Source organism: Paenarthrobacter sp. NPDC092416, assembly GCF_044755025.1.
Lineage (GTDB): Bacteria > Actinomycetota > Actinomycetes > Actinomycetales > Micrococcaceae > Arthrobacter.
Window position 1 is genome coordinate 1 of sequence record NZ_JBIVQG010000022.1, and the last position, 55,772, is coordinate 55,772.

The window sequence follows — 55,772 nt, forward strand, 5'->3', positions numbered from 1 at the left end:
GCCAGCGGGTACAAATCATTCCAACGCCACACATGGGCGACGGCTTTTGGGGTGGGGACCATCGGCATCAGGTCACCGATCTCCGTCCACAACGGCACCATGTTCCCCGCCGCGAAATCCATATACAGCTGCTCCAACTGGGCAGCTTCCTCCGGTGTCGGATCCGGCAGGGCGTGGCTGGCGGCCACAGACTCATGAGTCGTGTCCTCGATCATTGCTTTCCTCTCTACTTTGAGTGGGCGCTGGCAGAAGCCAGCCGTTCGGCGATATCGGCGCGCAGTTCCTTCTTGTTGATCTTGCCCACCTTGGTTGCTGGCAGTTCATCAACTACCACGAGGTGTTCCGGAATCTTGAAGGCTGCAACACCGGTATCACGCAGAAGAGTCTGGATCTGCTCCAGTGTCACTTCCGCTCCCGGCTTCACGGTGATGTAGAGGCACAGTTTTTCACCGAGTACTTCATCAGGCATCGCGATAGCAGCGGCCATAGTGATGTCCTCAATGCGGTACACCAGGCTTTCGATCTCCTCTGCGGAAATCTTTTCGCCGCCACGGTTGATCATGTCCTTGTCACGGCCTTGGACAACCAGGTTCCCGTCCGGTCGCCGTTCCACGATGTCGCCACTGGCGTACCAACCGTCATGAGTAAATGCCCGGGCATTGGCTTCGGGTGCACGGTAGTAGCCTCGGGGAGTGTAGGGCCCCCGGGTAAGGATGGAACCGGGGACCCCGTCGGGAAGGTCGTTGCCGGCCTCGTCTACGATCCGGACCTCGTCGGCTTCGGAGACTGGGCGCCCCTGCGTCGTGCAGATCGCGTCCTCGGGGTCGTCCAGGCGGGTGACATTGATGAGCCCCTCAGCCATGCCAAAGACTTGCTGCAGCGTGGCACCCAACACCGGCTTCACCTTCCGGGCAATTTCATCCGGCAACCGCGAGCCCCCTACCTGAATGACCTGGAGGCTCGCCAATTGCTGGCCACCGGTTTCCTCCTGATGCTCAATCCAGCGCTGGGCTACAGCCGGAACCGCTGTGGAGAGGGTGACGCCCTCCCGTTCGATTGCAGCGAAGGCCTTCCGCGGCTCAGGGGTGGGGAGCATCACTACGCGGCCGCCAGCGAACAGGATCCCCAGGATGCCCGGGCAGGCGAGCGGAAAATTGTGGCTGGCCGGAAGTGTGCCCAAGTACACAGTGTCTTCGGACACATTGGTCGGAACGGACGTGGCCTTGATGTTGTAGGCGTAGTCATTGTGGGTGCGGGTGATGAGCTTGGGGAGCCCAGTGGTGCCGCCGGAAAGAAGGAACAGGGCCGGCGCATCCGGGGACGGCGCTGAAGCATCCAGTCGCCTACGGGCGCCGGCCGGGTCAGCACCCGGTGCGAGAATCTCTTCCAGCCGCGCATTTGGAGGGTTTGCCGCGCCTGAGACAAGCACCATGTCCAGCGACGGAACGGAAGCTGCGAGTTCCTCCGCGAGTGCCTGGTGATCAAAGTCCTTGATGACGTCGGGCACTGCGATGGCCCGGGATTCCGAAAGTTCCGTAAGGAAGGACAGCTCGTACTTCCTGTGCGCGGGGAGGGCCATAACCGGAACAATGCCGGCCCTAAAGCAAGCAAGCGTCAGGATGGTGAACTGCCAGCCGTTGGGCAGCTGGATCATGATGCGGTCGTCTGCCTTGAGTCCCAGGTGGAGGAGTCGCTCAGCGGCAGCATCCATGCGGTTGCCGAGCTCCGAGTAACTGATCGAGACATCACCGTCCACCAAGGCGATCTTTTCCGGAAGGCGATCTGCGGTCTCATGGATGTAGCTGCCCAACGTCCGGTCTTCCCAGTAACCCTTACGACGGAACTCCGCAGCAAGGTCTGCAGGCCAGGCGACGGTGCCTTCGCTGGTGTGGCTGGTCATTAAATGTCCTCCTCGACATTGATAACTACTGCGTCCAGCGCTATGAGACCGCTATGGGTCAGGCGCAGGGGATTGATTTCAATTTCGGCGATTTCCCGGTTGGAAACCAGCGCGTCGCCCAGCTTGACCAACAGTTCTGCCAGCGCCGAGGTGTCCAGCATCGGGCCCGAGCGGAATCCGTACAAGAGTTCGCGCGCCAGGAGTTCAGAGGGCATGCCCTCCGCGGCACGCGTGGCCAACGGGGCGGAGCGTATGGCGATGTCAGCGAAGACCTCAGCCGCGGTTCCGCCGAGTCCCAGGACAACAATTGGTCCGAAAACCGGATCGCGTCGAACGCCCACTACGAGGTCCACACCCGAGGGGGCCATGGCTTCCACCAGGTACTCGCGGGCTCCGGCAGCCTCAAGCTGTTCCAAAGCGTGGTCCATGTCTTCAGCGGACTTGATCCCCAGATGCACGCCGCCGATTTCGGTCTTGTGAAGCACAGTGGCATCCAGCAACTTGACGGCCACAGGTCCACCAACGTCTCTCAGCGCCTGCTGGGCGGCGGTACGTGTGGTGCACACCCGCCGATCCGGTGTGGCAATACCCAAGGCATCCAGAAGTTCCTTGGAGCGGTTCTCGTCCCACGGGCCTTGGACGTCGGGCCATTCCAGCGAGTTTGCAGGCGCCTCTGCGCGCTGGAATTGCCCACGGGAGTCATTCACCAAGGCGGATATGCCGTGTGCAAGCGACGTAGGCCCGGTGATCAGGGGAAGCTCGTGCTGTTGTGCGGACTTGCGGGTACGTTCCAGGTCCCCGTCCGGTCCGTCGATGCCGATCACGAATGGCATGGTCCGGGCGGCTCCGGAGTTTGCCACAGCCAGGGGCAGATCGGCTACTGGTTCGGTCAGGCCGTAAACAGCAACGACGTCGATTGCCGGGTCCTGAGCCACGGCGGCAACGATCTTCTCGTAGCCGGGTCCGGGGCGTCCGGTGTCCACCGGATTAGCTTGGAAGGTAAGCGGTGGAAGAAGCCCACCGATGGTGTCTTGGCTGCTTTGCGACAGACGGGGCAGCGTGACGCCGGCAGTGTGGAGGGCATCAGCTATCAGCAGGCCCGGGCCGGCTTGTCCCGTGATGAGCCCTACGCCGGGGTCTGGCATAGGAGAAAGCCGCTGGCCCGCCAAGGCTGTTACGGCAGCAACCAGCTGGTTCTCATCCTCCACAATGACTGCACCGGCCTGCTTGAGGACTGAACGTGTGGTGCGCCAAGAGGTGGCCAAAGCACCTGTATGGGACTGGGCGAACTCCGAGACGTCGTTCCGGCCCACCACCAGTGCGACAACCGGCTTGACCGCGCTCAGGCGAGACACGGCATCTATCAGGGCAGGACCGTCCGAGACTGTTTCCAAGTGCAGGGCAACTGCCTTGGTCTGATCGTCGGTCAAGAGGTAGTCCAGAACGTCGGGCGCCGTGATATCCGTGCCGGCACCTATCCCGGCAGCCAGGCTGACGCCCGCCCCGGAACGCTGGAGATGGAATGCCAGCACGTGGTTGACCCCACCGCTGGCCGCAACCACGGCAACTGAACCCGGCTCCAGTTCAGCGACGCCGGGGACGAAGCTGGCCCGAAGGTTGCGGTGTGGGACAAAGAATCCGGAGGTATTAGGCCCAAGCAGCCGGATGCCGGTTTCCCGGACAGCGGCCTCAACTTGCAGGGCGAATTCGACGCCGGGACCGCCGGCTTCTGCGAATCCTCCGGCGCAGACCAGGGCGGCGGTGGCGCCGCTGGCGGCGCTGTCACGCAGGGCCTGTGCCGTGGCGGAGGCCGGTACGCAGAGAACTGCGAGATCCGGACCGCCCGGGATGGCTGCCGCGGCGTCGGCGATGGTGGTGTGCATGCCATTCTCACCCCGGCTGTTCACGAGTTCCACAGGAGCCGGGTAGGTGGACAGCGACTGCGCCATGACGGCGCCGAGCTTTTCCGGGCTGGACGAGGCGCCGACGACGATGATGCCCCGCGGTGCGAAAAGAGAGGAGAGACTATGCATTGGAAGCTCCCTCCGCGACAGCAGCTACAGCGTCAGCACGTCCGGAGAGGACCAGAGTCAGATTGGATGCCGGACCCCGGTCGTCCACGATCACGGTGGTCAGGCCGCGGCCAAGCCGGGCTTCTTCCGAGAGCAGGATGCGGGTGAACGGGTTGCCGCCGTGGATCACCACGGCAGCAGCATCGGCCGGCAGTTTCTCGAAAATTGCGGCCAGTCCTTCTTCATGGTCGGGCGCGGTGAGCAGGAGGCCGGTGTTGGCGTTCGTTTTCGCCGGGTCCGTGACCAAGGTGAGGTCGTCGTCGTCGTGCTTCAAGGCGAACTTGCCGTTCTGTTCGGTGAGCGCCAAAAGACGGCCATTGAAGCGCATGGAACCTGCCGTGAGAGGCGTTTCCAGGGGCGTATTCCCGTGACGATCAAGCCAGTCCTGTTCCGCTGATTCCACCAATCCCGGGTCGCGTTGACGGATCTTGTCGATGTCGATGCTGCGGGAGAAGAAGTGGAACGTGAACTGCGTGGGTTCAAAGGAGTTGTAGTAGCGCGAAAAGTGTTCCCACCAGCTCAGGCCGCCGCGGGCCTGGTTCTGGATCTTGGCCACCTGTGGCTGGCGTTCGGCTTCATAGTTGGTGAAGGCCAGCTCAAGGTCATCCTGGTGTGCCGCCACTTCACGAACCAGCGTGATGGCATCTTCCATGGCCATCTTGGTGCCGGAACCAACAGAGAAGTGCGCGGTGTGGACTGCATCGCCCAACAACACGACGTTGTCTTTGTGCCAGGTGCGCGTGCGGCGGGTGCGGAAATTGGCCCAGCGGGAGTTGTTTGCTACCAGCGGCTCACCTGCAATGTCCTCGGCGAAGAGCTTTTCCAGGAAACGCTGGGTCTTCAGGTCTGAAGGGCCCGGAGGCTGGCTGGCATCGAATTCATCCAGACCTGCCTTGCGCCAGGTTTCTTCATCCGTTTCCACGATGAACGTGCTCAGATCCTCGCTGATCGGGTAGGCATGGACGGCGAAATTGCCGAACTCACTTTGCCGGTGAACGAAGGTCAGGCCGCTGAATTTGTACGTGGTTCCGAACCAAATGAACTTGGCTGTGGCTGTTTCAGCGGAGTGACCGAGGCTTTCGCCGAGCTGTTCGCGGGTGGAAGAGTTTGCGCCGTCGGCGCCGACAATCAGATCAAAGTCGGACAACTGCTGGAGATCCGGGACGTACTGCCCAAAACGTGTATCGACGCCGACTTCGGCTGCCCGCTCCTGCATAAGCTTGAGGAGGGTTTTTCGGTAGATGGCGGCCATGCCATTGCCGGCGAAGGACTTCTGCTCGCCCTTGAGCCAGACTTCGATGTCTTCCCAATGGGTGCCATAGTCTCGCAGGCCATCGCGAACTACGGGGTCAGCGTCGTTGATGCGGTTCAGGGTGGCGTCGGAAAACACCACGCCGAACCCGAAAGCGTCAGTTGCCTGGTTGCGTTCGAACAGTACTACCTCAGCGTCGGGGACGGTCTGCTTGAACAAAGTTGAAAAGAACAGTCCGCCAGGACCGCCGCCAATGCAGGCTACGCGAAGTGCCATCGATGCCACCTTCTAAAAATTGGAATTCAGTGAGAGAGGTCTCACTACCAATTATGTAACCAATCTAAGCGGAGCGTCAAGCTTTTGTTACATATCAGCGAATGCCGACTTCTGCCGCAACCTCGCGGCCGGGGCCGATCTCGTGGCCAAGAGTGCTGGAGACGAAGTCCGTGGCGGCTGGACCCAACTGTCGGTGCACGGCCCCGAACAGGCGGTACGCCTCGCCGCTGGGCCAATTCTCGGGCTGGAGGTCGCGTGGGAGGTAGGGATCCCGGAAGAGGAAGCGTCGGTAGTCGCCGATGATGCGCATTCGCTCCAAGAGGGCCGTTTTGCCGTCCTTTGCGGCATTGACCGCTTGATTGTCCAACGTGCAGTAGGACTGAATGAAGTGCTCGTAGTCGTGGCCGAGCTGATCCAGGTCCCAGCAGCGGGTAGCCAGGTCCCTGTCCTCTTGGATGTTCCCTGTGCCGCACCAGAGGGCGTCGACTTTGGCCAAGGGATTTTCGATCCCGATTTGGCGGACTTCGGCCATGAGGTCATGAGGGCTCATCCAGGTTGATGGTGAGAGCTGGCCGAACCCGTGCCATGCGAGTTGCTTCCGGAGCTGCTCGCGAACCGCTCGTTCGGATTCCGGAACCTGGTAGATGGCCATGGTCCATCGGCCCTCCCACGCCTCGTCCCTGCGTCGGAAGATCCGCTCCCGGCCGTCGTCAAGTATCTCCAGCATGTGGGGTGTGAGTGAGTAGACGGTCTCGCGGCCGACGCGCCGGGTGGTGAACCAGCCCTCCTTCCGGAGCCGGGACAGGTTGACGCGCACCGTGGCTGCTTCAATGTCGAATACTGCCAGTAATGCGGTGATGTCTGCGAGCTTCACTTCACTGCCGGCATAGCGTAGGTAATCCCCGAAAAGATCCAGGATCACTGCTCTGGGTTTCCACTGCACGGGACTCTCCAAATCTGTGGGCCGCGCCAGTGGTGGCCGGCCTGAGTGATGTGCAACAAGTATAGGTACGAGCAACACTTGGGCGTTACGTGTCCGGTCAACATGAGATCCGGGTCGATGCTTGAAGAAACATGCAACAGTTATCTTGACGCGCAACGAGTTAATGTTACATTTGTTTGTGGGTCAGGTCACAGTAGACCGCCATCCCATCTCTGGAACCACCACAATGTCGTGTACTTCACCTGGAGCTCCAAATGGCTTTTCAATCGCCAGCCTCAACAACGGTTACCCCCCGCAAATCCGCGGCCGTCGTCATTTTTCTCTGCTTCCTCGCCATCGTTTTTGATGGTTATGATCTGGTCGTTTACGGTGCGATCGTTCCGAAACTCCTGGCTTACGAGCCATGGGGCCTTACCGCAGTGCAAACAGGTGCCATCGGCAGCTACGCGCTGGCAGGTATGTTCATCGGCGCCATCCTGATCGGCTATCTGACGGATATCGTTGGTCGCCGGAAGGTCATGATGGTCTCCATCGCTTCCTTCTCCCTGTTGATGCTCCTGACCGCGTGGGCTCCAACTCCCGAACTGTTTGGCCTCTTCCGCTTCCTGGCCGGCCTCGGCCTCGGTGGTGTGATTCCGACGGCTATCGCCTTGACAGTGGAGTTTTCAAAGTCGAACAGGCGCAACTTCAACAACGCACTGATGTTCTCTGGATACGCCGTGGGTGGCATCCTTGCTGCCCTGCTTTCCCTCGCCTTCCTGTCCACTTTGGGATTCCAGGGCATGCTTGCACTGGGTGGAATCCCGCTGGTTGCCGTAGTTCCATTGCTCTTCAAGCTCCTGCCGGAATCACCCGCTTTCCTTGCCGCTAAGGGCCACCGGAGTGAGGCCGAAAAGATCATCGCCGATTATGGCCTGGATCAACTGCCGCCGGAGCGTGCTGCCGGTGATGCACCGGCGAAGGGCAGGTTCCGCACACTTCTAACGGGCCGGTTGCTCGGAGCCATGATCCTCTTCTGCGTTGCCGGGATCTGCGGACAGACGCTGGTCTACGGCCTGAACACTTGGCTTCCCCAACTGATGGTCATCGCCAACTACTCGCTGGCCTCATCGTTGTCCTTCCTCCTGACCGTTAACATCGGGGCGGTGGTGGGCGTTCTCGTCTCTTCCCGCTTGGCTGACAAATTCGGGCCGCGGAATGTCACTGCGATTTCGTTTGCTTGTTCCGGCGTTGCGCTTGTCCTCATGGGTACCGGGATCATGCCGCTCGCGGTCATGTATTTCCTGGTGGGAGTGGTGGGCTTCGGCTCCGTCGGTGCCCAGATCCTCGTCAACGGATTTGTTGCTACGTACTTCTCCGGTGCCACCCGGGCCACCGCGTTGGGCATCACGTTGGGCATTGGACGTATCGGTGCCGTACTCGCCATCTCCGGTGGTGGCGTCCTGGTGGCAGCCTCACTGGGGAACTTCATCAACTTCTCCGTTTGGGCCATCGCCGCTGCCATAGGTGTGGTGGCCGTGCTGGCCGTGCCCAGGGCCCCTGCGGCGCAGGAACAGGGCGAAGGTTCGGCCCCCAGGTCAACAGATTCGACAATTCTTCACTAGTAGTGCCTTGCCACGGGCGGCGCCGCCGTCACAGACAGAACCCAACCAGAAGGAGTCATCTTGCAAACGCAACTCATCATTGACAACGAGCCCCGCAGCGGACGCGAAGGAAAGACGTTTGAACGGCGGCACCCGGTGACTGGAGCGTTGGTGACGGAAAGCGCAGCTGCCGGGGTCGACGATGCGCTCGATGCGGTGGAATCTGCGTCGAAAGCATTCACGTCCTGGTCCACCACCGGACCCAGCGAACGCCGTGCGGTGATGTTGAAAGCCGCCGAAATCATGGAGCGTCGCGGGCCCGAGTTCATCGAGACCATGATGTCCGAAGTTGGGGCCGCAGGACTTTGGGCTGGTTTCAACGTCTTCCTGACAGCCCAGCTTTTCCGTGAGGCAGCCGGCCTTGCCAGCCAGATCCAGGGCGAAACCCTCCCCACCGATAAGCCCGGAACCCTCTCCATGACCGTCCGCCAGCCCGCAGGCGTGGTTCTCAGCATGGCACCGTGGAATGGAGCAGGTGTCCTCGCCGCTCGCGCCATCGCCTACCCGATCGTCTGTGGAAACTCGGTCGTGTTCCGGGCCTCGGAGACCAGCCCGAAGACGCACGCCATCATTGCCGAGGTCCTGCATGAGGCGGGCCTTCCGGCCGGTGTCCTGAACTTCCTGACCAGCACCGCGGAGGACTCGGATCGTGTGGTGGAAGCCATCATCGCGCATCCGGCAGTCCGGCGAATCAACTTCACCGGATCCACCACGGTGGGGCGGATCATCGCTGAGAAGGCGGCCCGCTACCTAAAGCCGGTGCTGCTGGAACTCGGTGGCAAGGCTCCGTTCGTGGTCCTTGATGACGCCGACATTGATGGCGCCGTCAATGCTGCAGTGTTTGGGTCGTTCCTCTACCAAGGCCAGATCTGTATGTCCACCGAGCGTTTCGTGGTGGATGAGAAGATTGCCGATGAGTTCGTCGGAAAGTTCGCGGCTCGGGCAGCCCAGTTGGGCGCCGGAGATCCGCTCACTGACGAGACCTGCATCGTTGGCCCCATGATTCGGGAAGAATCCGGTACCCGCATCAACGGACTCATTGACGACGCACTGGCAAAGGGCGCTGAACTCGTAGTGGGGGAGCGCGCCAACGGCGCCTCCATGCCCGCCACTATTGTGGACAAGGTCAGCCCGGAGATGTCCATCTACGACCAGGAAACCTTCGGTCCCATCACCACGGTAGTCCGCGTCTCCGGCGTCGAAGAAGCGGTCCAGGTTGCCAACGACACCGAGTACGGGCTGGCAGCGGCAGTCTTCGGTAAGGACAGCACCCGGGCCCTGCAGGTTGCAATGCAGATTCAGGCAGGCCACGTGCACGTCAACGGTGCGACAGTGCAGAACGAAGCCCAAGCTCCTTACGGCGGCATGAAGAACAGTGGCTACGGCCGATTCGATGGGCGGGCAGTCATCAACGAGTTCACTGAGCTCAAATGGATCACGGTGGAGCAGTCCGACCAGCAGTACCCCTTCTAAAGCCAGCCCCGACGCAGAGAAAGACAGAGCATGCAGGTAACCGCAGCAGTGGCCAGAGCGCCGCACCAGCCGCTCAGTATTGAAGACCTCGAACTCGACGAACTCCGACCTAACGAAGTCCTGGTCAAAATGGTGGCATCAGGTGTGTGTCACACGGATGCGATTGTCCGCGACCAGGTGTACCCCACTCCGTTGCCCGCTGTCCTCGGGCATGAGGGTGCCGGAGTTGTTGAGCGGATCGGCAGTTCAGTAACCACTGTTCAGCCCGGCGACCACGTACTGCTCGCAGCTGCCTATTGCGGCAAATGCGATCGCTGCCGGTCTGGAGAGATGGCATACTGCGAAAACCTCTTCGCGGCGGATTTCGGTGGACGTCGACCTGACGGCACCACAGCGCTCAGCAAGGATGGAGAAGTAATCTCCTCACACTTCTTCGGCCAGTCCTCCTTCGCCACGTACGCCAACGTCGTGGAGGAGAGCGTGGTCAGGATTGGTGCGGATGTCCCGCTGGAGATTGTTGCTCCGCTGGGCTGCGGCATCCAGACGGGCGCCGGCGCAGTTCTGAATGAACTTAAGCCCCGGCTGAACAGCACGCTGGTGGTCATCGGGACCGGCGCCGTCGGTTCCGGTGCCATCATGGCCGGATCCGTTGCAGGCTGTGCTCGGATCATTGCTGTGGACATCCACACGTCCCGCCTCGATCTCGCCAAGGAACTTGGCGCAACGGATGTCATCAATACCGCTGAGCAGGACCTGACTGAGGAGATCCTTCGCCTCACTGACGGGCGTGGGGCTGACTACGTGGTGGACACAACGGCGCGTCCGGAATTGCTTCGCCAAGCGGCGGATGCCATCGCGCTGCGCGGAACCCTCGCACTGGTAGGTGCTGCCAAGCCCGGAACGGAAGTCACGTTCGAGATCGGCCTTTCGTTAGTCAAGGGGTGGACTTTCAAGACCATCATTCAGGGAAGCTCCGTGCCGCAGGTCTTCATCCCCAAGCTCATTGAGTTGTGGAAGGAAGGCAGGTTCCCCATGGACAAGCTGATGCAGAACTACACCTTGGACCAGATCAACCAGGGGTTCGACGACTCCGCCAAGGGGCACGTGATCAAGCCGGTCATTGTGTTCTAGGGGAACCTGAACTATCCGGGGCGGTGAATCACAAGTTCGCCGCCCCGGTGACAGGATTTTCATTGCCAGGGGTAATACAGATAGAAGCGGACGACGGCGGGTGGACACCCGCCGTCGTCCGCTCTGCTCGCTGATATGAGTTGAGTTAGCCTTCCCAAACGCCTCCGGAGATGTCAGGACGGGTGTATCAGGTTCCTTTCAGGGGGCCGCGGTTCTTCCGTTGCTTCCTTCTGGTTTCGGAGGTGGTTGGTGTGAGTGTTCAGTCTGTTCTGCCTGGTGGCGTGCCTGTTGTGGTCGCTGTTGATGTCGGGAAGACCGCGGTGGCTTTGTCGGTCACCGATGCGGGTCGGCACCGTTTGTTGGGCCCGGTGGATTTCCAGATGACCGGTCCCGGTGTGGAAGCAGTGCTGGCGCTTATTCGCTCTCGGCTGGCCGGGTCCAATGTGCCGGTGAGAGTAGGGATCGAAGCCGCAGGGCATTACCATCGGCCGCTGCTGTCTGGGTCCGTATGGCCTGCAGGATGGCAGGTGCTCGAGCTCAACCCCGCGCACGTGGCAGAGCAGAGACGGGTACAGGGACGCCGAAGAATCAAAACTGATGCCCTGGACCTGGAAGCGATCACCGAATTGGTGCTGGCAGGCCGTGGCATACCTGTCATCCCTTATGCGACCGTGATCGGTGAACTTGGTGCATGGGCGGCCCACAGGACCCGCCGGGTGCTGACCCGGACGGCGACAAAGAATCAGTTGCTGGGCCAGTTGGACCGGGCCTTCCCAGGGCTGACGCTGGCTCTGCCGGATGTGCTCGGAACCAAGGTGGGAAGGCTCATCGCGGCCGAATTTGCTGACCCGAAGCGGCTCGCGGCGCTGGGTGCTGGCCGCTTCGTGCGGTTCGCCGCCAACCGGGGCCTGCAAGTGCGCCGCCCTCTGGCTGAGCGGCTGGTCCAAGCCACCAACGACGCACTAAAGACGACCGACGCTGCGGTGGCACGGGAGGTTCTTGCTGCTGATCTGCTGCTGTTGGAAGAACTCAGCTCACAAATCACCGCGGCCGAGGCCCAGTTCGCCAGGTTATTGCCGCTGAGTCCGTTCGCGACCCTGACGACAACACCTGGGTGGGGTTTGGTCCGGGCCGGGAACTACGGAGAAGCTTTGGGAGACCCTGCCCGTTGGCCTGGCCCGTCCCAGATTTACCGGGCCTCTGGATTATCTCCGGCCCAGTACGAATCGGCCGGCAAACGGCGCGACGGCACGATCAGCAGGGAAGGCAGCGTGGCCCTGCGTCGGGCCCTGATCGACCTTGGTATCGGGTTATGGCTGGCCGACAACCCCAGCCGGGCGTACGCCGCCAGCCTGAAGGAACGGGGCAAACAGGGCGGAATCATTGCCTGCGCGATGGCCCACCGGGCCAACAAGATCGCCTACGCCATGGTCCGGGACCACGCAGCCTACGACCCCTCCCGCTTGCCGAGCCGGTCACAGATCATTTCTGCGCGGCCCCTGCAAGACCCGAGGTCAACGAATCGAAAGGGGTTTACCACCCGTCCTTCACAACACAGAACAGCGGTGAGACGCTGGAACCGACGAAGGACCGGACCAGACACCGACCTCGCTATGGCGGACACCTACACGTTACGCCGGGACTAGCATGGTGCCCGGTCCTTCGCCCCGACTCCACAGCCCGAACGACGCCAGATGACCCGGGGGGCCCAACGCCTCGAGGTCGCATAAGTCAGCGTGGACGCGGACCGGAAACAACGCCGGCCCAGCCACCCAAACCGCTCCCACACACCCCCAACACCCTCCGAGACAGGGCGTGCATCATTGTGCCCAAACGCGAGGTTGACAAGACCCATAGCCAGCTAGGCCCTGCCCGTCATGGGTTCAGATGACGTAGCCGTTGGCTTGGAGGATGGTGTCCAGCCAGGGGACGCGGTTGGTGAAGCGTTTGGTTTTGCTTGGGGGAGTCCATCGGTAGGTGTCGTGTTCCCAGTCGATCCTTAGGCGGCGCTTGTTTGTGAGCGCCACGTAGGTGTGGATTCTCCAGGCTTGGTTTCGTGCGTCGTTGATGACTAAGTCGGGTCCCTCACGCAGGCTGTGAAGGTCTTCGGTGCGGAGACCTGCTTCTTCGAAAAGTTCGTCGATGACTTGTTGGTGTGCCGGCGTTTCTTCTTCTACATACCCGGTGATGCAGTGCCATAAGCCTTGATCGTGGCTGAGGAGATGACTTCGTCTGAACAGTGCTATTTTTCCCCGCCATTGCAAGACGACGGCCACCACGGTCCTTGACCGCGGAATGGCAGGACACACTTCCCTGGATTGTTGGCTCACTTAGAATCCTCGGGGTGGCGGCGCATCAGCGCGAAGGAGATGATGGCCGCGAGCACCATGAAACCTGATGCCCATTGAAAGGCGACCACATAGCCAGCAACGGCTGCAGCGGGACCCGCCTGACCCTGGGCTGCAGTTGCGGCGGCACCCGCGGCAAGGGAACTGAGAAGGGCGGTTCCTACAGCCCCTCCCACTTGTTGCGAAGTATTGACTACGGCCGATGCGATACCAAGGTCTTTTGGTTGCACGCCATCAGTGGCGAGCACCATGGAGCAGGTAAAGGCAGTGCCCGTGCCAAGCCCGATCAAGAGGCTCGCAGGGAGCACTACAGTTGGGTAGGTATTTTCGGTCGTAATCCCGGTTAGCCATAGTAGGCCCGCGCCGCTGACTAAGTAGCCCGTTCCCATGAGCATTTGTGCAGGGATCCTGCGCATGAGCCTGGGGCCGGCAAAGCTGGAACCGAGGATCAGGCAGAGTACTACCGGGAGGAAAGCTATACCGCACCACAGGGGTGTGAAGCCAAGAGTTGACTGCAGATAATAGGACAGAAGTAGGAACTGGGTGAAGAGAACGGCTGACGCCAAAGCTCCGCTGAGATATGCAGAACCGCGGTTGCGGTTCAGGAGCACGTGCAGGGGAAGCAGTGGAGATTGGACGCGGCTTTCTGTGATGGCGAAGGCCGTTATCAGGACGAGAGCGGCAACGATTGAGCTGACGGTGGAAACGTGTCCCCAGCCCATGGTTTCGGCTCTGCTGAATCCAAACACTAGGCCTGCCAGGCCGGCTGAGACCATCAGGAGTCCGGAGAGATCCAGTCGATCCGCTTGGGCTTGAGCACGGGCTTCTTTCATGTAAATGATCCTGCCGGCGAGTGCCGCTGCGGCGAAGAACGCGTTCACCAATAGGGTCCACCGCCAGGATGTGAATTCTGTGAGGCTGCCCCCGAGGAGCATGCCGATGCCACCACCGGCGCCGGCCACCGCGCTGAATACGCCAACAGCTCTCGTCCGTTCACGCCCCTTGGCGAAGGTGAGCGAAAGTAGGGTTAGGGCCGCCGGGGCGAGAATTGCTGCGCAGGCACCCTGCGCAACACGTGCAGCAATGAGGAACTCAATCGTGGGGGCAAGGCCTCCGAGCACCGAAGCCGCCCCGAATCCCAGCAGCCCGATGGTGAATGTGCGTCCATGCCCCCAGCGGTCAGATAGGCGTCCGCCCAGGAGTAGCAACGCACCAAATGTGAGGCTGTATGAGGTGATGACCCATTGACGGCCATCGTCGCTGAACCCAAGATCCTGTTGGGCCTGCGGCAGGGAGACGTTCATGATCGAAGCATCGAAGACCACCATCAGCTGGGCAAGGGAAATAACGACCAGCGCTATCCAGCGACGCTTAGTGGCGGGATCGGTGGTGAGTGTTCCTGATATTTCGGTCATGTAGGCGTCTCCGGGAGGATGTGACTGCGTTTTCTGGACCTAGGGGTGTAGATAAGGTGTGTCTCCCAACTGCGATGACGCTGAGCAGTCGGGAGACACACACACTGGTTTAGTCCGTGGTCTGCAGGTGCCGGTACTGCCCCTTGAAGAACAAGAGCGGTTCGGCTTGACCCGCATCAGCGCTGATGAGTTCGTTGACAGCGCCCACAACTATGAAGTGGTCGCCAGCTTCGTACTCAGCGTGAATGGTGCAATCGATCCAGATCAGGCTGTCTGCCAGGATCGGATTTCCACTGGAGGTCGGCTTCCAAGTGATGCCAGCCCACTTGTCTGTTCCAGAGCGGGCAAATTGGTTTGCGATCGAGTGCTGGTGGTGGGCCAGCACGTTGACGGCGAATTTCCCGGTACTGCGAATCCGCGGGTAAGTGGTTGAAGTCTTCATGACACTGAATGAAATCAGCGGTGGTTCGACGGAGACGCTGTAGAAGGATTGGCAGGTGAATCCCAGGGGCTCGCCGTAGTCGTCGCCTGTGACAATGGTCAGCCCCGATGCGTAGTGTCCCAAGGTGTCACGGAAGCGGCGTGCGTCGATGCTGGATGACTGTTCGGCGAGCTGTGAAGGAGTGTTCATCGTTAGTACCTACTTACTGGGGATGAGGGTGCTGTAACGCACACCGATTTCGGGTTGGAAGGTGATGCCGGTGATGCCTGGGACGCTGACGATGGATCGGCCGATAGTTGCGATGGGAAGGAATGAGGCGTCGTCGGCGGCGATCTCCTGGATAGTGCGGTATGCCTGATCGCGTTGCGCCCCGGGAGCTTGCGCTGCCCAGGTTTTTTGCAGTTCGTCTACCTGGGGGTCAGCAAAATGAGGGAAATTCAGGACGCCTTTAGAATCTGCCCACAGATTTGTGGGCGCCTTGGGATCCTCCAAATAGACAGAAATGTTGAACAGAATCATGTCTGCGGCAGGTGTTGCTGCCTGACCCGATCCCCTGGCGAGGATTGATGACAACACCGTGCTCGTTGTCTGGGATGCAAGGGTGACGCTTATGCCGATTTTTCCCAGTGCATCCTTGATAAGCAGGGCTGCAGATTCATAGGTGCCTGACTCGTTGCTGTATTGCAAAGAGATCGACACCTTTGGATTTCCAGCCTTGTCCATGAGTTGTTGTGCCTTCTGGGCATCGCCGTACTTTTCCCAAGCTGGTGCGTAACCCGAGGCATGAGGACTGACAAACGAAAGCGACCGCTGTGCGTCGCCGAAGTACACCTGCTCCACGATTTTGTCGTAAGGAAGAGCATGCGCAATTGCTTGGCGTACCAAGGGATCGGCAAGTGGACCGGTATCTGATGCCAACTGCAGCTCAAGATAGTTCTGTGTCTGCGCATGCACTGCGCGGAACCCGGAGTTACGGAGGGAGTTCACATCCTTTGGGGTCAGTCCGTAGAGACCAACGTTTACCGTGCCGCCCTTGAGTAGCGACGCGACGTTGGCGTCATTAACTACGTTGATCCGAACTGTGGAGAAAGCAGGTGGTCCGCTCCAAACGTCGGGTACTGATTTCAGCGTCAGATTTTGTCCCGGGGTACGGCTCTCGATGAAGTAGGGCCCGGTGCCTGCGACGTTTTTGGCAAGCCAATCACCACCATCCGGGTCGGCTGGCGTGGCGTGGTCCAGCGCTGCCGACGAGTCAATGATGCCGTACGTTGCAAACCGCAGGGCAGCGATGGAAGCCGGAGAGGCAGGAACCGGATTCCCTTGGGCATCTGTGTAGTGGAAGGCAACGGTGGACGTATTTACGATTTCGATTTGATCGGCCGAGTAGATGCCACTGCTGTTCAATTCCGGGCCGCCAGTTGCGCCAAGGTTTCGTTCAAGGGAGAACTTAACGTCAGCGGCGGTCAATGGGTTTCCGCTCGGGTAGAACTTGACGTTGTCACGAAGATCGAACGTGACCGTTGACCCGCTGACAGTCCAGCTTTCGGCTAGCCCGGGAGTAATTCCGATACCTTGAGCGACCTTCCCGCCATCCTCTCCGTCTGCGTATTCGTAGCCGACGAGAGTCTGGTAAACATTCATCGAAACTTCGTTGTTCTGATCCGTTGCCGACCAGGCTGGATCGAGCGTCGTGGCGTCGTTTGGCCATGCGACAGACAGCGAATCAGGAGCAGATGCAGTGGCCGTCGACGTCTGGGGGGTGCATGCGGTGAGTGAGATCGCTACTGCTCCGGCCGCAATCGCGGCCATGCCTGTGAGGGCCTTGACACGTAAAATGGGCATGGGGTTCCTCGGATGGGTGTGTTGGGGGGTGCTTTTGGGTGGGTGCGTCAGGGGTTGATGACGTGGCATGCGGCGCGGTGGCCGGAAGCAACGGTCAGCAGCATCGGCGTTGCCTGAGTACAGGAGTCTTGTGCCATGGGGCAGCGACCGGCCAAGACGCAGCCTTTGCGGTCTCCGATCAATTTCGGAGTTTCCCCCGATAACCGGACCTCCCTGACAGGTTGAGTGAGGGCAGCTACGGGTGATGCGTCCCGCAATGCCTTGGTGTAAGGGTGGCGGGGGTCTTTGAGGACGGCGTCTGCGGGACCTTCTTCCACAACGCGCCCCAGATACATCACCATGACCCGGTCCGCCATATACTGAACCGCCTCAAGGTCGTGGCTGATGAGTACATAGGCCATGCCAGTGCGGTTTTGCAGGTCGCTGAGGAGGTCGAGGATTTGGCGCCGCGTCGAGACGTCCAACGAGGCTGTGGGCTCATCCAAGATGATGACTTTCGGCTCGACGGCAATTGCACGTGCAATTCCAATCCTTTGCCGTTGTCCGCCACTCAGTGCCCGCGGAAGCCTGTGTGCTATTGACTCAGGCAATTCGACGAGCCGTAGCAGGTCGGCCACGCGTTTCCGTCGCTCGGCGGCGTTCAAGCGGGTGTGTAGCCGCAACGGCTCATCAAGTATGGAGCCGATCTTCATTCGTGGGTTGAGAGAGGCATGCGGATCCTGAAAGACCATTTGGATGTCTGCGTATGCTTCGCGAGCCGAACGGCGTAAGGCTGCCGGCCCGATGTCGTTGCCCGCAACCACGATGCGCCCCGTATCAGGATCAGTCATGCGGACAATGCACCGTGCGAGAGTGGACTTGCCTGAACCGCTCTCGCCCACCACTGCCAGAGTCTTTCCCGGTCCTACGGAGAAGGATATGGAGTCGACGGCGATGATCTCCCCATGATCTACGGGAAAGGTTTTGCGCAGGCCTTCTACCGCCAAGCTGGGCACCGTCATCATCGTGTCCGTTCCTCTCCGAGCCTGCTGGCGGCGATGAGCCGCGCCGAGTACTCGTGTTGTGGGTTTTCGAAGAATTCCTTGATGCTTGTCTGTTCGAGCACGCGCCCCGAATGCATGACCACCACATTGGAAGCAATTTTGGCTACGACGCCGAGATCATGGGTGATGAGGTACGTCGTAAGGTTCTCCTCGGCGGTGAGTTTCGCAACAAGGTCGATGATTTCGCTTTGGATTGTCACGTCCAGGCCAGTTGTGGGCTCATCGAGGATCAAGCACGATGGCCGACGCACCAAGGCCAAAGCCAGTGCCACCCTTTGGGCCATTCCTCCTGATATCTGATGTGCATACTGGCGCATGCGTTGCTCCGGTTCGGTTACCTGCACTGATTTCAAGGACGCAACTGCCTGCCGGCGGGCCTCTGTCCGGCCAATTTTCCCGCCCAGTCGGGCAGCGTCCTCAAGCTGCCGGCCAATTGTCATGACAGGGTTCAACGAGGCTTTTGCGTCCTGGAAGACCGTACCCAGCACCTGTCCTCTCACCGATTGCAACTCCTTGTCGGTCCAGGCAGAGATATCTTTGCCATCCACCACAATGCGGCCGGTGGTGCGCTTGAATCCATTGGAGTTCAGCCCAAGCACACTCAGGGCCGTCAATGACTTTCCGCTGCCGGTTTCGCCTACCACAGCGGTGACTCCGGCCCGGGGTACCACGAAGGAGACGTCATGAAGAACCGGGATTTCGGAGCCGTCACGGGCGCGGAACATTCCGCTGAGGCCTTCTATGAGAATGTGTGGAGTTCTAGCTACTGGCTTCACGATTTGTGCTCCCTGTCGGTCAGCCCGTCGCCCACTAGATAGAAAGCACAGGCGAGGATGATGATTGCAACCCCCGGGAAGAGCGAGATCCACCATGAATCGATGTCGTTTCGGCCCGCTGCAATCATGGAGCCCCACTCAGGACTGCCGGGTTCGATCCCAACGCCTATAAATCCCAGGCTCGAGATTATGATGGCCACCCACGCTGCGTTAACCGCTGCGAAGGAAATGAGGGGGCTAAGAGTGTTCGGGACAAGATGATGGAGTAGCACCCCCGCCCCGGAATGGCCCACCATGCGGGCCGCATCTGCATACTCCATAGTCTTTTGGCTGAGCACTTCGGCCCTGGCTAACCTCAGGTATCCGGGGATACCTACGATCATGATCACGATCACAACGTTTGTTATGCCGGGCCCGGTGGTGACGACAATGAGCATCGCGAGCAAAAGAGGCGGAAAAGCCTGAAGTATCTCCACCAGGCGCATCACCACTGTGTCGAAGATCCCTCCTACGAAACCGGTCACGGCGCCTGTCAGGCCTCCTACGAGGAACGCAAGCCCTACGCTGACCAGAGTGACGCCAAAGTCAGTTGCGGTTGCGGCCAACGTCTTGGAGAAGATGTCGGCACCAACGGCGTCGGTGCCAAACCAGTGCTGGGAGTCCGGTGGGGAAAAGGGGACGCCTACGCCTGTGGCTTGGGGATCGAAGGGGGTCCAGATCTGTGCGATCAGTGCGACAAGGGCCAGTGCGCCCATGAGCAGTAGACCAAGAGTTAGCGGAATATTGATGCTGGTGAATATGATGCGTTGGGATCTACGCCCGGGGGCGCCTAACGTTACCGGACTATCTAAGCGGTTCATGAGGTTCGGATCCTCGGGTCGGCGAGACGGTAAGCGACATCTACCGCCGTGTAAATGAGCACATAAAGGATGGCTGAATAGAGCACGAAGCCCTGTAAAGCCGGAAAATCAGATTGCTGGATGGCGTTCAGGGCGTATTGGCCCACGCCAGGCCAGCCGAACACGCTCTCAACAAGCACAGCACCTGCGAAGGCGAAAGCCACAGCGTTGGCGATCATGGTGATAACCGGAAGCACGGCATTTCTGAGGGCATAGCGGAAATGGACCACGGAGTCCGGGAGGCCAAGCGCCCTGGCATTGCGCACGTACTGGCTTTCCAGTGCCCCGACCATGGCAGTTCGGGTAACTCGGGTAATAGGAGAGAACACCCCGAACATCAGCGTCACTACCGGCAGGACCAGGTGCGTGATGGAAACACCCGCTGTTGACCACTGGCCGGAGAAGGCTGAATCGAGGACATACCAGCCAGTGAATGCTGGGGGCGGGGCAACACCGAAAGGCAATCGGCCGATCGGTCCCGGCAGGAGTCCCAAACTCACGAAGAAGAGTGACAGCAGCACAAGGCCAAGCCAGAACTGCGGCATGGCCAGTGCGGCGACCGTCAATGCCCTGATGCTGTGATCCAGGAAGCGGTCACGGTGTACTGCCGCCACCACACCCAGCAGGATTCCCACGATGATGCCGATCACAAGCGCCGACGTCCCGAGCTCCAATGTTGCGGGCAGTCGGGATGCCAGGTCGTCGGCGACGGGCCGTCCCGTCATGAATGACGTGCCCAAGTCCCCTCTTAGCAAAGACTGCAGAAAGCGCAGATACTGCTCCCACAGTGACTGGTCAAGTCCCAAGTCATGTTCGATGGCAGCGCGCATCTCAGGGGTGGCATCCGCTGGGACGAGCAGAGTGGTGGGAGAGGGGGAAACTATGCGGGATAGGAAGAACGTCACTGTAACAACACCCCAGATGACGAAGACGGCGCCTGCGGAGCGGATGGCTATTGCCCGTACGAGGCGCCCTTTGGAGCCTCGTCGGGGCTGTGCTGGGGGAGGCGCCACAGCAGGCGTCGGAGCGAGGGAAGTTGTTGCGGTACTCATGGCGCGGTAAACACGGGAGTCTTTTGCCCGGCCCTGAACGAGGCGCCGCGGTGGTCGTCACGCAAATGTCTCTGGCCAAGACCAAAAAGCCGTTCCCGAAGGGTTTCTTCCTCATACTCTTCGCGGAACAGGCCCCGTTCACGCAGCCTCGGCAGCAGGTGCTCGAAGATGTCGTTGTGCGTACCTGGACTGAGATGGGATTCGATCATGAACCCGTCGATGCCGGTTTCTGCGACGTACTCCGTCATCTGGTTCACTACCTCGTCAGGCGTGCCCGCTAGGATCAAGCCCCGAAGGCCTCGTGTACGGAATTCCGCGAGGATCTCGCGCACGGTGGCGGCAGGGCGGTCTTGTGTGGCTTGGTATCGGTCAATGTTGGATTGCCCAACCTCGCTGGTCATTCCTTCCAAGGTGGAATCCGGATCAAGGTCAAGGAGATTGATGCCGGTATTGAATGCGAATCTGACTGCTCCAGCCACATCCGACGAGTATTCGGCGAGTTCTGCTGCCTTGAGGCGTGCCTGGTCTGGATCAGGGTCGGTGAGCAGTGTGACGCCGACAAGAATCTTGATCGAGTCACGGTCCCGGCCGGCTGCCTCCGCCCTGTCGCGGATGTCCTTGACGTTGGCGGCAACGGCCGGCGCGGTGGTGCCTTGGAGGAATACGCACTCGGCGTTGCGTGCTGCGAACTCCTTGCCACGGTCAGATGTGCCTGCCTGAAAAAGCACTGGGGTGCGCTGGGGGGTTGGCTCCACAGTAAACATGCCATGGCAGGAAAAGTAGGGTCCGTCGTACTCCACGGGGTGGACCATGGAAGCATCGGCATAGACCCTTGCTTCCTTGTCCGCTTTTACGGCTCCGTCTTGCCATGCACCTTCCCACAGAGTGAGGCTTAGGTCGACGTAGTCGTCGGCCACGGCGTAACGGTCCGAGTGCTTGGTTAGATCGAGTCCGAAGAGGGCAGAGGCTGTGTCAGCAGAGGATCCAGTCACGATGTTCCAGCCCACCCTGCCGTTGGAAAAATGATCCAGGGTAGCGAAACGGCGGGCATTGGAGTACGGCAGGTCATAGGTCGTTGCGCTCGTCAACACCAGCCCTATGCGCTCTGTCGCCGACGCCAGAGCAGACACCAGCACCAGCGGATCCGACCGGGAGAGGTCGGCGTCTTCAATGGCCGCCTGCGGTACCGCTCCGTTGAGGGACGGGTAGCCGAAGGAGTCGGCAAGGAAGATGAAGTCCAATTTTGCCGCCTCGGCACGCTGAGCGAGCGAAGTCCAGTAGGTCAGGGATCGGTAATTGACGGTCGTGTTGTCGGGATGGCGCCAGCTATTTCCGGAGGTGCCGTTCGGTGTCACTGTTTGGAACAACCCGAGGATGAGTGGTTTCACGCTAGTCCTTTCTTAGGTAACCGCGTTGGTAGTACCTAACAGTGAGGGGGCTCCAGCGACGGTGTCAACGTTTTGCAGAAATATTTTCTGCAAAACAGTTTTTCTGCCACGAGGAAAAGTTTTCTGTGCGAAAGGGTGGAAAACCTAGTGAAGCTCCCGTAGGCTCGACCGAACGGCTACAACGTATCTACTCCTCCGTCGAAGTCGCTGGAGAGGTAGAGGTGGCCCCTGGACGCCGCAAGCCTGGTGAAAGTGGTGTTTCAGTCGAGAAGAACAACAAGGAGGCTTTCTGGTGTCTGTTGAGGCGATACAGCCAAAGGCTGCTCGCTATCCCATCGAGTCAGTTGCCAATGCGGGCAGGCTCCTTGGTCTGTTCAAAGAGAGGCGCGAGCTCCGGCTCTCGGACGTAGCGGAAGCCCTCGGGGTCTCTCCGTCCACGGCCCACCGACTGCTGACCACCCTTGAGGTGAGTCATATGGTGGTGCAGAACTCAAACACGCGGTGCTATGAACCAGGTCCTGAGTTGATGGCCATTGCGCATTCACTCCTGCCCACGGAAACGCGCTGGAGCTTTGCGCGACCGTACCTGGAGCAGCTGAGTGAACGGGTGGGTGAAACGGTCAGCCTTGCCATCCTCCAGGGGCCAGTGGTCGTTTTTGTGGAATCCATCGAGTCCGCTGCTGCGGTACGGGTGGGCTCGCGTCTCGGCGCCGTCATGCCCGCGCATTGCACTTCTGTGGGGAAGCTCCTGCTCGCCCAGCTTCCCGAGGAAAAATTGCTAGAAACGTATCCGTCGGAAGAACTGGTTCAGGCGAACGCCAAGAGCATCGCAACCAGGGACGAACTCCAGATTCACCTGCGAAAGACGGCCAAGCGTGGTTATGCCACAAACTTTGGTGAGGGTGAACCTGGTATCAGTGGGGTGGCTGTGCTGGTGGAATCCAGGTCGCGGCCGAGCTATGCCTTGGCGGTGGCAGCGCCGAGCGAAAGGCTGGCCCCGGGGCGTGTGAAGGAATTGGTCGGTGAACTCCGGGCCACGGCCAGTGCATTGTCTGACTTGAGCTGAGGTCCTTGCGGGGCACTTGGGTACTTCCTTAGAAACAAGAGCGGACGACGGCGGGTGCTTACCCGCCGTCGTCCGCTTCTGTTTTGCGCTGAGTGCTACTGGGTGACCAGCAGTCCGGTGTCCCAGTTGAAGTCCTCAAACTCGGGGTTGGCCTGCATGGTCATCAGCACGAACTGGAAGCCCTCGAGCTCACGAGCCCGTTTCAGGGGGCCGACCACCAAGGGGCGCATGCCGGCGGCGCTGACGAAGGTGCTGACGGCGGTGGTGGCTTCTGCGTCATCGCCTGCGATGAAGACGTCCAGCGGCTTGCCACCGGACTCGCCGGCAACCAGGGTGCCGGCAAAGGTCGTGTTGAAGGCCTTGACGACGTTGGCGCCCACGGGAGCGAGCTGAGCGATTTCCTCTGCGGCTGACGTGCCGGGTTCGACAACGAGCGAATCAAAGGTTTCGAAGTTCACCGGATTAGTGATGTCGATGATCGTCTTGCCGGCCAGCGCGACGCCATAGGCAGTGACGATCGACTTGGCTGCCTCGAACGGAACGGCAAGAACGACGATTGCTCCTTGCGGGGCAGTGGCGGTAGTGCCAGCGGCGACGCCTGCGCCCAGATCAGCAGCCAGTTCCTGGGCCTTGAGGACATCTTGTCCGAGGATCTCGACCGTGAGGCCGCCTGCGAGGGCGCGGGTGGCGATGCCACGTGCCATGTTGCCGTTTCCGATGATGGTGAGGTTGGTCATGGGAGTCTTCTTTCCGAGTATGCGGGCGAGGAAATTTTTCATGGGATTCTGCTCTGCTTGGAATCAATGGTTGAAGCTACAACTAAATATAGACGAAAATGGTTGAAGCGTCAAGTAGTTTCTTTTGAGGGGTGGCTCCAGGTCTGGGGTTGAGGTCCAGCTAAGGCGTGTCGCCAGCCATGAGTTCGGTGTGCCTCACGATGGTCCGGCGCCTGCGTTCCAGATCAAGCTGCCCGGTAATTACCTCATGGATGTTGGGGCTGGAAACCCAGGCGTGGCACAGGGTCACTATCGAAAGGAGGAGATCCTCGGCCTGGGTAACAGTCGCGCCGGGGAGTGCGGCTTGTATTTCTGTAACTTTGTTTGCTGCCTGCAGGGCGCGCACTCTGGCGCCTACGGGAGAGCTCCGCTCCAGCCCCTCCCAGGACGTCAAGCGGGCCAGGCTTGGGTGGTTGACGGCAAAGTCGAAATATCGACCAGCGAAATCCGCGACGGCGATCGGGCCCTGGCCGTTGATCGGCAGGTCCTCCAACGCCGTTGTCAGTTCGTGGGTGAGGGCCGCTTCGAAGAGCTTGGCCTTGTTGCCGAAGTAGAAGTAGATCCGTTCAGGGTTGGTTCCGGACTTTTTTGAGATCTCATGCACGCGCCCACCGGAGAATCCCCGCTCTGAGAATTCCGAGATGGCGGCGTTCAGTAGCTTCGCCTTAGTTGCGTCCGTGTCCCAAGCCATGTGCCCATCCTAACTCCAAACGTTTGTTTGCAGTTGCGACCCTGTGGGTCTAGCATCAATTCCAAGTGAACGTTTGGAGATTACATGGAGCACGATGGCAAAGCGTTGGCAGCGGACGAGACGGATGCCCACCACCACCGCACGCCGGGGCTGGCTTCAGTCCATGTCCGGGCAGTCATTACGTGGCTGGCAATATTTCCGCTTGCAGCGCTGGGCATGAGTGCTCTCGGTGTCCTGGCTCCAGCCTGGCCGCCGGTTTTGCGGGCTTTGGTTTTGACCCTTGTGGTGGTTCCCACGGCGGTCTACTGGGCTGTACCCAGACTCCTGTCCTTCCACGCCCGCATGAGCGGGGCGGGGCGGCGCAGCAGGGACAGTCGCGTCTAAATTACTCGCCGGGCCATCCCGGCCATCACCTAAGGAGAGAGCAGTGCAGATAACTGCAGCTGTAGCACGTCAACATGACAGTCCCTTCAGCATTGAACGGCTTGAGCTTGACGGGCTGCGACACAACGAAGTCCGGGTACGCATGGTTGCCACCGGAATATGTCACACCGACGTTCTGGTTCGTGATGGGGTCTACCCCACGCCCCTCCCTGCAGTCCTCGGGCACGAGGGAGCCGGTGTTGTCGAGGCCGTTGGGGATTCTGTCGTGTCCGTCGTTCCCGGGGACCATGTGGTCCTGGCTGCCGCGTATTGCGGACACTGCAAACGCTGCCGCAATGGGCAAATGGCTTACTGTGAAAATTTGATGGCAGTCGACTTTGGTGGGCGGAGGATGGACGGCCAGACGTCACTGAGTAAGGATGGCGAGGTGATCTCGTCTCACTTCTTCGGCCAGTCATCCTTTGCGACGTACGCGAACGTGGTTGAGGAATCGATCGTCCGGGTTGATCAAGACATCCCCTTGGAGCACTTGGGGCCGCTGGGCTGCGGCATCAACACTGGAGCGGGGACAGTCCTCAACGAGATCCAACCAGACATTGGATCCTCGCTGGTGGTCTTTGGTACCGGGGCTGTAGGGTGCGCTGCCGTCATGGCGGCCAAGGTAGCCGACTGCGCCACGATCGTTGCCGTGGACATCCATGATTCGCGGCTGGAGCTGGCCCGCGAGCTTGGTGCCACGCATGTGATCAATTCACTCACTGAAAACATAGCGGATCGTTTACGGGAGATTACTGCCGGGCAGGGTGTCGACTATGTGGTGGACACTACCGGAATTCCGGCATTGCTCCGCCAGGCCGCCGATGCGCTGGGCGTCCGCGGCACCGTGGCGTTGGTGGGTGCTGCCAAGCCCGGCACTGAAGTCAGTTTCGAAATTGGAGCATCCCTGGTGAAGGGGTGGACATTCAAGACTGTTGTCCAGGGCAGCTCTGTCCCGCAGGTATTTATCCCGCGGCTGATTCAGCTGTGGAAGGAAGGACGCTTCCCGTTTGAAAAGCTCATTGACGACTATTCGCTGGAGGACATCAACCAGGGGTTTGCTGACTCCAAGAGTGGAAAGACCATCAAGCCAGTGATCGTCTTCTGAACCGCCGGTTTTGAGCCGCGGTTCTGAGCCAAGCGAAGAAGACCCAGCCGGTATTCACCGGCTGGGTCTTCTCATGTACGCCGTGCCACTAAGCTGTTCCAGCAGCAGTGACGTCCTGGATCCAGTGGCTGAGTTCGGCGACGGTCTCGGCGGTGATCTGGTGTCCACCTGGGTCCCGGCGTGAGCGGGTGTTTGCTGCGGACTCTGTCAGCAGATAGTTCCAGGTGCGGCTGAGCAGCTCTGCCGGGATAACGCCGTCGCGTTCGCCTTGGGCCACGAAGACAGGGAGCCCGGACAGTCGTTCCGGAGTCACTGGCACGCCGGCATCGAAGGGTAGCGTTCCATAAAGAATGGCTGCCCCATCGAATCGCTGGGGTTCTGCGAGGACCAGTCCGCCGGCGAAAGCGGCACCGCCGCTGAAACCGATGACGAGCACTGGACGGCCTTCGGGTGCAATGTCTTCAAGCCAGCGGTGGAACCATTCCATCCCCGCCGCAAGGGACCCTGCAATGGGCCGGCCGGTTCCCCGGTTGGCAAACCAGGCGTAGCCCCCGCCTTCGCCGATGGGCGCCCGGAGCGCTACATACGCGGGTCCCTCGGGAAGGTGCCCTGCCAGGCCAAGAATCTCGCGCTCATTCGAGCCTCTGCCGTGGAGCAGCACCACCAGCGGCGCGGATGGATCGGTTGAGCCCGCTGATGCGGTGACGTGTGTGCTGGTCATGGATTCAGTAGCCGGTGCTGGTGGGACGTCTTGCGTGTTCATGCGCTCTCCTATTGATCTTTATGCAAAAGAGTGTTTGTTGAATCTTCAACAAACACTCTTTTGTCAGTATTCCTCAAGCACTGATCAGCTGCTGGGGTCCACCAGCAGCTTCATCTTTTGTCCGGCCTTGAGTTGCTCAAAGCCGTCTTCAACGACTCGACTGAGCGATACGTCCTCCACCCAACCAGTGGTGTCGTAGTGTCCCTTTGCCATGAGGCCGATGACCGCCTTGTAGTCGTCTTTGGTGTAGCAGATGGTTCCTTGGATCCGTCGTTCACGCAGTACCAACTGGATCAAGGGAGTGGGTAGGGGCTTGTCGTAAATTGCGACGCTCACCAGAGGGCGGCGTTCGCCCAGGCATGCGAGGGCCGACTCCACCGCTGGCGTTACTCCAGCTGCGTCGAAAGCGGCATCAACGCCGTCGCCCTTGGTCCGCTCGTCAATGAGGCCGGGAATGTCGACAGAGGTGGGATCCAACGTGCGTGCCCCAAGGGCCTCGATGGACTTGCGGCGGATCTCGGACGGCTCCACGACGTCGATCTCGGTCAGTCCCATTCCTCGAAGAGCGAACCAAAGCCCAATACCGATGGGGCCGGCACCATAAATCAGTGCCCGGCTTTGATCATCGACTTCGCCCATCACTGCTGCGTGATAGGCCACCGACAGCGGCTCGACCAGGGCGCCCATCTCCAAGGAAATGCTGTCAGGAAGCTGATGGATCTGGTTGCGGGGTACCACCGTGTACTCGGCCATTCCGCCATCGGCCATCAATCCATGGAAGCCGATGACGTTGCACAGGTTGTAATGGCCGGTCCGGCAGGGACGGCATTTGCCACAGCGGTAGATCGGTTCAACTGTCACGCGGTCACCCTCCCGCACATCCGTCACGCCGGCACCCACTTCGGTGATCACGCCTGAGAATTCATGGCCCAAGGTGAGTGGCAAGCATTTATGGGTCAGGGGATGGGGCTCAGTGGGTGGAATGAAGATGGGACCGTCGTAGTACTCGTGGAGATCCGTACCGCAAATGCCATTGCGGCTCACTTTGACTTTCACTTCGCCCGGCCCTGGTGACGGCTCGGGGACGTCTTCTATGGCAACCTTGTTCTTCCCGTAATACACGGCGGCACGCATGTGTGCTCCTTTTCGTGATTGGTGACTAGATAATGCGGACGAGTTTCTTGTTCGCGAACTCGTTGAGTCCGAACTTGCCAAGCTCGCGTCCAATGCCGGACGTCTTGACGCCGCCGAATGGGAGATCCGGTGCACTCTTGATGGTGGTGTTGATGCCCACCATGCCCACTTCAAGGCGGTTGGCCGCATCGGCTGCCAATTCCTGGTCCTCGGTGAACACCGCGCTTCCAAGCCCGAAGGGGGAGTCGTTGGCCAAGTCGATGGCTTCGTCAACTGATGCCACCCGGTACAGGACAGCAACGGGACCGAACAACTCTTCGCGGTAAGCACGCATATCCGGTGTCACACCCGATAGGACAGTAGCGGGGTAGTAGGCGCCGGGGCCGTCAGGGACAACGCCGCCTTGGTGGACCGTAGCCCCCTTTGCGATGGCGTCGTCCACTTGCTCAGCCAGCTCCGTGCGTGCTTGATAGGAGGACATGGGTCCGAGGCGCGTATCGTCGCTCATGGGGTCGCCGACCTGCCATTCGGCTGCTTTTTCAAGGAAGGCGGCAACAAACGGATCCCATACGGACTCTTCCACAATGAGTCGTTTGGACGAGGTGCAAGCCTGCCCGGCGTTACCGAAACGTCCGGAGGCCGCCGCACTCGCGGCCTTCTTGATGTCGGCTGCGGCCAGTACAAGTAACGGATCGGAACCTCCCAGCTCCAGCACGCATTTCTTCATGTACTGGCCAGCCAGGGCGCCAATTGCGCTTCCTGCTTTCTCGGACCCGGTCAGCGACACCCCTTGGAGCAAGGGGCTGGCAATGATATCGGCGATCTGCGCCGATGTGGCAAAGAGATTCTGGTAGAGACCGTCCGGGGCGCCTGCTGCTGTAATGAGGTCGGCAATACTTAACGCCTGTTGCGGGCAGTTGCTGGCGTGCTTGAGCAAGATGGTGTTTCCCAGGAGAAGGTTTGGCGCCACAAATCGCGCAACCTGGTAGTACGGAAAATTCCACGGCATAACACCAAGGAGGGGCCCTATCGAAGCCGTGCGCACCAGTGCGCGCCCCGCTCCGGCGATGCTGAGCTCTTCGTCCGCTAGCAGGTCGTCGCCGTTTTTTGAGTAGTACTCATAGATGGAAGCAGACAATTCCACTTCGGCTTTGGCCTGTGAAATTGGCTTGCCCATCTCAAGCGTCATAAGTTTTGCCAGCTCCACGGAGTGCTGTCTGTGCAGGTCAGCGATCCGCTGAAGCAGCGAACGGCGTTCGGTCAGGTCCTGGGACTGCCAACGCCGGTAAGCAGTGGCGGAGCGAGCCAAGGCATCAGCCACGTCCGCGTCCGTCATGGTGTCGAATTCCTGCACCACCTGACCGCTCGTGGGGTCCACTGTTGCATATTTCTTCATGGTGAAACCTTCGTGTGATGAGGGACGCGCCCGGGGCGGGGGAGCCGCCCCGGGCGCTGTGTCCAAGGTGGTCAGGCCGCTGGCTCCAGAGCTTCCGCGGCGGTCAAGAAGCTCGGGTAGTCGCTTGAGGCTTCATCGGCGAGGATGGACCGGTACTGCTTCAGGCCGCCCAGGTAGAACATGACTGTCCGCTTCTTGCCGGGGATATTGGCACCGAAGATCCAGGAGGCTGCCTTGGGGAAGAGCGTTTGATCGGCTATGTCAGCGCAGACGTCCGTCCAGTCGGTTTCGGTACCGGGCTTGACGTCGAGCCAGCCGATGTTGGAGCTGGAGATGTGGCTTATGGTCTGCCCAATCCACTCCACCTGCGTTTCGATCGACGGCGGCAAGTTGGTGAAGGGTCCGTTGGGGCCGAGGATCATGAACATGTTGGGGAAACCGCTGGTGGCCATGCCGAGGTAGCTGGTGGGCCCATCGGCCCAGTGCTCCTTCAGGCTTTCCCCGTCACGGCCCCGGATGTTCACGCGGACATAGTTACCGTCAACAGCGTCAAAACCCGTCGCGCAGATCAGGACGTCGATCTCGTGGAGTGTTCCATCAGCAGTGACGATTCCTTCCTCCGTAACATGTGAGATCGGATTCTCCTTGACGTTGACCAGCGAGACATTGGGCCGGTTGAACGTTTCGTAGAAGCCCGAGTCGCACAGGGGGCGCCGAGCGTAGAGGTCAGTGGGTGTCAGGTGCCGCCGGGTTTCGGGGTCCTTGACGATTTCGGCGATCTTAGCGCGGATGAACTTGGCGGCTTCTTCGTTGGCCGCAGAATCTGTAGCGATGTCTGAGAAGGTTTCAAACATGAACCTGAATCCGCCGCCCTCCTCCCAGGCCCGCTGGTAGATCCGTTCACGTTCTTCGGGGGAGACGCTGAAGGTAGGCACGCTGCTCTCTACGAAGCCCATGGCTACGCTGGAGTTCCGTACCTGGTCCCAGTTGGCGTCGAAATTATCCTTGTGGTTTCGCAGTTCCTGTTCGCTCAGTTGACGGTTGCCGGCGGGGACGCTGTACTGAGGCGTCCGTTGGAAAGAGATCAAGTGCGCGGCAATGGGAGCGGTGGCGGTTATCACCTGATTGCCCGTGGAACCGTTGCCGATCACGCCGACGCGCTTGCCTGCGAGGTCGAGGTCCTCGGGCCATGCCCCGGTGTGTACCAATCGGCCTTTGAAGGAGTCCATTCCCACAAACTTTGGCAGGTTGGTAGCGGAAAGGAGACCGAGTCCGGTGACCAGGAACCGGGACCGGTAGGTGATTCCGCGGTCGGTCTGAACTGTCCAAGTGCCCGTGGACTCGTCAAACTCTGCTTCGGTCATGCCTGTTTCGAGGTGGATGTGCTCCCGGAGCGCATAGCGGTCCACTACGCCGTTAAGGTAGGCAAGAATTTCGCGCTGCGGAACGAACTTGGTCTTCCACGGGGTGTCCTTGTAGAGGTCCCGATCAAACGAATACTGGTAGACAAAACTCTCTGAATCGGACAGGGCGCCAGGGTACTTGTTCCAGAACCAGGTCCCGCCGACGCCTCCTGCACGATCGATGGCCACAGCGTTGAGGCCCTGCTCGTTACGCAACTTGTGCAGCATGTAGATGCCGCCGAATCCTGCTCCGACGACCAATGCGTCAAGATCCTGGACTTTGGTGGGGACGGCGTTGTCCATGGTGTGTGCTCCTCCGACTAATAGGGCGGTGTGAGATAATTCACTTCGTAGTTACCAGTCTCTGGTGGCCGAAAACATAGTCGGTGTTTCACTATGGAACACTTCCAGTTAGCTCGAAATGGCGGTTTTGATACCCCAAACGCAATAATCCGAGACTCTCGAGCGAACTGACCAACATCGCAAAGGTGCGCAGATGACAGATCCAGTGAGGGAAGCGCGAGAGAAACTCATCCGTGTGGGACTCACAGGGGACTATCAGGCCAATGATGTTCCCGACGTCATAGTCAGGAGCTGGCGCCGTTCCATCAGCAGTGCAGCCGAAAGCTCTGAGCCGCAGCGCTACCGGGAAGTGGATACAGACACACTGCTTGGCCGTGCCGCGGTTCCGGTCCTTGACCGATGGCAGCATCAGTTGGCTGACACTGGTACTACCCTTTTCCTGAGTGACCGTGGCGGCAGCATTGTTGACCGGCGTGCCAGCGATAGCAGCGAGCGCAGGCGTTTGGACAACATGCACGCTGCTGAAGGATTCGACTACTCCGAGGACTCCATTGGCACCAACGCTTTGGGGACATCAATGGTGGAAAAGCGCCCGCTTTTCGTCAAGGGAAGCCAGCACTACAGCGACGTATTGGCCGCGAACGCATGTGCCGCGGCACCCATCTACACACCTGCCGGACTGGTGGTGGGGTCCATTGCCTTGGGTGGCCCGGTGGAGGCAGCGAACCCCATCATGCTTTCCCTTGCCCGGGAAATAAGCCAACAGATCGCTGAGCGGTTACGTGCTTCGTCCAGACCCCAGGATCTGGCCCTGGCCATGTCCTTCATGAGATTCACCAGTTCGCAGCGGCCCACAGTTGTCCTGGATCATGAATCCGTACTAGCCAACACTCCGGGCTTGCCGTACGTCAGTGTGGCTTCCCACGTCATGCTCTGGGAGGTCCTGAACTCCCATGACTGGCAGTCCAGCGCAACTCTCCGACGCGAGCTTGAGGGTACGCATCTGGAGATTACTGCCCGGAGGGTCGCGGACGGGCACCGTGGTCACTTTGTCGTTCACTTCGCTGAAATCGAAACACCCAGCCTCCGCCAGGAGTTGGTTCCTCAGGTGCCGGCTCTGGGCTTGGTTTCCATACCGGCCCTTACGACGCCACGGGATGCGGTGGCACTTGTTGACGGTCCTGTAGGGTCGGGAAGAACCACGACTGTGGGTGAGTTGCGGGCAGAATGGGGCAGGACAGGCCCTCTGGAAACTTTTGTGCTGTCGGCTGACGCCACGCCATGGAGCTCGGTTGAAAGCCTCCTGGAAACTGGCAGCGACGTTCTGCTTCGGCGAACTGAGTCCCTGGCCGACGACGAGCTGCTGTCGTTAAGAGGAGTGGTTTCGCGCCAGGGAGCCAGACACAGTGTTTCCCCGGCAGCGGGCGTCCTGTTCCTGACGACGCACGCCAGCGGTTCCTCCGCATCGATGTCATCCTACGTCGAAGAGCTGGGCGTGCAGAGAAAGACAGCTGCGTTGAGCGACACTCCCGAACGAATTCCGGGGCTGGTCACTCGCATTCTTAATGACCTTGACCCGCATTCCAGACACAGCATCTCGCCGGCCGCCTTGCAGTCTCTGGTGCAATGGAACTGGCCCGGCAATGTCTCGGAACTCGTCCAGACGCTCACGCAATTGCTCGGCTCTGTAAGTGCTTCGCTGATCGAACGCAAGCATCTGCCCAAGCATCTGCAGCAGGCCCCTCCGAGGCGCCACTTGTCCCTGATTGAGTCGGCTGAGCGGGATGCCATCATCCGGGCTATGGACGCAGCCGGCGGGAACAAGTCGGAAGCGGCGGAATTGCTTGGAATCGGGCGGACCACACTGTACCGCCGGCTCCGTCAACTGGGGCTTGATGCCGGCGAAGGATCCATCTAGGGCCCTTGGTCCCGCGGGCTAGGCGGCAGTCATGTCGTCGAGGTTCATGACTTCGGCCAGTACTGCCCTTAGTGCAGGATTTGGGTCCTGCCGCCGCCATGCCGCACGAAGGTCCACATCCGTGGTGGAATCTTCGAGCGGAACAAACACCACGTGGGGATCGGTGGCGTTTCCTGCCACAGAACCCAAGGTCAAATGACAACCCACCTCGGCGCTGACAAGTGCCAATGCAGTCTGGGTATCCGGTGCCACTTGAATGATGGTGGGTATGAAGCCGTTGTCATGCGCAAGGCGGCGGAGCCTGTCCGGGAGAACGGCACCTTCGTATGCCGGCAAGGAGATGAAACCTTCGGTTGCCAGGCGCGAAATGGATAGGCGACGCGACCCGGCCAGGGGATGAGTGTCCGGAAGTGCAATAACCAGGGAATCCCGCATGACAACCTTGGACGCTATGTCGGCCGGAATGACATCCCAGCGCCCAAAAGCGATATCGGTCTCGCCTTGCACGAGCTTCGACATAGCCGGTTGGGCAAAATTCTGGCTCGAAAGCTCCAGCTGTATACCCGGCCTCTGCGAACGTACCAGCCGCGCTAACCGGGCAACGAGAGGGTGAGTGGATACACCTGCGAAAGCGATACGCACGAGGCCTGACTCGCCGTCGTCCGCGGACCGGACGGCGTCTTCGGCGCGGCGCAAGGCCTCCAGTACCTCAGAGGCCGGTGCTATGAGCGCCTGACCGCTGGATGTCAGCTTCACGGATCGGGTGGTCCGGTCCAGCAGGCGGGTTCCGAGCTCCCGCTCCAGTTGCTTGATGATCCTGCTCAGGGGAGGCTGTGCCATGTGCAGCCGCTCCGCGGCCCGACCAAAGTGAAGTTCCTCTGCGACCGCAAGAAAGGCGCGGAGCTGGCTGATTTCCACAGTGGAACTCCTTCCGATTATTGTCTCGAAGGTATCACTGCTCCGGTTGAGTTAGGGAAAAGGGCAATAATGTGACACTAGTTCGTCCACTCGTAAAATCCCTTGCCTGCCTTTCGGCCCAGCGCTCCGGCGGCGACTTTCTCCCGGAGAATTTTCGGCGGAGCGAATCTGGGCCCCAGAGTGGACTCCAAGTACTCCGCAATGCCGAGGCGCACGTCGAGGCCAACAATGTCGGTGGTCCGCAGCGGGCCTACGGGATGTTTGTAGCCAAGGACCATGGCGTTGTCGATGTCCTCAGCGCTCGCGACGCCTTCTTCCACCATGCGCATTGCCTCCAGGGCGATCGCGACACCCAGTCGGGACGATGCAAAGCCTGGTGCGTCTTTTACTACGACGGCCGTCTTGTCCAGGCCGGCGACCCAAGCCCGGGCAGCGTCAACGGTGCCGGCCGCTGTTTTGTCACCGACTACCACCTCAATAAGCGTGGATGCAGGCACGGGGTTGAAAAAGTGAAGGCCCAGGAATGACTCCGGCCTGACCAACGACTTCGCGAGCCCACTAACCGACAGCGACGACGTATTGGTTGCCAGGAAAGCCCCGCTGGAGAGATGGCGTTCCACCTCGACTAAAGCCGACGTCTTGAGTCCGGCGTCCTCGGGCACAGCTTCGACCACTAGTCCACAGGAAGCAAAGGAACCGTGATCCGTGGTGGTGCTCAACCTACCGAGAACTTCCTGCCGATCGCCGGTGACCGCACCACGTTGGAACGACGCGTCCACGGAAGCTGCCAATCGCTCGCTGGCGGCACGAGCGGCGTCGGCATCGCGTTCCACCACAGTGACTGCGGCGCCTTTGATGAGGAAGGCATGCGCGATGCCTGCGCCCATTCGTCCGCCGCCCAACACTCCTACGTTGTTCGGAATCATTGAATCTGTGCCGGTCATGACTTCTTCCTGTCCAAAAACTGTTGCATGAGATCAAATTTTGCAGGGGATTCAAAAAGGATTCCCTGCGCGAGGGTATCGATCAGCGGATGGGCCTCCCTGGGGGCGTGGAACACTGACTTGGTAAGCCGTATTGCCAGGGCATCCTGACGGGCTATACGGTCTGCAAGGGCGTGGGCGGCCTCCATAAGGTGATCCGGTTCAACGAGTTGGGTGATGAGTCCGGCATCGAGGCATTCTTCGCCGGTGAGGATGCGGCCGGCCAACAGGATCTCCTTGGCGAGAGGTTCACCCACCAGTTCACGGAGCCGCCACGTGGCACCCGCGGCGGCCAGGATCCCCAGTCCGGTCTCCGGGTTGCCCATGCGGAGGCCCGCAGTGCCGATTCGAAAATCGGCGGCATAGGCCAGTTCGGCGCCGCCGCCCAAAGCGAAGCCGTCCAGGGCGGCAATGACTGGCATGGGAAGGACTGCAATGCGGTTGAAAAGTGAGGAGTTGATGCCGGCCAACGCGTCATCACGACGACGGGCGCGTAGTTGGGCGATGTCGGCACCCGAGGCGAATATTGCCTTCGTCCCGCTCGACGGATCGGCAGCGGTTCCTGACAAGATCAGCATCCTGGGGTTCGACTCAAGTTCAGCACATACCGCATGCAGTTCCTCGACCATTGCTGCATCGATGGCATTGCGCACTTCGGGGCGGTGGAGGCGAACATGCAAGCGATCGTCTCCCTGCTCCACGTTCAATGTGGTGAACCCTGAGGTGTTCTGGACCTCCGCGGTCGATGTGGAAGCCGTCATCACACTCCCTCCACCAGGAGTGCCGTTCCTTGGCCGACTCCGACGCACATGGTTGCCAGCCCCAGCTTGCGTTGCTCGCTCCCGAGCTCTCGTTCCATGCGTCCCAGGAGGGTGACCACCAAGCGGGAACCTGACGAACCGAGCGGATGACCCAAGGCGATCGCACCGCCGTCGGAGTTGACCGTTTCCTCAGCGAGTTTGAGCTCGCGCATCACGGCGAGTGACTGTGATGCGAAGGCTTCGTTGAGTTCCACTGCACCGAGATCGCTCACTGACAGGCCGGTGCGGTCCAGGATCTTCCGGGTTGCCGGAACCGGCCCGATTCCCATGATCTCAGGCGCAACGCCGGCTGAACCGCCGTCGAGAAACCTCGCCCGGGGCGTCAAACCGTATTTTTGAATGGCAGCTTCGGATGCAACGATGATCGCGGAGGCGCCGTCGTTGAGAGACGAGGCGTTGCCTGCCGTAACGACGGAACCGCCCTTTACTACTGGCCGCAGGCCCGAGAGTACGTCCATGATGGTGCCGGGGCGCGGACCCTCGTCCATGCTGACGACTGCCTGGACGCCCTTCCTGCCGGTAATGGTGACGGGAATAATCTCGTCATCAAAACGGCCAGCCTCGATGGCGGCCAAGGCGCGCGCGTGGGAACGCACGGCGAACGCGTCGCAGTCATCGCGTGAGGTGCCAAAGACGCGGGCAACCTCCTCAGCCGTTTCCGGCATGGAAAAGGAAGTCTTACCTTCACGGGATAATGGGCCGGAAACGAATGCCGGATTGACGAAGCGCCAACCAATGGAGGTGTCCACCACCACTCCTGGCTTGGCGAAGGCTTTATCAGGCTTTTCCATCACCCAGGGAGCCCGGCTCATGGACTCCACACCTCCGGCAACCACAATGTCGGCCGCCCCTGCTTTGACCATGTGGCTGGCCATGATGATCGCACTCAGTCCGGACGCGCACAGCCGGTTGACGGTGATGCCTGGAACACTGTCCGGGAAGCCCGCCAACAGCCACGACATGCGGGCGACGTTCCGGTTCTCCTCACCGGCTCCGTTGGCGTTGCCGAGGATCACTTCATCGACGACGGCCGGGTCCAGGCCGGCGCGCTCGACGACGGTCCGCACGGTGAGTGCGGCAAGGTCGTCCGGGCGGACAGTGGACAAGGCTCCGCCGTAGCGGCCCACAGGAGTGCGGGCGCCACCTATCAGAAAAGCCTCAGGCATGGTTGATTCCAATCTTTCGTCATTCGTGAAGGTGTCAGGTGGGGACTAGTTGAAGGCCGAAATGCCCGTGATGTCACGTCCGACGATCAGGGCCTGCATCGAATCTGTTCCCTCGTAGGTGGAGACGACTTCCATGTCTGTCATGTGGCGGACTACGTGATTTTCCAAAAGCAGGCCGTTACCGCCCAGCAGATCCCGGGCTTCATTGCAGATCCACTTGCCCTTTTGGGACGTTGCCATCTTGACCATGGAAGCTTGGGCGTTCGTCAACTGCCCACGGTCGGCGAGTTCTGCCATACGCGTGCACAACAATTGCATGGTGGTCAGTTCGCTGAGCATGTTGGCGAGCCGGGACTGGACCAATTGGTATGACCCGATGGGCTTTCCGAACTGGTGCCGTGTTCGTGCGTAGTCAGCGGCAATCTCAAAGGCTGCCATGGCATGGCCGACGGCCTCCCAGGCCGCGCCGCCGCGGGTCGCCTGCAGGACGCGGGAGACATCCTTGAAGGAGTGGCAGCCTTCCAGCCGGTTGGCGGCGGGCAGGCGCATCTGGCGTATCTCGATATCCGCTTGGAGTATGGCCCGTTTGCCTACTTTTCCGCTGATGACTGTGGGAAAGTATCCTGCCGGGTATTTGCCGTCGGCATCCTTATCCACCACGAAAGCGTTAACATTGCCGTCCTCAGCGTTCCGGGCGAACAACACAATGACATCGGCGCAGTGGCCGTTGCCAATCCAACGCTTGTGCCCGGTGATGACCCAGTGCTCGCCATCGCGGCGGGCTTCGGTCTCCAACGCGACAGAGTCCGATCCATGATCCGGTTCCGTGAGGGCGAAAGCCCCTGTCTTGGCGATCCTGGCCAAGGGAGGGAGCCACTTTTCCTTCTGTTCGTCGCTGCCCAGAATGTTGAGCGCGCCCATGCACAGGTTCGAGTGAATGCCAAGGAACGTATTGAGGCTACCGTCGGCGCGAGCCATTTCACGGGCCACCATGCCTGCGGCTTTGCGGCTCATGCCCGGGCAGCCATAGCCCTGGATGATGGTTCCGATGATGTTCAGCTTGGCCAGCGGCTCCAGGAGTTCATCCGGAAACTCTGCTTTTTCCCAATATTCATTGATGACCGGAAGAACACGGTTCTCTGCGAAGTCGCGGACCTTGTCCCGAACGGCGATCTCCTCAGCGGTCAGATCTGAATCCAGGAGGAAATAGTCGGAGGTTGCAGTGGTACGTTCGGATGTTCTGCGATCTGTGGTGGCGGTCATTTCTGCGCCTTTCTTGACGGACAGGCCAGCTGTTCAGCGGTCGTTGGGAATGTGGGCTGTGGTTTTCGGAGACGTCGCTGCAAGCCAGGACAGAACAGATTGCCTGTCCGCGTCGTGGGCTGGCGGAGCCAGGTCGTAGCTGACGGGAGTCTCTGAGAACGTGATGGGATTGCGGACTGTAGGCATCGACCCAGGGCCGCGGCCGATGGTGACCACGGGGTCCAGCCCTATTCTTTCCGCGAAGTCGATGCCCTGCCGGACGTCATTAATGGGGGCACAGGGGAGGCCGCATTCGGTGAGGATGTCGAACCATTCCGTTGACGACTTCCGGGCGAGGGCCGCTTGGAGCATGGGCCTGAGTTCCTCCCGGTTCAGGCTTCGATCCGGAGCTACGGCGAACCGGGGGTCGTCGGCCGCGTGGGGAAGTCCCAATGCTTGGCATAACTTCCGGAACTGGGGATCATTGCCGATGGCAATAACGATCTCACCATCGCCCGTCATGAGTGGTTCGTACGGATAGATGCTCGGGTGTTCATTTCCCAGCCTGGCGGGAACTGTCCCACTCAGGAGATATCCGGCAGTCTGATTGACCATTCCGGACAATGCCGATGCCATCAGGTTGACTTCAATCCGCTGACCTTTACCACTGTGATCGCGTTCGTGCAGAGCGGCGAGGATACCAATTGCTGCGTGGAGCCCGGTGATGACGTCAAAGACTGCCACACCGGAGCGGTACGCCGGGCTGTCCGGTGATCCCGTCAGGCTCATCAAGCCGGACATCGCTTGCACCAGAAGGTCATATCCGGGGAGGGATGCGCCTCCGGCCGTCCCGAACCCCGTGATGGATGCATAGATCACGTTTGGATTGGTGGCGGCCACCGAGTGGTAGTCCAGCCCAAAGCGATCCAGGCCGCCTGGCTTGAAGTTTTCCACCACGACGTCGGCCCGGCAGGCAAGATCCAAGGCGATTTTCTGGTCCTCGGGATCCCGCAGATCCAAGGAGATGGAACCCTTATTGCGGTTGATGGAGAGGTAATACGTGGACTCTCCGTCCCGAACCGGTGGCTTCCAGGCACGGGTTTCGTCGCCGTCGGGACTTTCAACCTTGACCACTGTGGCTCCCATGTCGGCCAGCAGCATGGTGCAGTAGGGACCGGCCAAAACCCGGCCGAAGTCGGCTATGAGGATTCCCGACAGCGGGCCGGTGCCTATGCGTCCGAACATGTCGGCGGGAAACGTCTGTTCTTGCGGGGCGTCGTCCAGGGCCGTCTTTGGCCCGGCAACGCTGGGGCTGGTGTGGATCGTCAAGGCTCTCCTAGGGGATCGTTGTCGATACATCAACCATCCCAGCTGGATTACCATCGGTCCAATACTTATTCGCTTTCCTATTGATGCAGATGAGGTAATAATAAAGGGTGGCCCAACAAACAGCAGCACCCCGGGTTGTCCGGGGTGCTGCTTTCATCTTCTATGGGACTGTCCGGCTAGACGAGCACCATGCCGCCGTCGATCATGACAACCTGGCCAGTCATGTAGTCGGAGTCGGAGGAAGCCAGGTAGAGGGCCGTCCCGGTCACATCTTCCGGCGTACCGGGCCGTCCTGCGAGGATGGATCCCGAGAACTCCTCGAATGCCTGACCGGGTGCACTCGTGTCTCCCAGTTCCATAATGTCCAGGTCCAGCTTGCGCCAGAGCGGCGTGTCCACCACGCCGGGGGCGAAGGCGTTACAGGTGATGCCGTGTTCGGCCAGGCCCCTTGCTGCGGCCTGCACGAGGGAATTGACGGCGAATTTACTTGCACAATACGGCGCGAAGTTCGGGTAACCCTGGCGGCCGGCAATGGAGGACGTAAGGATCAACTTTCCGCCGGTTCCCTGCGCGATCATTTGCTTGGCGGCCTCCTGCTGGCAGATCAGGGACCCTAAACCATTGACATCCAGGGTGGTTCGCCAGTTCTCTTCCGTCACGTCGAGAAAATGCATGGGGCGAATGATGCCCGCGATGGCGAACATCACATCCAGGCCGCCAAATTCTTCGACTCCTGCCATGACAGCGGCAGCAACATCTTTGCGCTCAACCACATTGCCTGAAGTTGCGATGGCCCTGCCTCCGTCCGCCACAATCTCCTGGGCGACCTTATGGGCCGCTTCGGCATTGAGATCGAAGATGGTCAGCGAGGCGCCTTCGGCTGCCAAGCTACGGGCCACTGCCCGGCCCATGCCGCTGCCAGCTCCAGTGATGAGGATTCTCTTGCCGTCTACTCGTCCTGCCATGTGGTGACTCCTTTGTTCGTGCCTCATGGATGGTTTCGACAGTACTGAGCACCTTTGACTGCTGTCCAAGACCTATTTCGGCGCCTATTGATGACTCAGAGGCATCAATAGGCGGTCCCGGCATGGCAAAGGAGGCCGTTCGCCGGTAGTCCGGCGGACGGCCTCCTTCATGCGCTGGTCAGGACGCTTGCGTGATCTCCTCTGTGGTCGTGAACTCGGCAATGTTAGTCAACGCGTAGGAAAGCGCGGCCTCGTGCCATTCGGCGTTGATGCTGGACGTCGCGTCCTTCACCAGGACAGCTCGGAATCCATGATCCGCCGCATCCCGGATGGTGTGCTCAACGGCCATGTTGGTCCAGACGCCCACCACAATGACGGTGTCGACACCGGCATTCCGGAGGAGGACGTCCAGGCCGGTTCCGTTGAAGCTGCTCATGCGGTTGCGGGTCAGGACCGGTTCGTTGGGAAGGGCTTTCAGGCCCTGCAGTGCATCAGCGCCCCACGAGCCAACCTTGAGTGACTCGGGCCCGATCATTTGGAAGATGGGAGCATTGGTTCCGCCGAAGTTGTGGCCCGGATAAAAGACGATCCGGTTGTGGATCACCGGCAAGGAATGTTCCCGCGCCCATCGAACAACATTGCTGACATTGGCGACGAGATTCTGCTCTTTGGCGTGGTCAGCGGCCCCAAAGGAGGCGAAGGCCCCGTCTTCATGGGCATTGTCATTCTGGAGGTCCACCAAAAGGAGGGCCGTCTTGGTTAGGTCGAGAGGGGCTTCTGCCACAATGATCTCCTTGATGCGGGTTGTGCTGCGCGTTGAATTATTACTTGAAGTGTCAACTAACGTATCACCATTCAGGAAAGCGGGCAGCTCACGGGTGAGGAGCAAGGTAACTGAGACTCCCGTGGAATGTGTCACCACTTCGGCGTTCTGGAGGTCCAGGTGTTCCAGCGGTTCCCGAAGATCTTCGCCGAGGCTGAAACGTCCAGTGCGCCGCGGCCTCAGGCGCCCTTGCGGTAGACGTCGATCACGGCAGAAGCGTCTTCCGAAGCCAGGCCCTGGTCCACCGCCTTCTCCAGGACTGCGACGGTAGCGTCGATCATCTCGCTCTTGTAGCCCGCTGCTGTTGCCGTTTCGCCCACCAACGCAGCGTCCTTGAGGAAAATGTCCACCCGAGCGGCGATGTCCTTGGTTTCGGTCAGCATCCGCGGGCCATAGTTGCTGAGCATCCACGATCCACCCGCGCCACCCTTGACTGCCTCGAACACCTTGGCGGCATCCAAGCCGAGCTTCTCTGCGAAGGCCAATGCTTCGGCAGCCACCACGAGTTGGCTGGTGGCGAGGAGCTGATTCACGATTTTGTACGCTTGGCCATCAGCCAGATTGGGTCCTGCGAGCACCACGTTGCCCATGCTTTCGAGTACGGGACGGATCTGCTCGATCGCTGAGGTGTCACCGCCGGAGAAGAGGGTCAGCGTGCCCGCAATCGCCCCAGGGATGCCACCCGTAACGGGGATATCAAGCAGCGTTGGTCCATCACTGGGCCGGTTGCTTGCGATCTTCTCCATGGCGGCCGGGCCGATGGTGGAAAGGAGTGCGACGACAGCCGTGGGTGCGGTGGTTTCGTACACGCCGCCCGGACCAAAGAGGACTGACTCGGCCTGCTGCGCCGTTGCCACCATGACCAAGACCACGTCCGCGGCCGGTGCCGCGCTCAATGAGTCGGACGTTTCCAGCTCATGCGAGCGTGCTTCGGCCAACCTTTCAGGCGAAGTGTCGACGACGGTGACGGTGCCTGCCGCCGCGGCGCGGACGGCCATCGGCAGGCCAATGGCGCCAGCGCCAACAAACGTGATCTTGGGGGTGCTCATGGTGGCAACCTTTCGGTGAGGGGTGGGGTGCTGCTTCGTGTTTGCCTACGCGGCAGCGATGGCTTGAATCTGGGTGATGGTGGTAAAGATGGCCACGGCGGCGTAGAAGACCACGGCGATACCAAGGGCAACCATGCGTGGCCGGCTGATGCGGACCACCTTGTGGAGCTTGCGGTTGACCTGGATGAGCAGGGCGCAGTACACCACCATGACGCCGCAGTTGAGTATTGCGGCCATGGCCAGCAGGGTAATCGGCTGGGTTACGCCGGCCCCCAGGATCACGATGCCTAGACCGACCATGGTCCACACGGAGACCGAGTAGATCTTGGCTTCGGTCCAGAATTTGTGTTCACGCAGGTAGCTGACTGCCAGGACATCTGCCACCACGCGGGCGACGATATCCACTACGGCCAGGTTGGCGAACATCAGGGCAACAGTGCCGATGAGCAGGTAGAAAGTCTGCAGGACACCGCCAAATTGCTCGCCAATCACACTTGCCTGAAGTTGGATGAAGGAAAGGTCGCCCTTGCCCTCGTAGGTGCCCACGGGAATTAGCCGGTAAGCCAGGAGGGAGAAGATCACGATGGTGAATAACCCGATCACGAAGAACGACCAGAACTGCTCGGTCTTCGCGTTCTTCCACCAGATCTTCCAGTTGGCAGTGTTCTCCGGGGTCATCTTGAACTGGGTTCCCGTGCCGGAGCCGGCTTCCTCATGACCAGTGATGGGGGAGACGATGCGCGGAGCGTGAGCTCCCATGCCCCAGCCTTTGTCCCTGATGTAGTTGCTGACAGTAAGGTTCAGGGCTCCACCGCCACCTGCGAACACCATCGCCGTGACCACGAATGCTGCCGAGATGCCGTCGGGCATCCGGAATGCCCCCTGCGCGGTGGCGGAGGGCAATGCGGCCCACGGCTCCCATCCGATGACGAAAAGGATAATGACGACGGCGAAGATGAGGATGGCGATCACCTTGAGGAGCTCGAGGCGCTCGACGGTCTTGTAAACGATGGGGGAGAGCGTCAGTACTAGACCAATGAGTACGAGGCCACCGATGGAGATCCATTGGACATTACCCTGCCCGCCAGCAGTAAAGGTCACCATGGTGGCAGCGCTGCTCATCCAGCCTGGCCAGGCGAAGGGAATGACGGTCATGATGACAAAAAGGGGTGCCCATCCGCGCCATAGGCGGGTGAACCCGGTAACCGCGGTCTCGCCTGTGGCCAACGTGTAGCGGGCTACTTCGGTGTTGATGAAGTACTGGAGTCCCAATCCGACGGCGGCCGCCCACAGGAAGGTAAGGCCCACCTGGCTGGTGATGTAGGGGTGGGAGATGTACTCGCCGGAACCGATGCCGACGGCGACCAGGATGACACCCGGGCCGAGCATCTTGCGGAGCGCGACGGGCTTGGGCAGTTCAGCCCATCGGAGGGCCGGGAGTCGGCCTGTCTTCTGGCGTCCGGCGGAACCGGAGGCTTCGTCGCCTTTCAACCCCTTGCCGGATGTGTGTGGATCATGCAGTGTCATGGCCTCGAGCTCATTCTCGTTAGGTGTCCTTGTGCGCCTCTGCTGCGGGCCGACGTTGGCCGTAGCTGGCGATGACGGCAATCGCGGGCTGGTCCCGGTCAACTGCCACATTCAAATGTGATGCCGCTAACAGCGGCTCTCCATGAATGCTAAGGAGAAAATCCTATCTAGCACAAATACCAATCGTTCATGGTTTATATAGAAAATTAGATAAGATGCTCCATCGCAGTCGCCTCGCTGCCAGCCTCTGGCAGCACTTCGTCGAACACTTCCAAGACCCGTGCCAGGGCGGGGGAGCTATTGTCCTTTCGCCAGGCGATGGCTGCGTGGAGCCAGACGGGATCACCTGCCAGCGGGAGGTAGGCAACGCCGGTTGGCTGGACGTGCTGGACGGAGGTCAAGGTTAGTGTGGCGCCGGCGCCAGCGGCAACGAGGGCGAGGATGGTGTACGAGTCCGGAGCTTCCTGAACAATTCTGGGCGTTATCCCCACGCGGGCGCAGGATTCGACAAGCGCTGCCCTGAGGGAGGAACCCCCTTCGGCTGGAAAGCTGATGAACGGGACATCGGCCAACTGCGCCAAGGACACTTCGGCCTCGCCTGCCAGGGGGTGTGACGACGGCAGTGCGCAGATGAGGCGCTCGTGCTCGACAATACGGAAATCCACATCCGGATGGTTGATGGGAAGCCGGACGAAGCCGAGGTCCAACTGGCCGTTCACCACTTGGTCGAGTGCTGCATATGCATACGTTTGGCCTTGGAGGACAAAATCGATCCCGGGATAGCGGCGTCGAACCTCCTGCGCCAAGGGCGGAAGGATCTTGCTGCTGGACGCCCCTGCAAAACCCAGCCGTACCCTCCCGAACTCACCTGCAGTGAGCGACTGCGCAGCAGCTTGTGCAAGTTCGACGTCGGCCAGCACCTTACGGGCGGGGCCAAGCAATCGTTCGCCGGCGTCTGTCAGGGTGACCGACCTGGTGTTCCGGTTGAAGAGCTTGACCTTCAACTGCTTCTCAAGTTGCTGGATGCGGTAACTCAGGGGTGGCTGGGCAATCTGCAAGCGCTCCGCAGCGCGGCTGAAGTGGAGTTCCTCCGCCACGGCCACAAAAGCCTCAAGTTCCTTGAATTCCATGCGCGCGTCCTTCGTTTGACCGTGGTTATCGGGGGGCGATGCATCCCGATGAACCATATATCTATGCATTGTATAAGAGTGGACTTGATTAGTATTGGACGCAGCATAGTTGCTTTGGGAAGGTTGACGCAGCAGAACGTAACCTCTTGCGTACAAAAGGAGCTTCCCGGTGACCATTCAAGACTCGGCAACGCCGCCGAAAGCTGCTGCCAGGACCAAAGACAAAACGCTTTCCATGAAGGACGCGATCGGCCGATACGTCCACGACGGAGACGTGGTAGCTATCGAAGGCTTTACCCACGCCATTCCTACCGCAGCAGGGCATGAAATTATCCGGCAGCGCAGGAAGAACCTCACGCTTGTCCGCATGACAGCTGACATCGTGGTAGACCAGATGCTGGCCGGCGGATGCATCTCCACACTGGTCTCCTCATTCGTAGGAAACTCATCGGCGGGCTCGCTGGGCGAAATTCGCCGCAGGATAGAACGGGCAGATCCGGAGCCCCTGGACTACCAGGAATACAGCCACTACGGCATGATTTGCCGCTACCTGGCTGGAGCGCAGCGGTTGCCCTTCTATCCGCTGCGGTCTTACTTCGGATCGGACCTCCCGAGAATCCAGCAGGGGATGCGTAAAGTTAGCTCTCCATTTCCCGATGACGATGGTGCCTTCGAAGAAATCTACGTGGTACCGCCCATCAACCCGGACGTGGCGATCGTGCACGCCCAACGCGCAGACCGTTCCGGCAACGTCCAGATGTGGGGGTTGACCGGGATTCAGGCCGAGGCGGTTTTCGCAGCGAAACGTGCCATCGTCGTCGTCGAAGAGGTGGTGGACGACGATGTCATCCGAGCGGACCCGAACCGCACTGTCATTCCCGCGCTCGCCGTTGACACAGTGGTGGAGTGCCCCGGGGCAACACACCCATCGTTCTCCCAAGGCTATTCGGACCGCGACAACGATTTTTACCGTGCGTGGTCAGGCATCAGCGGCGACAAGACTCTGCTGTCGGCCTGGATGGAGGAATGGATCTACGGGACCGCCGACCATACTGAATATTTGGCCAAACTGGGGTCGTCAACACTGGGCCGCCTCAGCGTTGGACAGGCTTTGAGCGGGCAAATCAACTACGGAACACGACTCGAGCCGGCCTTGGAGGCCGATGACTTCGCTAAGGAATCGAAATGACGTCAGTAGCAGAAGGCGTAGGTGTCACGGCCACGGAGTTGCTCACTGTGGTGGCATCCCGGGAGTTGGCTGGCCGGCACACTGTTTTTGCCGGAATTGGGCTGCCTACGTTGGCCGTGTCCTTGGCCAGTATGACCACTGAACCAAACCTGGAAATCGTGTACGAATCCGGTGTCTGCGGTGCCCATCCGTCCCATCTGCCGGAAACGATTGCGGACTCAGTGCTCATTACAGGAGCTGAGGCGGTGCTGTCCATGCCCGTGCTCTTTGGCTACGTACTCCAGGGCGGCCACATCGACGTCGGATTCCTGGGCGCTGCTCAGATTGATCGATGGGGAAACCTCAATTCCTCCGTCATTGGCCCGTGGGAGCAGCCCAAGGTAAGGCTGCCTGGGTCGGGTGGAGCCGTTGAAGTGGCCGCGAACTCCAAGGAAGTCTTTGTTGTTATGCGCCGCCATGACGCGCGCACGTTTGTTGAGAGCCTGGACTTTTGCACGTCTCCCGGGCCGGACCGCGCTCTGGCTGAAGGTGGACGGGTGCGCGGCGCCGGTGTGACCAAAGTGGTTACCGAGCTTGGCATCCTGACGCGATCCGGCGTCCATGATGAACTGAAGCTCTCGGCGGTGCATGAAGGTGTTTCCGTTGACCACGTTGTGGCCAATACCGGCTGGGATTTGAAGGTGGCGGAGGACCTCCGGGTGACGCCGGCGCCTACCGCTGAAGAATTGCGCTTGTTGCGGACGGAAATTGACCCCCGCAGGGTTTACCTGCGCTGACTCCGAAGGAAGGCAGTCTCACGATGAAGATTGAACGCATTGAAGCGATTCCCTACGAAATCCCCTACGTCAGGCCTTTGAAGTTTGCCAGCGGTGAAGTCACTACTGCGGATCACGTGTTGCTGCGGATCCACACGGACACCGGCATCATGGGTGTGGCCGATATTCCGCCCAGGCCTTATACCTATGGGGAAACCCAGGCCTCAATTGTGGCCGTCATCAACGGAATCTTTGCGCCTGCACTGATCGGGATGGACCCGTTTAACCGTCAATCGGTCCAACAGACCCTACGCCGCACCGTCCATAACAATACTGCCAAGGGGGCAGTGGACATTGCGCTTTGGGACGTCATCGGACATGCCACGGGCGCTTCCGTGTGGAGCCTCCTTGGTGGGTACGCTCCCAGCATGCAAGTGAGTCACATGCTGGGCTTTAAGGAACCCGAAGTCCTGTTGGAGGAAGCCCAACGTTTCGGATCCGAGTATGGGGTTACCACCTTCAAGCTCAAGGTGGGGCGGCGTCCCCTAGCGCTGGATATCGAGGCCTGCCACGTCCTCCGTGAAGGTCTGGGGGAGGACGTACAGATTTACCTGGATGCCAACCGCGGCTGGACGGCCAATGAGGCAATCGAAGTCCTGCGCCGCACTGAGGGACTGGGCTTGGCCTTTTTGGAAGAACCCTGTGATGCCAAGGAAGCTATGGGCCGGCGACGGTTGGTGGAGAGATCAACCATTCCTATTTTTGGCGACGAAAGCGTCCCTACTGCCGGTGATGCTTCGCGGGAATTGCTGTCAGGAGGGTGTAACGGCATTTGCATCAAGACAGCACGGACAGGATTTACGGAGTCCCAGGAGGTTCTTGGGCTGTCCACGGGGCTCGGTGTTGATGTGTATATGGGCAACCAGATTGATACCCAGATCGGCACCATTGCCACTGTGGTGTTTGGGGCTGCCTATGAAGCTACCAGCCGTCGCGCGGGTGAGCTCTCCAACTTCCTGGATATGGCGGATGACCTCTTGGCTGAGCCCTTGGTGATTCGGGATGGCCGCATCGACGTTCCGGAAGGCCCCGGCGTCGGAGCCAAGATCGATGAGGAAAAACTGGCCCACTACCGCGTTGATGGCGCATGATGCGTGCAATTCTCAAAGCGAAACCAGAGCGCGGCGTCGCATACCGCACCGATTACCCGGAGCCGACGGTTGATGCAGGACAGGTCAAGATCCGCATAGCCGCAGCATCTGTGTGCGGCACTGACCGGGAACTCTATGAGTTCTCGCCTATGGCCCAAGCATTCAACCTCGACATCCCGGTGGTCTTGGGGCACGAGTGTGCGGGAACGGTCATGGAGGTAGGGCCGGGTGTTGAAAGCCTTCGGGTTGGTGACACCGTGGCACTCGAATCCCACGTGGCATGTTGGAACTGTTACCCGTGCAAGACAGGCGATGCGCATAACTGCCTGAATATGGAGCTTCTGGGCTTACACCTGGACGGGGGCTTCGCCGAGCGGTTGGTGGTGCCTGCCACGGCCTGCTTCAAATTGCCAGAAGGCTTTCCTCTGGAACAGGGGGCTCTTCTTGAGCCTGCAGGCGTGGCAATGCACGCGATCCAACGCTCCAAAGTGGACATGTCCGGCGCCGATGTCCTCATCACCGGTGGCGGGCCAGTAGGACTCTTCATCGCCGCGATTGCCAAGGCCCTGGGTGCCGGCCAAGTGGTGGTTGTCGAGCCCAATGAGTATCGCAGGGGCCTCATTGATGGCCTGGGAGCCACGTCCGTGACGCCCACGGACGACGTCGCCGGGATCTGCCGCGAATTGTCCGGACCGAAGGTCGGATTCGATGTTGCTTTCGATGCCTCCGGAGTTCCGGCAGCTTTGGCGTCGCTCTTCGAAGCAGTCCGCAAGGAGGCCACTGTCGTCGCCGTCGGAATTCCAGGCAGGTCCCTTGAACTCGACGTCGCTGCCCACCTAATCAAGAAAGGCCTTACATTTACGGGTAGTTTCGGGCGTTCCCTGTGGGGGACTTGGGACCAGATTGCTGAGCTTGTGGCGGGCGGAAAGCTCGATTTGTCTTCGTTCGTCACTCATCGGCTTCCGCTGTCTGCCATGGATGAAGCCATTGGGCTCCTCTCCCAGGATGCCTGCAAGGTGCTGCTGATCCCGGAGCTTCCGGATCACGAAAAACAGGCCGCCCTATGAACCGGGACGCAAGTTTCCCACGTTACAGTGAGCTGCTCAATCGTACTGACGCGCCCCCCGGCAGCAGTTGGGGCATCTTTGGCACCGCCGACGAGTTGGGAACATTGAACTTCCTGACCCCGGAGCATAGGAAACAAGCTGCCGGATTGGTGGCCTCGGGCAATACGCACTCACTGGATCTCCCGCTTGATGCTTTCCCAAAGCCACTGATCTCTCATCGGGGCTCCTTGGAACACAATGTCTTCGGACTCAACGAGTTTCATCGGGACGACCGGATCGACAACCTCTTTCCCCAAGCCACCAGTCAGATTGACGGGCTGAGGCACTTTGGAAACCCTGACTACGGTTTTTACAATGACGCGGACGCCAGCAAGCTCATCGCTGGGGATCCAACCTTGGGCATCCAACGGTTTGCCGAACATGGCATAGCTGGCAGGGGAGTCCTGCTGGACGTTGCCCGGTACCTGCAACACACTGGTGAGCCCCTTGACTTCAGCCAACCCCGGGCTATCCCGGTCAACGTTTTGGACGCCACTGCCGAGTACCAGGGCGTCAGCCTGATGTCCGGCGACATCCTCATGGTGCGCTTTGGTTGGGTCGGTCACCGTCTGGAGCAGCAACATTTAAACGCCTTGGACGACGGTGCTCCGCTGGTATCCGTCGGGCTGGAACCCAGCCACGCCACAGCTGAATGGCTCTGGGACCACCAAGTTGCCCTTGCCGCCGCTGACAATGTTGCACTGGAAGCGTGGCCGGCCTCCGGGTCCAAACTGACCGTCCAAGCTGAGATTGACGGGAAACTGGCGGCTTCCTCCCATACCGGCATGCTGCATCGCATCCTCATTCCCCTCCTTGGCCTTGCCATTGGTGAACTCTGGTATCTGGATGAGCTGGCGCAGGCCTGCCACGACGACAAGCGCTACGACTGCATGGTGGTGGCGAACCCGCTGCGACTGCCCGGAGGCGTCGGCTCTCCCTCCAACGCGATGGCTATCCGCTAGGCATCGTCCACCCGATCAGGAAGAAATCATGGAATTGCTTAATGAACGAACGGCTGTCATCACCGGTGGCGCCAACGGACTGGGGCTGGCGACCGCCGTCGCTTTCGCCAGGGAAGGCGCCAATGTTGTTATTGGCGATCTCGATGCCGAACAGGCCGCCAAAGCGGCAGCCAGCCTGGGCATTGGCGACCGCGCGGTGGGCATCGGTTGCAATGTCACCTCAACGGACGACGTCGATCGTCTCGCCGCAGCGGCCCGCGACGCCTTCGGAGGCCTCGACGTGTGGGTGAACAACGCCGGATTTACGCGTGACGCCACCATGCGGAAGATGTCCGAGGATGATTTCGACGCCGTCATTTCAGTCCACCTGAAAGGGGCTTGGTTGGGGACCCGCGCTGCTGCGAACATCATGCGGGATCAACCCAACGGCGGCTCCATCATCAACGTCTCGTCCATTTCGGGCAAAGTAGGCAACCCCGGGCAGACCAACTACAGCGCGGCCAAGGCTGGCATCGTTGGCCTGACCAAATCTGCGGCAAAAGAGGTCGGTTTTGCCGGAGTAAGGGTAAACGCCGTGCAGCCGGGCATCATTCGCACAGCACTTATCGACTCCATGAAACCTGAAGTCCTCGAGTCCAGGTTGTCAGAGGTTCCTCTGGGCCGTTTCGGTGAACCGGAAGAAGTGGCCTCTGTCATTCTCTTCCTGGCCAGTGACATGTCCAGCTACCTGACCGGTACGGTGCTGGAAATCGCCGGCGGACGAAACATCTAGGACGAAGGAAAACCGATGAATCAGGCTTTTGTGTACGACGCCGTGCGCACTCCCTTTGGCAAGTTCGGCTCCGGCCTTGCTGCTGTCCGTCCCGATGACCTTGCCGCCCATGTGGTCCGCGAGTCCGTTAAGCGTGCTCCGGGGCTTGATGTCGAGCGGATCGACGAGGTCGTCTTCGGCAACGCCAACGGTGCCGGCGAGGAAAACCGCAACGTAGCCCGCATGGCCACGCTCCTGGCTGGCCTGCCGGTCTCCATTCCGGGTACCTCGGTCAACCGGCTCTGCGGGTCCTCGTTGGACGCTGCGATCATCGCTTCGCGCCAGATCAACGCCGGCGACGCTGAGTTGATGCTGGTGGGCGGCGCGGAATCCATGTCGCGTGCGCCGTGGGTGCTGCCCAAGACCTCCAAGCCCTACCCGGCCGGCGACATGACCTTGGCGTCCACCACGCTGGGTTGGCGTTTGGTGAACCCGGCCATGAACAAGGACTGGACCATCTCCCTGGGAGAGGCCACCGAGCGGCTCCGCGAGAAGTACGGGATCACCCGGGAGCGGCAGGATGCCTTTGCGGCCGACTCCCACAACCTTGCCGACACTGCGTGGAACGAAGGCTTCTACGACAACCTTGTGTCACAGGTTCCGGGCACGGACCTCGTCCGTGACGAGGGAATCCGCGCCGGTTCTTCGGCGGAGAAGCTGGCCGGATTGAAGACCGTTTTCCGGCCTGAGTCTGACGGGCCCGACGGCGGCACGGTCACCGCCGGGAACGCCTCGCCGTTGTCTGATGGTGCTTCGGCGGCGTGGATCGGCTCAGAGGCTGCTTCGTCCATCCTTGGTCTTGAACCCCTGGCCCGGATCGCGGGCCGCGGGGCGCACGGCAATGATCCCCAGTTCTTCGGATTCGCCCCGGTGGAGGCCGCTAACAAGGCCCTCGCGAAGGCGGGCATCGGCTGGGACCAGGTTGGCGCCGTCGAACTTAACGAAGCGTTCGCCGCGCAGTCGCTGGCGTGCGTTGACGCGTGGGGGATTGACCCCGCAATCGTGAACCAGCACGGTGGCGCGATCGCGATGGGCCACCCGCTGGGGGCTTCCGGTACCCGCATCCTGGGCACGCTCGCCCGCTCCCTACAGGCTTCCGGCCAGCGGTGGGGTGTCGCGGCGATCTGCATCGGCGTGGGACAAGGCCTGGCCGTAGTGCTCGAAAACGTCACTGCCGGCGTGGAGCAGTAATCGCCGGCACAGAGGCGGGGTGGGGAGTAGATTTCTAAAGATATAACGAAAGACGGCAGGAGGGAGCAAAATGCCACGTGCACAGAGGGTGACCGCGTCCGACGTCGCAAAGGCTGCGGGAGTTTCCAAAACCACTGTGAGTTACGTGCTCAACCAGACGCCAAACCAGTCGATTCCGGAAAACACGCGGCTACGGGTTCTGGAAGCGGTCCGCGAGCTGGACTATACGTCGCTTGCGGCGGCCCGGGCGCTCCGGATAGGTCGCAATGACACGGTCTTGTTTGTACTTCCGGATTGGCCGCTAAGCCACGCTTTGTCGAGGGTTATCGAGCAGGTCACAGAAGGGCTCGCGCTGCATGGGCTGTCCCTGCTGCTTCAGCGACCCAGCCCCGGACGCTCCCTGATTTCCCTGTGGCGGGAACTCGCACCGGCAGCACTCATGACTGTTGAGGCAATGGACGCTGAGGATGAGTTGCTCATCAGAGAATCCGGCACTGTGGTGGTGGCTGCTGCTACTGCAGAATTTGGGATCCGGCAGGACCTCATCGGTGCGATGCAGGCAGAATACTTGGCAGGGCGGGGCCATAGGCACCTTGCCTATGCACGCGTTCTGGATCCCAAGTTGGAGACGCTAAGCGCTGAGCGATGGCATGGATTCAGGAATGCCTGCCATCGTTTGGAGCTCGGCGAGCCCGTGGAGCTGGGCTTTGACCTCAGCGTTGATGGGTCTGTCAGTGCCTTGAAAGGCATGTCTGAAACTGCTGCCCATGTCACCGGAATGGCCACGTACAACGATCAGATTGCTGCAGCGGTCCTGGCTGGTATGCGGCGGCTCGGGAAGAACGTTCCCTCTGACCTGGCCGTTGTTGGGGTGGACGATGAACCGTTCGCTCAGTTTGCCGAGCCACCCCTTACCACGGTCAGGCAGAACCACACCCTCTTCGGACGCTATCTGGCGGACCGGGTTGCATCCGCCATCGGTGGCGAGCAGATGGTCAACGACGCCAAGCCGGACGTGCTTTCGATGATAATTCGTGAGTCTGCCTAGGCTTTGAACGGCCCGTTTTTATATTGATTTTGCATAACTCATCCTTGAATAAATATTGGACGCCCATACATGGCTAGTCAGATACTGGATGAACGATTCGAAAGGAACTTCCCATGGCTTACCTTCGCCTTCATCACGTCAATGTCACCTCGGATGACATGCACACACTCAGCGACTTCTACCGCGATGCCCTCGGACTGCCTCTGCTGCCATCGCCGAAGATGATCGCGACTACCCATGCCGCCGAAGCCGGACAGACGGACGGCGACGCCGAGTGGGAAGAAGGCGCTCGTTTCTTCGAGGCCGGCGATCCCGAAGAGTTGCAGGTGCACGCCACCCGACGCCAGGCCTACCTGGCACTCCAGGAAGGGCATACTGTCAACCCGCTGGTAGGTGGCCATTTCGCCTTCCGCACTGATGACATTGAAGCCATTAAAGCCCGACTAACGGAACACAACATTCCCTTTGATGACTGGGGAATCTGGTCCGTGGAAGGTTGGCACCAGATCTTCCTGACCGATCCGGCCGGAAACATGATTGAGATCCACCAAGTCAAGGACACCTCGAACTAGCGGCACCGTGCCCTACCGGCGCCAAGAATGCGCCGGTAGGGTTGCCCAGGCTCAAAGCGGTTGGTAATGCATGTGGAGCCTTTTGACGAAGTTACTTAATCGAATCAGTAGGTGGGCACTGCGATTCGAAGCACTCCAAACCCCTCAATGACGAAGGACTGAATCAATGTCGACTCAAACTGCACTTTCCCGCCGCAATTTCCTCGGCCTGACAGCAGCGGCGGCCTCGGTGCCGCTCTTGGCTGCCTGTGGCGGTGGCTCCGCCACGCAGGGTGGTGGCGCCGCCGGTGGAACCATCAAGTTCTGGGATATGCCCTGGGCTGCGCCGGCCTACAACGAGGCAGCCAAAACGGTTACGGAAGGCTTTTCCGGTGCCAACAGCAAGGCGAGCTACCAACTGATTCAGTGGAATAACTTCTACCAGACGTTCTCTTCGGCCATCGCGTCCAAGACCGGCCCGGCAGTCTCTACGGGTGGCGGGTTCCAGGCCTTCCAGTTTGATGATCAAGGCCAGATCGCGTACGCGGACAACGTCGTTGAGTCCATGAAGAAGAACGGGATGTATGACGATTTTCTGCCCGGACTCTTGGAGCCATTCAAGTCGTCAAACGGATACGTCGCCATCCCTTGGCAGCTCTCCATGCGTGTCTTCTGGTACCGGAAGTCGTTGCTTGAAAAAGCAGGCGTGGAGCCTCCGAAGGACTGGGCCACCATCCTCGAGGCCGGCAAGGCGCTCAAAAAGATCGGCGTCTTTGGTTTTGCCACCGGTTCGGGTTCCGGAAACAATTTCGGCAATCACGCAATGATCCAGATGATGGCCAACAACGGTGGCGGTGTGTTCACCAAGGACGGCCAGTTGGATGTCATGAACGACCGGAACGTCGAAGCAGTGGAATTCCTCTTGGAATTGGTTTCCAACGGAATCATCGATCCCGCCGCTGTGGGTTACACCAGTGAGAACCTTGACGCAGACTGGAAGAACGGAAAAGTCGCCTTTGGCCCCCATGCCACCCAATTGAATCACCGCGTGGGAGATAAGGCCGGTGACATCGTGGTGGCGAGCCCCATCGCCGGTCCTCACGGAGACAAGCATGGCCTGGTTTTCGCCAACAACATCATGATGTACACCAACACTCCCTCGCAGGAAGCTTCTGAAGCGTTTGTCGAGTACTTCCTGGGACAGTCCAAGACCTTCTGGCAGCAGAAACTGATTAATGCGTTGCCGGTTTTCAAATCCACTACGGAACTGCCGGAGTTCGCGGCTGACCCGAACAACGTGAAAATCGTCAAGGAGTGGCAGCCGATCGCGAAGACGTTCGCTGCCCAAGGCACCACGCTGAATGGAAGTTTGGCATCTCTTGATGGTGGTCAGGCGTTGAATCAGTTCACTCAGACCGTGTTGACGGGCAAGACCGACGCGAAGTCCGCGTTGACGGCATTCGAGTCCGGTCTCAAGTCAGTGCTGAAGAAGTAGGCGCCCGGCCATGACAACCACAGCACCGTCCGGCCTGGCCCGGGCCCGCAGGGGGATCGCTCCCGGCGGGCCCGGGGGCGGGACCTCCAACCGCAAGAGCAAACTTGCGGCCCAGACCACCAGGACGTTCTTCTGGCTTCTGATCCCTTCGGTGATCCTGCTCGTCCTGATCCACGGCTACCCGCTCTTCCATGCCGGTATCCAGGCCACCCACGATGGCGACCTGATCCAAACCGGCAACTTCGTCGGCATCGAGAACTTCCAGCAAGTCCTGTCCTCACCCGCGTTCTGGAAAGCAGCCCAGTTCACCCTGCTTTTCACCATCGTCGGGGTCTTCGGATCCTGGGCCGTGGGCTTGGGCTTGGCCCTCCTGCTCCGCACCAAAATCCCCGCGGGCGGCACGTTCAAGGTCCTGCTGCTCCTGCCCTGGGTGGTGCCGATCGTCGTGTCCTCCACGGCCTGGAACTGGCTGGTCGCCACCCCGGACAGCCTCATCCCGTCCATCTTCCGCAACCTCGGACTGGGCACCCCGCTGTTCCTGGCTGACCCTACGCTGGCAGCGGTGACGGTCATGATCTTCAAAGTCTGGGTGTCCTTCCCTTTCATGATGATGATGACCTCCGCAGCGCTTGCCTCGGTGGACTCCACTGTCTACGAGGCGGCCAACATGGACGGTGCCTCGCGCTT

General features: G+C 60.2%; 49 protein-coding genes and 1 pseudogene. 19 read left to right on the forward strand and 31 right to left on the reverse strand.

What is annotated here, in order from left to right:
* The 5 genes and pseudogenes from ACIQC5_RS23185 to ACIQC5_RS23205 all read right to left on the reverse strand — a co-directional run.
* A pseudogene (locus tag ACIQC5_RS23185) lies at positions 1 to 215 on the reverse strand (cupin); the annotation flags it as partial.
* 11 nt (positions 216 to 226) lie between these two features.
* Positions 227 to 1,900, reverse strand: a complete 1,674-nt coding sequence (locus tag ACIQC5_RS23190) for a (2,3-dihydroxybenzoyl)adenylate synthase (protein ID WP_400287452.1) — start codon at positions 1,898 to 1,900, stop codon at positions 227 to 229.
* On the reverse strand, positions 1,900 to 3,933 hold the full coding sequence (locus ACIQC5_RS23195) for an acetate--CoA ligase family protein (protein ID WP_400287453.1): 2,034 nt from the start codon (positions 3,931 to 3,933) through the stop codon (positions 1,900 to 1,902). Before ACIQC5_RS23195 ends, ACIQC5_RS23190 begins: the two co-directional genes overlap by 1 nt.
* Positions 3,926 to 5,500, reverse strand: coding sequence for an FAD-dependent monooxygenase (locus ACIQC5_RS23200; protein ID WP_400287454.1), 1,575 nt, complete (start codon positions 5,498 to 5,500; stop codon positions 3,926 to 3,928). The genes ACIQC5_RS23195 and ACIQC5_RS23200 overlap by 8 nt, the downstream gene beginning before the upstream one ends.
* 94 nt (positions 5,501 to 5,594) lie before the next feature.
* Positions 5,595 to 6,443: a PaaX family transcriptional regulator C-terminal domain-containing protein gene (locus ACIQC5_RS23205; protein WP_400287455.1), complete on the reverse strand. Its 849-nt coding sequence runs from the start codon at positions 6,441 to 6,443 to the stop codon at positions 5,595 to 5,597.
* 254 nt (positions 6,444 to 6,697) lie between these two features.
* On the opposite strand from ACIQC5_RS23205, the gene ACIQC5_RS23210 reads away from it, so the two are divergent.
* The 4 genes from ACIQC5_RS23210 (at position 6,698) to ACIQC5_RS23225 (ending at position 12,336) form a co-directional block, all read left to right on the forward strand.
* Positions 6,698 to 8,047 carry an MFS transporter gene (locus ACIQC5_RS23210; protein ID WP_400287456.1) on the forward strand — a complete coding sequence of 450 codons (1,350 nt, stop codon included), beginning with the start codon at positions 6,698 to 6,700 and terminating at the stop codon, positions 8,045 to 8,047.
* Between the two features lie 60 nt (positions 8,048 to 8,107).
* Entirely contained in the window at positions 8,108 to 9,559 is a 1,452-nt protein-coding gene (locus tag ACIQC5_RS23215; RefSeq protein ID WP_400287457.1) for an aldehyde dehydrogenase, read from the forward strand.
* Positions 9,560 to 9,589: 30 nt separating this feature from the next.
* Positions 9,590 to 10,690: an NAD(P)-dependent alcohol dehydrogenase gene (locus ACIQC5_RS23220; RefSeq protein ID WP_400287458.1), complete on the forward strand. Its 1,101-nt coding sequence runs from the start codon at positions 9,590 to 9,592 to the stop codon at positions 10,688 to 10,690.
* A gap of 251 nt (positions 10,691 to 10,941) precedes the next feature.
* Entirely contained in the window at positions 10,942 to 12,336 is a 1,395-nt protein-coding gene (locus tag ACIQC5_RS23225) for a transposase (protein WP_400287459.1), read from the forward strand.
* Between the two features lie 237 nt (positions 12,337 to 12,573).
* On the opposite strand, the gene ACIQC5_RS23230 is transcribed toward ACIQC5_RS23225, so the two are convergent.
* The 9 genes from ACIQC5_RS23230 to ACIQC5_RS23270 form a co-directional block, all read right to left on the reverse strand.
* Positions 12,574 to 13,020, reverse strand: coding sequence for an NUDIX domain-containing protein (locus ACIQC5_RS23230; RefSeq protein WP_400287460.1), 447 nt, complete (start codon positions 13,018 to 13,020; stop codon positions 12,574 to 12,576).
* The gene (locus tag ACIQC5_RS23235; RefSeq protein WP_400287461.1) at positions 13,017 to 14,453 is read right to left on the reverse strand and encodes an MFS transporter; all 1,437 of its coding nucleotides are present in this window, start codon (positions 14,451 to 14,453) and stop codon (positions 13,017 to 13,019) included. The genes ACIQC5_RS23230 and ACIQC5_RS23235 overlap by 4 nt, the downstream gene beginning before the upstream one ends.
* Before the next feature lie 109 nt (positions 14,454 to 14,562).
* On the reverse strand, positions 14,563 to 15,084 hold the full coding sequence (locus ACIQC5_RS23240; RefSeq protein WP_400287462.1) for a flavin reductase family protein: 522 nt from the start codon (positions 15,082 to 15,084) through the stop codon (positions 14,563 to 14,565).
* Positions 15,085 to 15,093: 9 nt separating this feature from the next.
* Complete coding sequence (locus ACIQC5_RS23245) at positions 15,094 to 16,737, reverse strand: ABC transporter substrate-binding protein (RefSeq protein WP_400287463.1); 1,644 nt, start codon at positions 16,735 to 16,737, stop codon at positions 15,094 to 15,096.
* Between the two features lie 47 nt (positions 16,738 to 16,784).
* Positions 16,785 to 17,741 (reverse strand): oligopeptide/dipeptide ABC transporter ATP-binding protein, encoded by a 957-nt coding sequence (locus ACIQC5_RS23250; RefSeq protein WP_400287464.1) that lies wholly within the window; start codon positions 17,739 to 17,741, stop codon positions 16,785 to 16,787.
* Complete coding sequence (locus tag ACIQC5_RS23255) at positions 17,738 to 18,556, reverse strand: ABC transporter ATP-binding protein (RefSeq protein ID WP_400287465.1); 819 nt, start codon at positions 18,554 to 18,556, stop codon at positions 17,738 to 17,740. Before ACIQC5_RS23255 ends, ACIQC5_RS23250 begins: the two co-directional genes overlap by 4 nt.
* Complete coding sequence (locus tag ACIQC5_RS23260; protein ID WP_400287466.1) at positions 18,553 to 19,311, reverse strand: ABC transporter permease; 759 nt, start codon at positions 19,309 to 19,311, stop codon at positions 18,553 to 18,555. The genes ACIQC5_RS23255 and ACIQC5_RS23260 overlap by 4 nt, the downstream gene beginning before the upstream one ends.
* Positions 19,312 to 19,412: 101 nt before the next feature.
* The gene (locus tag ACIQC5_RS23265; RefSeq protein ID WP_400287467.1) at positions 19,413 to 20,507 is read right to left on the reverse strand and encodes an ABC transporter permease; all 1,095 of its coding nucleotides are present in this window, start codon (positions 20,505 to 20,507) and stop codon (positions 19,413 to 19,415) included.
* The gene (locus tag ACIQC5_RS23270) at positions 20,504 to 21,895 is read right to left on the reverse strand and encodes an NtaA/DmoA family FMN-dependent monooxygenase (RefSeq protein WP_400287468.1); all 1,392 of its coding nucleotides are present in this window, start codon (positions 21,893 to 21,895) and stop codon (positions 20,504 to 20,506) included. The genes ACIQC5_RS23265 and ACIQC5_RS23270 overlap by 4 nt, the downstream gene beginning before the upstream one ends.
* A gap of 292 nt (positions 21,896 to 22,187) precedes the next feature.
* On the opposite strand from ACIQC5_RS23270, the gene ACIQC5_RS23275 reads away from it, so the two are divergent.
* A complete protein-coding gene (locus ACIQC5_RS23275) occupies positions 22,188 to 22,961 on the forward strand; it encodes an IclR family transcriptional regulator (RefSeq protein ID WP_400287469.1) in 774 nt (257 codons plus the stop codon).
* A gap of 95 nt (positions 22,962 to 23,056) precedes the next feature.
* Here ACIQC5_RS23275 and ACIQC5_RS23280 read toward each other — a convergent pair whose 3' ends face one another.
* Both ACIQC5_RS23280 and ACIQC5_RS23285 read right to left on the reverse strand, forming a co-directional pair.
* Complete coding sequence (locus ACIQC5_RS23280; protein WP_400287470.1) at positions 23,057 to 23,740, reverse strand: NADPH-dependent F420 reductase; 684 nt, start codon at positions 23,738 to 23,740, stop codon at positions 23,057 to 23,059.
* A 118-nt stretch (positions 23,741 to 23,858) separates the two neighbouring features.
* Entirely contained in the window at positions 23,859 to 24,428 is a 570-nt protein-coding gene (locus ACIQC5_RS23285) for a TetR/AcrR family transcriptional regulator (protein WP_400287471.1), read from the reverse strand.
* A gap of 84 nt (positions 24,429 to 24,512) precedes the next feature.
* On the opposite strand from ACIQC5_RS23285, the gene ACIQC5_RS23290 reads away from it, so the two are divergent.
* Both ACIQC5_RS23290 and ACIQC5_RS23295 read left to right on the forward strand, forming a co-directional pair.
* On the forward strand, positions 24,513 to 24,812 hold the full coding sequence (locus tag ACIQC5_RS23290; protein ID WP_400287472.1) for a hypothetical protein: 300 nt from the start codon (positions 24,513 to 24,515) through the stop codon (positions 24,810 to 24,812).
* Between the two features lie 142 nt (positions 24,813 to 24,954).
* Positions 24,955 to 25,956, forward strand: coding sequence for an NAD(P)-dependent alcohol dehydrogenase (locus tag ACIQC5_RS23295; RefSeq protein WP_400287500.1), 1,002 nt, complete (start codon positions 24,955 to 24,957; stop codon positions 25,954 to 25,956).
* Between the two features lie 88 nt (positions 25,957 to 26,044).
* Here ACIQC5_RS23295 and ACIQC5_RS23300 read toward each other — a convergent pair whose 3' ends face one another.
* From ACIQC5_RS23300 to ACIQC5_RS23315, 4 genes are all read right to left on the reverse strand, one after another.
* The gene (locus ACIQC5_RS23300; protein WP_400287473.1) at positions 26,045 to 26,719 is read right to left on the reverse strand and encodes an alpha/beta hydrolase; all 675 of its coding nucleotides are present in this window, start codon (positions 26,717 to 26,719) and stop codon (positions 26,045 to 26,047) included.
* Between the two features lie 84 nt (positions 26,720 to 26,803).
* Complete coding sequence (locus ACIQC5_RS23305; RefSeq protein ID WP_400287474.1) at positions 26,804 to 27,853, reverse strand: 2,3-butanediol dehydrogenase; 1,050 nt, start codon at positions 27,851 to 27,853, stop codon at positions 26,804 to 26,806.
* A gap of 25 nt (positions 27,854 to 27,878) precedes the next feature.
* The gene (locus ACIQC5_RS23310) at positions 27,879 to 29,249 is read right to left on the reverse strand and encodes an NAD-dependent succinate-semialdehyde dehydrogenase (protein WP_400287475.1); all 1,371 of its coding nucleotides are present in this window, start codon (positions 29,247 to 29,249) and stop codon (positions 27,879 to 27,881) included.
* A 71-nt stretch (positions 29,250 to 29,320) separates the two neighbouring features.
* Positions 29,321 to 30,955, reverse strand: a complete 1,635-nt coding sequence (locus ACIQC5_RS23315; RefSeq protein ID WP_400287476.1) for a flavin-containing monooxygenase — start codon at positions 30,953 to 30,955, stop codon at positions 29,321 to 29,323.
* A gap of 193 nt (positions 30,956 to 31,148) precedes the next feature.
* On the opposite strand from ACIQC5_RS23315, the gene ACIQC5_RS23320 reads away from it, so the two are divergent.
* Complete coding sequence (locus ACIQC5_RS23320; RefSeq protein ID WP_400287477.1) at positions 31,149 to 32,873, forward strand: helix-turn-helix domain-containing protein; 1,725 nt, start codon at positions 31,149 to 31,151, stop codon at positions 32,871 to 32,873.
* A gap of 18 nt (positions 32,874 to 32,891) precedes the next feature.
* Here ACIQC5_RS23320 and ACIQC5_RS23325 read toward each other — a convergent pair whose 3' ends face one another.
* The 11 genes from ACIQC5_RS23325 to ACIQC5_RS23375 all read right to left on the reverse strand — a co-directional run bounded on the left by ACIQC5_RS23325 (position 32,892) and on the right by ACIQC5_RS23375 (position 44,826).
* A complete protein-coding gene (locus tag ACIQC5_RS23325; RefSeq protein ID WP_400287478.1) occupies positions 32,892 to 33,791 on the reverse strand; it encodes a LysR family transcriptional regulator in 900 nt (299 codons plus the stop codon).
* Between the two features lie 77 nt (positions 33,792 to 33,868).
* Positions 33,869 to 34,735, reverse strand: a complete 867-nt coding sequence (locus tag ACIQC5_RS23330; RefSeq protein WP_400287479.1) for a 3-hydroxyacyl-CoA dehydrogenase family protein — start codon at positions 34,733 to 34,735, stop codon at positions 33,869 to 33,871.
* On the reverse strand, positions 34,732 to 35,535 hold the full coding sequence (locus ACIQC5_RS23335; protein WP_400287480.1) for an enoyl-CoA hydratase/isomerase family protein: 804 nt from the start codon (positions 35,533 to 35,535) through the stop codon (positions 34,732 to 34,734). The genes ACIQC5_RS23330 and ACIQC5_RS23335 overlap by 4 nt, the downstream gene beginning before the upstream one ends.
* The gene (locus ACIQC5_RS23340; protein ID WP_400287481.1) at positions 35,535 to 36,761 is read right to left on the reverse strand and encodes an acetyl-CoA C-acyltransferase; all 1,227 of its coding nucleotides are present in this window, start codon (positions 36,759 to 36,761) and stop codon (positions 35,535 to 35,537) included. Before ACIQC5_RS23340 ends, ACIQC5_RS23335 begins: the two co-directional genes overlap by 1 nt.
* A 45-nt stretch (positions 36,762 to 36,806) precedes the next feature.
* Positions 36,807 to 38,024 carry an acyl-CoA dehydrogenase family protein gene (locus tag ACIQC5_RS23345; RefSeq protein ID WP_400287482.1) on the reverse strand — a complete coding sequence of 406 codons (1,218 nt, stop codon included), beginning with the start codon at positions 38,022 to 38,024 and terminating at the stop codon, positions 36,807 to 36,809.
* 33 nt (positions 38,025 to 38,057) lie between these two features.
* Positions 38,058 to 39,332: a CaiB/BaiF CoA transferase family protein gene (locus tag ACIQC5_RS23350; protein ID WP_400287483.1), complete on the reverse strand. Its 1,275-nt coding sequence runs from the start codon at positions 39,330 to 39,332 to the stop codon at positions 38,058 to 38,060.
* A gap of 176 nt (positions 39,333 to 39,508) precedes the next feature.
* Positions 39,509 to 40,297 (reverse strand): SDR family oxidoreductase, encoded by a 789-nt coding sequence (locus ACIQC5_RS23355; RefSeq protein WP_400287484.1) that lies wholly within the window; start codon positions 40,295 to 40,297, stop codon positions 39,509 to 39,511.
* Between the two features lie 178 nt (positions 40,298 to 40,475).
* Entirely contained in the window at positions 40,476 to 41,081 is a 606-nt protein-coding gene (locus ACIQC5_RS23360) for a cysteine hydrolase family protein (RefSeq protein WP_400287485.1), read from the reverse strand.
* A 218-nt stretch (positions 41,082 to 41,299) separates the two neighbouring features.
* Positions 41,300 to 42,169, reverse strand: a complete 870-nt coding sequence (locus tag ACIQC5_RS23365; protein ID WP_400287486.1) for an NAD(P)-dependent oxidoreductase — start codon at positions 42,167 to 42,169, stop codon at positions 41,300 to 41,302.
* A 45-nt stretch (positions 42,170 to 42,214) separates the two neighbouring features.
* A complete protein-coding gene (locus ACIQC5_RS23370) occupies positions 42,215 to 43,696 on the reverse strand; it encodes an Nramp family divalent metal transporter (RefSeq protein WP_400287487.1) in 1,482 nt (493 codons plus the stop codon).
* Positions 43,697 to 43,902: 206 nt separating this feature from the next.
* Positions 43,903 to 44,826, reverse strand: a complete 924-nt coding sequence (locus ACIQC5_RS23375) for a LysR family transcriptional regulator (protein ID WP_400287488.1) — start codon at positions 44,824 to 44,826, stop codon at positions 43,903 to 43,905.
* A gap of 169 nt (positions 44,827 to 44,995) precedes the next feature.
* Between ACIQC5_RS23375 and ACIQC5_RS23380 the strand changes: the two genes are divergently transcribed.
* From ACIQC5_RS23380 to ACIQC5_RS23430, 11 genes are all read left to right on the forward strand, one after another.
* A complete protein-coding gene (locus ACIQC5_RS23380) occupies positions 44,996 to 46,015 on the forward strand; it encodes a CoA transferase subunit A (RefSeq protein WP_400287489.1) in 1,020 nt (339 codons plus the stop codon).
* Positions 46,012 to 46,791: a CoA-transferase subunit beta gene (locus tag ACIQC5_RS23385; protein WP_400287490.1), complete on the forward strand. Its 780-nt coding sequence runs from the start codon at positions 46,012 to 46,014 to the stop codon at positions 46,789 to 46,791. The genes ACIQC5_RS23380 and ACIQC5_RS23385 overlap by 4 nt, the downstream gene beginning before the upstream one ends.
* Before the next feature lie 23 nt (positions 46,792 to 46,814).
* Positions 46,815 to 47,921: a mandelate racemase/muconate lactonizing enzyme family protein gene (locus ACIQC5_RS23390; protein ID WP_400287491.1), complete on the forward strand. Its 1,107-nt coding sequence runs from the start codon at positions 46,815 to 46,817 to the stop codon at positions 47,919 to 47,921.
* Positions 47,918 to 48,988, forward strand: coding sequence for a zinc-binding dehydrogenase (locus ACIQC5_RS23395; RefSeq protein WP_400287492.1), 1,071 nt, complete (start codon positions 47,918 to 47,920; stop codon positions 48,986 to 48,988). Before ACIQC5_RS23390 ends, ACIQC5_RS23395 begins: the two co-directional genes overlap by 4 nt.
* Positions 48,985 to 49,989: a cyclase family protein gene (locus tag ACIQC5_RS23400; protein WP_400287493.1), complete on the forward strand. Its 1,005-nt coding sequence runs from the start codon at positions 48,985 to 48,987 to the stop codon at positions 49,987 to 49,989. Before ACIQC5_RS23395 ends, ACIQC5_RS23400 begins: the two co-directional genes overlap by 4 nt.
* Before the next feature lie 28 nt (positions 49,990 to 50,017).
* Entirely contained in the window at positions 50,018 to 50,761 is a 744-nt protein-coding gene (gene fabG / locus ACIQC5_RS23405; RefSeq protein ID WP_400287494.1) for a 3-oxoacyl-ACP reductase FabG, read from the forward strand.
* Positions 50,762 to 50,776: 15 nt separating this feature from the next.
* A complete protein-coding gene (locus tag ACIQC5_RS23410; RefSeq protein WP_400287495.1) occupies positions 50,777 to 51,991 on the forward strand; it encodes a thiolase family protein in 1,215 nt (404 codons plus the stop codon).
* 70 nt (positions 51,992 to 52,061) lie between these two features.
* Positions 52,062 to 53,039 carry a LacI family DNA-binding transcriptional regulator gene (locus ACIQC5_RS23415; protein WP_400287496.1) on the forward strand — a complete coding sequence of 326 codons (978 nt, stop codon included), beginning with the start codon at positions 52,062 to 52,064 and terminating at the stop codon, positions 53,037 to 53,039.
* A gap of 113 nt (positions 53,040 to 53,152) precedes the next feature.
* A complete protein-coding gene (locus tag ACIQC5_RS23420; RefSeq protein WP_400287497.1) occupies positions 53,153 to 53,611 on the forward strand; it encodes a VOC family protein in 459 nt (152 codons plus the stop codon).
* Between the two features lie 166 nt (positions 53,612 to 53,777).
* Complete coding sequence (locus ACIQC5_RS23425; RefSeq protein ID WP_400287498.1) at positions 53,778 to 55,085, forward strand: ABC transporter substrate-binding protein; 1,308 nt, start codon at positions 53,778 to 53,780, stop codon at positions 55,083 to 55,085.
* A 10-nt stretch (positions 55,086 to 55,095) separates the two neighbouring features.
* Positions 55,096 to 55,772: carbohydrate ABC transporter permease (locus tag ACIQC5_RS23430; RefSeq protein WP_400287499.1), on the forward strand; the 677-nt coding region annotated here is incomplete at its 3' end.

Bases quoted from the DNA above. Each gene is read 5' to 3' on its own strand.
- ACIQC5_RS23190 (WP_400287452.1), bottom strand. From the start codon at position 1,900: ATGACCAGCCACACCAGCGAAGGCACCGTCGCCTGGCCTGCAGACCTT.
- ACIQC5_RS23195 (WP_400287453.1), bottom strand. From the start codon at position 3,933: ATGCATAGTCTCTCCTCTCTTTTCGCACCGCGGGGCATCATCGTCGTC.
- ACIQC5_RS23200 (WP_400287454.1), bottom strand. From the start codon at position 5,500: ATGGCACTTCGCGTAGCCTGCATTGGCGGCGGTCCTGGCGGACTGTTC.
- ACIQC5_RS23210 (WP_400287456.1), top strand. From the start codon at position 6,698: ATGGCTTTTCAATCGCCAGCCTCAACAACGGTTACCCCCCGCAAATCC.
- ACIQC5_RS23220 (WP_400287458.1), top strand. From the start codon at position 9,590: ATGCAGGTAACCGCAGCAGTGGCCAGAGCGCCGCACCAGCCGCTCAGT.
- ACIQC5_RS23235 (WP_400287461.1), bottom strand. From the start codon at position 14,453: ATGACCGAAATATCAGGAACACTCACCACCGATCCCGCCACTAAGCGT.
- ACIQC5_RS23240 (WP_400287462.1), bottom strand. From the start codon at position 15,084: ATGAACACTCCTTCACAGCTCGCCGAACAGTCATCCAGCATCGACGCA.
- ACIQC5_RS23245 (WP_400287463.1), bottom strand. From the start codon at position 16,737: ATGCCCATTTTACGTGTCAAGGCCCTCACAGGCATGGCCGCGATTGCG.
- ACIQC5_RS23250 (WP_400287464.1), bottom strand. From the start codon at position 17,741: ATGATGACGGTGCCCAGCTTGGCGGTAGAAGGCCTGCGCAAAACCTTT.
- ACIQC5_RS23260 (WP_400287466.1), bottom strand. From the start codon at position 19,311: ATGGGCGCACTGGCCCTTGTCGCACTGATCGCACAGATCTGGACCCCC.
- ACIQC5_RS23265 (WP_400287467.1), bottom strand. From the start codon at position 20,507: ATGAGTACCGCAACAACTTCCCTCGCTCCGACGCCTGCTGTGGCGCCT.
- ACIQC5_RS23280 (WP_400287470.1), bottom strand. From the start codon at position 23,740: ATGAAAAATTTCCTCGCCCGCATACTCGGAAAGAAGACTCCCATGACC.
- ACIQC5_RS23285 (WP_400287471.1), bottom strand. From the start codon at position 24,428: ATGGCTTGGGACACGGACGCAACTAAGGCGAAGCTACTGAACGCCGCC.
- ACIQC5_RS23290 (WP_400287472.1), top strand. From the start codon at position 24,513: ATGGAGCACGATGGCAAAGCGTTGGCAGCGGACGAGACGGATGCCCAC.
- ACIQC5_RS23295 (WP_400287500.1), top strand. From the start codon at position 24,955: ATGGTTGCCACCGGAATATGTCACACCGACGTTCTGGTTCGTGATGGG.
- ACIQC5_RS23300 (WP_400287473.1), bottom strand. From the start codon at position 26,719: ATGAACACGCAAGACGTCCCACCAGCACCGGCTACTGAATCCATGACC.
- ACIQC5_RS23305 (WP_400287474.1), bottom strand. From the start codon at position 27,853: ATGCGTGCCGCCGTGTATTACGGGAAGAACAAGGTTGCCATAGAAGAC.
- ACIQC5_RS23310 (WP_400287475.1), bottom strand. From the start codon at position 29,249: ATGAAGAAATATGCAACAGTGGACCCCACGAGCGGTCAGGTGGTGCAG.
- ACIQC5_RS23315 (WP_400287476.1), bottom strand. From the start codon at position 30,955: ATGGACAACGCCGTCCCCACCAAAGTCCAGGATCTTGACGCATTGGTC.
- ACIQC5_RS23320 (WP_400287477.1), top strand. From the start codon at position 31,149: ATGACAGATCCAGTGAGGGAAGCGCGAGAGAAACTCATCCGTGTGGGA.
- ACIQC5_RS23330 (WP_400287479.1), bottom strand. From the start codon at position 34,735: ATGACCGGCACAGATTCAATGATTCCGAACAACGTAGGAGTGTTGGGC.
- ACIQC5_RS23335 (WP_400287480.1), bottom strand. From the start codon at position 35,535: ATGACGGCTTCCACATCGACCGCGGAGGTCCAGAACACCTCAGGGTTC.
- ACIQC5_RS23340 (WP_400287481.1), bottom strand. From the start codon at position 36,761: ATGCCTGAGGCTTTTCTGATAGGTGGCGCCCGCACTCCTGTGGGCCGC.
- ACIQC5_RS23345 (WP_400287482.1), bottom strand. From the start codon at position 38,024: ATGACCGCCACCACAGATCGCAGAACATCCGAACGTACCACTGCAACC.
- ACIQC5_RS23355 (WP_400287484.1), bottom strand. From the start codon at position 40,297: ATGGCAGGACGAGTAGACGGCAAGAGAATCCTCATCACTGGAGCTGGC.
- ACIQC5_RS23365 (WP_400287486.1), bottom strand. From the start codon at position 42,169: ATGAGCACCCCCAAGATCACGTTTGTTGGCGCTGGCGCCATTGGCCTG.
- ACIQC5_RS23370 (WP_400287487.1), bottom strand. From the start codon at position 43,696: ATGACACTGCATGATCCACACACATCCGGCAAGGGGTTGAAAGGCGAC.
- ACIQC5_RS23375 (WP_400287488.1), bottom strand. From the start codon at position 44,826: ATGGAATTCAAGGAACTTGAGGCTTTTGTGGCCGTGGCGGAGGAACTC.
- ACIQC5_RS23385 (WP_400287490.1), top strand. From the start codon at position 46,012: ATGACGTCAGTAGCAGAAGGCGTAGGTGTCACGGCCACGGAGTTGCTC.
- ACIQC5_RS23390 (WP_400287491.1), top strand. From the start codon at position 46,815: ATGAAGATTGAACGCATTGAAGCGATTCCCTACGAAATCCCCTACGTC.
- ACIQC5_RS23395 (WP_400287492.1), top strand. From the start codon at position 47,918: ATGATGCGTGCAATTCTCAAAGCGAAACCAGAGCGCGGCGTCGCATAC.
- ACIQC5_RS23400 (WP_400287493.1), top strand. From the start codon at position 48,985: ATGAACCGGGACGCAAGTTTCCCACGTTACAGTGAGCTGCTCAATCGT.
- fabG (WP_400287494.1), top strand. From the start codon at position 50,018: ATGGAATTGCTTAATGAACGAACGGCTGTCATCACCGGTGGCGCCAAC.
- ACIQC5_RS23410 (WP_400287495.1), top strand. From the start codon at position 50,777: ATGAATCAGGCTTTTGTGTACGACGCCGTGCGCACTCCCTTTGGCAAG.
- ACIQC5_RS23415 (WP_400287496.1), top strand. From the start codon at position 52,062: ATGCCACGTGCACAGAGGGTGACCGCGTCCGACGTCGCAAAGGCTGCG.
- ACIQC5_RS23420 (WP_400287497.1), top strand. From the start codon at position 53,153: ATGGCTTACCTTCGCCTTCATCACGTCAATGTCACCTCGGATGACATG.
- ACIQC5_RS23425 (WP_400287498.1), top strand. From the start codon at position 53,778: ATGTCGACTCAAACTGCACTTTCCCGCCGCAATTTCCTCGGCCTGACA.